At 73.7% G+C, this 56,571-nt stretch carries 49 protein-coding genes, 1 tRNA gene and 1 pseudogene (2 of these 51 cut by a window edge); 25 read left to right on the plus strand and 26 right to left on the minus strand.

Annotation, left to right across the window (positions count from 1 at the left end):
- From ACFYOS_RS19710 to ACFYOS_RS19725, 4 genes are all read right to left on the minus strand, one after another.
- Positions 1-63, minus strand: the 5' end (the start) of a protein-coding gene (locus ACFYOS_RS19710; protein WP_387143295.1) for an NADP-dependent oxidoreductase. 864 nt of this gene lie to the left of the window's left edge; only the first 63 of its 927 coding nucleotides appear in the window; it begins with the start codon at positions 61-63; its stop codon lies beyond the left edge, outside the window.
- Positions 64-184: 121 nt separating this feature from the next.
- The gene (locus ACFYOS_RS19715) at positions 185-1,381 is read right to left on the minus strand and encodes an epoxide hydrolase family protein (protein WP_387143298.1); all 1,197 of its coding nucleotides are present in this window, start codon (positions 1,379-1,381) and stop codon (positions 185-187) included.
- A 210-nt stretch (positions 1,382-1,591) separates the two neighbouring features.
- Positions 1,592-1,668 (minus strand) — tRNA-Pro (locus tag ACFYOS_RS19720).
- Positions 1,669-1,744: 76 nt separating this feature from the next.
- Positions 1,745-2,638: a metallophosphoesterase gene (locus ACFYOS_RS19725; protein ID WP_387143301.1), complete on the minus strand. Its 894-nt coding sequence runs from the start codon at positions 2,636-2,638 to the stop codon at positions 1,745-1,747.
- Positions 2,639-2,663: 25 nt separating this feature from the next.
- Here ACFYOS_RS19725 and ACFYOS_RS19730 point away from each other — a divergent pair, with 25 nt between their 5' ends.
- Complete coding sequence (locus ACFYOS_RS19730; protein WP_387143303.1) at positions 2,664-3,119, plus strand: GatB/YqeY domain-containing protein; 456 nt, start codon at positions 2,664-2,666, stop codon at positions 3,117-3,119.
- Between the two features lie 63 nt (positions 3,120-3,182).
- Here ACFYOS_RS19730 and ACFYOS_RS19735 read toward each other — a convergent pair whose 3' ends face one another.
- Positions 3,183-5,603 carry a penicillin-binding protein gene (locus tag ACFYOS_RS19735; RefSeq protein ID WP_387143306.1) on the minus strand — a complete coding sequence of 807 codons (2,421 nt, stop codon included), beginning with the start codon at positions 5,601-5,603 and terminating at the stop codon, positions 3,183-3,185.
- A gap of 402 nt (positions 5,604-6,005) precedes the next feature.
- Here ACFYOS_RS19735 and ACFYOS_RS19740 point away from each other — a divergent pair, with 402 nt between their 5' ends.
- Positions 6,006-6,326, plus strand: coding sequence for a WhiB family transcriptional regulator (locus ACFYOS_RS19740; RefSeq protein WP_387143309.1), 321 nt, complete (start codon positions 6,006-6,008; stop codon positions 6,324-6,326).
- Positions 6,327-6,361: 35 nt separating this feature from the next.
- Here ACFYOS_RS19740 and ACFYOS_RS19745 read toward each other — a convergent pair whose 3' ends face one another.
- Genes ACFYOS_RS19745 through ACFYOS_RS19755 form a run of 3 tightly spaced genes read right to left on the minus strand, consistent with a single transcriptional unit; the run spans position 6,362 to position 9,159 of the window.
- On the minus strand, positions 6,362-7,513 hold the full coding sequence (locus tag ACFYOS_RS19745; protein WP_387143312.1) for an ArsA family ATPase: 1,152 nt from the start codon (positions 7,511-7,513) through the stop codon (positions 6,362-6,364).
- 54 nt (positions 7,514-7,567) lie between these two features.
- A complete protein-coding gene (locus tag ACFYOS_RS19750) occupies positions 7,568-8,545 on the minus strand; it encodes an ArsA-related P-loop ATPase (RefSeq protein WP_387143315.1) in 978 nt (325 codons plus the stop codon).
- Between the two features lie 26 nt (positions 8,546-8,571).
- Positions 8,572-9,159, minus strand: coding sequence for a hypothetical protein (locus ACFYOS_RS19755; protein WP_387143318.1), 588 nt, complete (start codon positions 9,157-9,159; stop codon positions 8,572-8,574).
- Positions 9,160-9,385: 226 nt separating this feature from the next.
- On the opposite strand from ACFYOS_RS19755, the gene ACFYOS_RS19760 reads away from it, so the two are divergent.
- The 6 genes from ACFYOS_RS19760 (at position 9,386) to ACFYOS_RS19785 (ending at position 16,769) form a co-directional block, all read left to right on the plus strand.
- Positions 9,386-9,541: a DUF4177 domain-containing protein gene (locus ACFYOS_RS19760; protein ID WP_013736319.1), complete on the plus strand. Its 156-nt coding sequence runs from the start codon at positions 9,386-9,388 to the stop codon at positions 9,539-9,541.
- Positions 9,542-9,546: 5 nt separating this feature from the next.
- Positions 9,547-10,008, plus strand: a complete 462-nt coding sequence (locus ACFYOS_RS19765) for a RidA family protein (protein WP_387143321.1) — start codon at positions 9,547-9,549, stop codon at positions 10,006-10,008.
- Positions 10,009-10,127: 119 nt separating this feature from the next.
- Positions 10,128-10,928 carry an MBL fold metallo-hydrolase gene (locus ACFYOS_RS19770; RefSeq protein WP_387143324.1) on the plus strand — a complete coding sequence of 267 codons (801 nt, stop codon included), beginning with the start codon at positions 10,128-10,130 and terminating at the stop codon, positions 10,926-10,928.
- Positions 10,925-14,506: an adenylate/guanylate cyclase domain-containing protein gene (locus ACFYOS_RS19775; RefSeq protein WP_387143327.1), complete on the plus strand. Its 3,582-nt coding sequence runs from the start codon at positions 10,925-10,927 to the stop codon at positions 14,504-14,506. The genes ACFYOS_RS19770 and ACFYOS_RS19775 overlap by 4 nt, the downstream gene beginning before the upstream one ends.
- Positions 14,507-14,738: 232 nt before the next feature.
- The gene (locus tag ACFYOS_RS19780; protein WP_387143330.1) at positions 14,739-15,209 is read left to right on the plus strand and encodes a hypothetical protein; all 471 of its coding nucleotides are present in this window, start codon (positions 14,739-14,741) and stop codon (positions 15,207-15,209) included.
- A 30-nt stretch (positions 15,210-15,239) separates the two neighbouring features.
- Positions 15,240-16,769, plus strand: coding sequence for a serine/threonine-protein kinase (locus ACFYOS_RS19785; protein ID WP_387143333.1), 1,530 nt, complete (start codon positions 15,240-15,242; stop codon positions 16,767-16,769).
- Here the strand turns inward: ACFYOS_RS19785 and ACFYOS_RS19790 are convergent.
- The 9 genes from ACFYOS_RS19790 to ACFYOS_RS19830 form a co-directional block, all read right to left on the minus strand.
- Positions 16,756-17,070: a hypothetical protein gene (locus ACFYOS_RS19790; protein WP_387143336.1), complete on the minus strand. Its 315-nt coding sequence runs from the start codon at positions 17,068-17,070 to the stop codon at positions 16,756-16,758. The genes ACFYOS_RS19785 and ACFYOS_RS19790 overlap by 14 nt on opposite strands.
- A 123-nt stretch (positions 17,071-17,193) precedes the next feature.
- Complete coding sequence (locus tag ACFYOS_RS19795) at positions 17,194-18,183, minus strand: hypothetical protein (protein WP_387143339.1); 990 nt, start codon at positions 18,181-18,183, stop codon at positions 17,194-17,196.
- Positions 18,184-18,278: 95 nt separating this feature from the next.
- Positions 18,279-19,442 (minus strand): acyl-CoA dehydrogenase family protein, encoded by a 1,164-nt coding sequence (locus ACFYOS_RS19800; RefSeq protein ID WP_387143343.1) that lies wholly within the window; start codon positions 19,440-19,442, stop codon positions 18,279-18,281.
- Positions 19,439-21,415 carry an acetyl/propionyl/methylcrotonyl-CoA carboxylase subunit alpha gene (locus ACFYOS_RS19805; RefSeq protein WP_387143346.1) on the minus strand — a complete coding sequence of 659 codons (1,977 nt, stop codon included), beginning with the start codon at positions 21,413-21,415 and terminating at the stop codon, positions 19,439-19,441. Before ACFYOS_RS19805 ends, ACFYOS_RS19800 begins: the two co-directional genes overlap by 4 nt.
- 69 nt (positions 21,416-21,484) lie before the next feature.
- Positions 21,485-23,086: an acyl-CoA carboxylase subunit beta gene (locus ACFYOS_RS19810; protein WP_387143349.1), complete on the minus strand. Its 1,602-nt coding sequence runs from the start codon at positions 23,084-23,086 to the stop codon at positions 21,485-21,487.
- Positions 23,083-24,222 carry an acyl-CoA dehydrogenase family protein gene (locus ACFYOS_RS19815; RefSeq protein WP_387143352.1) on the minus strand — a complete coding sequence of 380 codons (1,140 nt, stop codon included), beginning with the start codon at positions 24,220-24,222 and terminating at the stop codon, positions 23,083-23,085. Before ACFYOS_RS19815 ends, ACFYOS_RS19810 begins: the two co-directional genes overlap by 4 nt.
- Positions 24,219-25,907: an acyclic terpene utilization AtuA family protein gene (locus ACFYOS_RS19820; RefSeq protein ID WP_387143355.1), complete on the minus strand. Its 1,689-nt coding sequence runs from the start codon at positions 25,905-25,907 to the stop codon at positions 24,219-24,221. Before ACFYOS_RS19820 ends, ACFYOS_RS19815 begins: the two co-directional genes overlap by 4 nt.
- Positions 25,904-26,707 carry a TIGR03084 family metal-binding protein gene (locus tag ACFYOS_RS19825; RefSeq protein ID WP_387143358.1) on the minus strand — a complete coding sequence of 268 codons (804 nt, stop codon included), beginning with the start codon at positions 26,705-26,707 and terminating at the stop codon, positions 25,904-25,906. Before ACFYOS_RS19825 ends, ACFYOS_RS19820 begins: the two co-directional genes overlap by 4 nt.
- A 19-nt stretch (positions 26,708-26,726) precedes the next feature.
- A complete protein-coding gene (locus tag ACFYOS_RS19830) occupies positions 26,727-27,368 on the minus strand; it encodes a TetR/AcrR family transcriptional regulator (protein ID WP_387143361.1) in 642 nt (213 codons plus the stop codon).
- Between the two features lie 169 nt (positions 27,369-27,537).
- On the opposite strand from ACFYOS_RS19830, the gene ACFYOS_RS19835 reads away from it, so the two are divergent.
- Together ACFYOS_RS19835 and ACFYOS_RS19840 are read left to right on the plus strand one after the other, a co-directional pair.
- Positions 27,538-28,971 carry an APC family permease gene (locus ACFYOS_RS19835; protein WP_387143364.1) on the plus strand — a complete coding sequence of 478 codons (1,434 nt, stop codon included), beginning with the start codon at positions 27,538-27,540 and terminating at the stop codon, positions 28,969-28,971.
- Positions 28,968-29,981: an acetamidase/formamidase family protein gene (locus ACFYOS_RS19840; RefSeq protein WP_387143367.1), complete on the plus strand. Its 1,014-nt coding sequence runs from the start codon at positions 28,968-28,970 to the stop codon at positions 29,979-29,981. Before ACFYOS_RS19835 ends, ACFYOS_RS19840 begins: the two co-directional genes overlap by 4 nt.
- A 58-nt stretch (positions 29,982-30,039) precedes the next feature.
- Here the strand turns inward: ACFYOS_RS19840 and ACFYOS_RS19845 are convergent, their stop codons facing one another.
- Entirely contained in the window at positions 30,040-30,783 is a 744-nt protein-coding gene (locus ACFYOS_RS19845; RefSeq protein WP_387143370.1) for a metallophosphoesterase family protein, read from the minus strand.
- Positions 30,784-30,967: 184 nt separating this feature from the next.
- Between ACFYOS_RS19845 and ACFYOS_RS19850 the strand changes: the two genes are divergently transcribed.
- Entirely contained in the window at positions 30,968-31,531 is a 564-nt protein-coding gene (locus tag ACFYOS_RS19850; protein WP_387143373.1) for a DUF3592 domain-containing protein, read from the plus strand.
- A 60-nt stretch (positions 31,532-31,591) separates the two neighbouring features.
- On the opposite strand, the gene ACFYOS_RS19855 is transcribed toward ACFYOS_RS19850, so the two are convergent.
- On the minus strand, positions 31,592-32,269 hold the full coding sequence (locus ACFYOS_RS19855; RefSeq protein ID WP_007073398.1) for a Crp/Fnr family transcriptional regulator: 678 nt from the start codon (positions 32,267-32,269) through the stop codon (positions 31,592-31,594).
- A gap of 129 nt (positions 32,270-32,398) precedes the next feature.
- Here ACFYOS_RS19855 and ACFYOS_RS19860 point away from each other — a divergent pair, with 129 nt between their 5' ends.
- From ACFYOS_RS19860 to ACFYOS_RS19885, 6 genes are all read left to right on the plus strand, one after another.
- Entirely contained in the window at positions 32,399-33,061 is a 663-nt protein-coding gene (locus ACFYOS_RS19860; protein ID WP_387143376.1) for an adenosylcobinamide amidohydrolase, read from the plus strand.
- A gap of 83 nt (positions 33,062-33,144) precedes the next feature.
- On the plus strand, positions 33,145-34,311 hold the full coding sequence (locus tag ACFYOS_RS19865; RefSeq protein ID WP_387143379.1) for a CapA family protein: 1,167 nt from the start codon (positions 33,145-33,147) through the stop codon (positions 34,309-34,311).
- Positions 34,312-34,372: 61 nt separating this feature from the next.
- Positions 34,373-35,152: an endonuclease III gene (gene nth, locus ACFYOS_RS19870; RefSeq protein ID WP_387143382.1), complete on the plus strand. Its 780-nt coding sequence runs from the start codon at positions 34,373-34,375 to the stop codon at positions 35,150-35,152.
- Positions 35,149-35,760, plus strand: a complete 612-nt coding sequence (locus tag ACFYOS_RS19875) for a TlpA family protein disulfide reductase (RefSeq protein WP_387143385.1) — start codon at positions 35,149-35,151, stop codon at positions 35,758-35,760. Before nth ends, ACFYOS_RS19875 begins: the two co-directional genes overlap by 4 nt.
- Positions 35,757-36,449: an NUDIX hydrolase gene (locus ACFYOS_RS19880; protein WP_387143388.1), complete on the plus strand. Its 693-nt coding sequence runs from the start codon at positions 35,757-35,759 to the stop codon at positions 36,447-36,449. Before ACFYOS_RS19875 ends, ACFYOS_RS19880 begins: the two co-directional genes overlap by 4 nt.
- 87 nt (positions 36,450-36,536) lie before the next feature.
- Complete coding sequence (locus ACFYOS_RS19885; protein ID WP_387143392.1) at positions 36,537-37,715, plus strand: MarP family serine protease; 1,179 nt, start codon at positions 36,537-36,539, stop codon at positions 37,713-37,715.
- A 44-nt stretch (positions 37,716-37,759) separates the two neighbouring features.
- Here the strand turns inward: ACFYOS_RS19885 and ACFYOS_RS19890 are convergent.
- The 4 genes and pseudogenes from ACFYOS_RS19890 to eccCa form a co-directional block, all read right to left on the minus strand.
- A pseudogene (locus ACFYOS_RS19890) lies at positions 37,760-38,389 on the minus strand (phosphatase PAP2 family protein); the annotation flags it as partial.
- A 30-nt stretch (positions 38,390-38,419) separates the two neighbouring features.
- Complete coding sequence (locus tag ACFYOS_RS19895) at positions 38,420-39,217, minus strand: phosphatase PAP2 family protein (protein WP_387143395.1); 798 nt, start codon at positions 39,215-39,217, stop codon at positions 38,420-38,422.
- A gap of 44 nt (positions 39,218-39,261) precedes the next feature.
- A complete protein-coding gene (gene mycP / locus ACFYOS_RS19900) occupies positions 39,262-40,593 on the minus strand; it encodes a type VII secretion-associated serine protease mycosin (protein ID WP_387143398.1) in 1,332 nt (443 codons plus the stop codon).
- An 87-nt stretch (positions 40,594-40,680) separates the two neighbouring features.
- Entirely contained in the window at positions 40,681-44,616 is a 3,936-nt protein-coding gene (gene eccCa, locus ACFYOS_RS19905; protein WP_387143401.1) for a type VII secretion protein EccCa, read from the minus strand.
- A gap of 103 nt (positions 44,617-44,719) precedes the next feature.
- Here eccCa and eccD point away from each other — a divergent pair, with 103 nt between their 5' ends.
- Positions 44,720-46,123, plus strand: coding sequence for a type VII secretion integral membrane protein EccD (gene eccD / locus ACFYOS_RS19910; protein ID WP_387143404.1), 1,404 nt, complete (start codon positions 44,720-44,722; stop codon positions 46,121-46,123).
- Between the two features lie 55 nt (positions 46,124-46,178).
- On the opposite strand, the gene ACFYOS_RS19915 is transcribed toward eccD, so the two are convergent.
- On the minus strand, positions 46,179-46,685 hold the full coding sequence (locus ACFYOS_RS19915; protein WP_387143407.1) for an inorganic diphosphatase: 507 nt from the start codon (positions 46,683-46,685) through the stop codon (positions 46,179-46,181).
- Positions 46,686-47,151: 466 nt separating this feature from the next.
- Here ACFYOS_RS19915 and dacB point away from each other — a divergent pair, with 466 nt between their 5' ends.
- The 3 genes from dacB to tilS are packed head-to-tail and all read left to right on the plus strand — an operon-like array spanning position 47,152 to position 50,785.
- Positions 47,152-48,669 (plus strand): D-alanyl-D-alanine carboxypeptidase/D-alanyl-D-alanine-endopeptidase, encoded by a 1,518-nt coding sequence (dacB, locus tag ACFYOS_RS19920; RefSeq protein WP_387143486.1) that lies wholly within the window; start codon positions 47,152-47,154, stop codon positions 48,667-48,669.
- Between the two features lie 59 nt (positions 48,670-48,728).
- A complete protein-coding gene (locus tag ACFYOS_RS19925) occupies positions 48,729-49,799 on the plus strand; it encodes a zinc-dependent metalloprotease (RefSeq protein ID WP_387143410.1) in 1,071 nt (356 codons plus the stop codon).
- 5 nt (positions 49,800-49,804) lie between these two features.
- Complete coding sequence (gene tilS / locus ACFYOS_RS19930) at positions 49,805-50,785, plus strand: tRNA lysidine(34) synthetase TilS (RefSeq protein ID WP_387143413.1); 981 nt, start codon at positions 49,805-49,807, stop codon at positions 50,783-50,785.
- A gap of 22 nt (positions 50,786-50,807) precedes the next feature.
- Here the strand turns inward: tilS and ACFYOS_RS19935 are convergent, their stop codons facing one another.
- On the minus strand, positions 50,808-51,767 hold the full coding sequence (locus ACFYOS_RS19935; RefSeq protein ID WP_387143416.1) for a GlxA family transcriptional regulator: 960 nt from the start codon (positions 51,765-51,767) through the stop codon (positions 50,808-50,810).
- 99 nt (positions 51,768-51,866) lie between these two features.
- On the opposite strand from ACFYOS_RS19935, the gene ACFYOS_RS19940 reads away from it, so the two are divergent.
- From ACFYOS_RS19940 to folE, 4 genes are all read left to right on the plus strand, one after another.
- A complete protein-coding gene (locus tag ACFYOS_RS19940; protein WP_387143497.1) occupies positions 51,867-52,055 on the plus strand; it encodes a hypothetical protein in 189 nt (62 codons plus the stop codon).
- Between the two features lie 99 nt (positions 52,056-52,154).
- Positions 52,155-52,730 carry a hypoxanthine phosphoribosyltransferase gene (hpt, locus tag ACFYOS_RS19945; RefSeq protein ID WP_387143419.1) on the plus strand — a complete coding sequence of 192 codons (576 nt, stop codon included), beginning with the start codon at positions 52,155-52,157 and terminating at the stop codon, positions 52,728-52,730.
- 377 nt (positions 52,731-53,107) lie between these two features.
- Complete coding sequence (gene ftsH, locus ACFYOS_RS19950; protein WP_387143489.1) at positions 53,108-55,117, plus strand: ATP-dependent zinc metalloprotease FtsH; 2,010 nt, start codon at positions 53,108-53,110, stop codon at positions 55,115-55,117.
- A 35-nt stretch (positions 55,118-55,152) separates the two neighbouring features.
- Positions 55,153-55,818: a GTP cyclohydrolase I FolE gene (gene folE / locus ACFYOS_RS19955; RefSeq protein WP_387143492.1), complete on the plus strand. Its 666-nt coding sequence runs from the start codon at positions 55,153-55,155 to the stop codon at positions 55,816-55,818.
- Between the two features lie 75 nt (positions 55,819-55,893).
- Here folE and ACFYOS_RS19960 read toward each other — a convergent pair whose 3' ends face one another.
- Positions 55,894-56,571, minus strand: the 3' portion of a protein-coding gene (locus ACFYOS_RS19960; protein WP_387143422.1) for a hypothetical protein. 24 nt of this gene lie beyond the right edge of the window; only the last 678 of its 702 coding nucleotides appear in the window; its start codon lies beyond the right edge, outside the window; its stop codon occupies positions 55,894-55,896.

Raw genomic sequence — 56,571 nt, forward strand, 5'->3', positions numbered from 1 at the left:
CACCTCGGTCAGGGTCAGCCCGGCCAATCCCGCCTCTTGGTCCCGCGCGGTGATCGCCTGCACAACAAATCCTCTCTGCAGCCGGCATGAGTCGGTGGGGAGCCGGATGCAGCGAGAACTGCACGCCCGGTTCGGAGGGCGGGCCGAAGAGACGGACCGGACGACAGCCCGGCTCCGAGCGGGCTCAGGATTTCCGCAGCGGCCGGAACGCGGCCCGCATCTCGGTCGCGAACAGGTCGGGCTCCTCCCAGGCGGCGAAGTGGCCGCCCTTGTCGACCTCGTTGAAGTACGCGAGGCCGGGGTAGACCATCTCGACCCAGCTGCGCGGGGCAGCCCAGAGCTCGCCGGGGAACGTGGTGAAGCCGACCGGAACCGTGACCGGCGGAGGGGCCTGGCCGGCCGCAGCGGCTGCGGCCAGGAACCGTCCAAATTCCCAGTACCACCGGGCGGCCGAGGCGCCGGTGCCGGTCAGCCAGTACAGCGTGATGTTGTCGACGATGGTATCCCGGGTGAGGCCGCCCACGGGCTTGCCGTCGACGAACGCGCGGGAGATCTTGTAGTAGCTGTCCGTGTCGTGGTCGAGCATCCAGGCCGCCAGCCCGACCGGCGAATCCAGCAGGGAGTAGCCGATCGTCTGCGGCCGGGTGGTCTGCTCCAGGAAGTAGCCGTAGCCGTCCGTCGTGAACGTGTTGAGCGCGTCCTTCGCCGCGCGTTCCTGCTCGGACTTCGCCGGCAGTTGGTCCTTGAGACCGAGCGCCCCGGGGAGCAGGTTGATGTGGATGCCGAGCAACCCCTCGGGTCCCTGGCGGCCCATCGCGTCCGTGACGGCGGCGCCCACGTCGCCTCCCTGGGCGACGTAGCGCGTGTAGCCGAGGCGGCCCATCAGCTCCGCCCACGCGCGTGCGATGCGGCCGTTCTCCCAGCCGAACTCGGCCGGCTCGCCAGAGAAGCCGTAGCCGGGCAGCGACGGCAGCACCAGGTGGAAGGCGTCCTCGGCCCGACCGCCGTGCGCGGTCGGGTCGGTGAGCGGGCCGATGACTCCGAGCAGCTCGACGACCGAGCCCGGCCAGCCGTGCGTCATGATCAGCGGCAGGGCGTTCTCGTGCTGCGACCGCACGTGGATGAAGTGGATCTCGACGCCGTCGATGTAGGTCGTGTACTGCGGCAGGGCGTTCAGCTTCGCCTCGAAGGCGCGCCAGTCGTGCTCGGTCGTCCAGTAGCGGACCAGCTCCTGGACCATCGCCAGCTGCACGCCCTGGGCGCGATCGGTGACCAGCTCTCGCGTGGGCCAGCGCGTGGCCGCGATCCGGCGACGCAGGTCGGCAATCGCTTCCTCCGGCGCATCGAGCCGGAAGGGACGGATCTCATTGTCGTTGGACATGTCCTCCACCTGCCGCTTCGGGTCGACCGGCGCCGGGACACCGGCGGGGCTGGCACCCGCCAAGTCTCGCACCGGCCCGCCGACCAGCGGACCGAAACGCGATTTCGCGCTCGGCTCCGGCCCGGACCGGCTTACTGACTTCGGCGAGTGATGATCCGCAGAAATGAATCAAGGCCCCTCCGTGGAGGGGCCTTGACCTGCTGTTACCTCTGGTCGGGGTGGCCGGATTCGAACCGACGACCTCTTCGTCCCGAACGAAGCGCGCTACCAAGCTGCGCCACACCCCGAGGCGTGCCGACAAATAGTAGCCCACCCGCTCCGATGGTCAAACTCGGTACCCCCACCCCTCCGGGCGGGGGTCGGTCAGCGGGGGATCAGGGTCAGCACGCTGGCCTCCGGGGGGCAGGCGAAGCGCACCGGCGCGGTGGGGTGCGTACCGAGGCCGGCGGAGACGTGCAGCCAGGAGTCGGAGCCGGGCCAGCGGTGCAGCCCGCGGGCCATCGAGCGGGGCAGCCCGCAGTTGGTGACCAGGGCGCCGTAGCCGGGCACGCAGACCTGCCCGCCGTGGGTGTGGCCGGCGAGCAGCAGCCCGAAGCCGTCCGCGGCCATCCGGTCCAGCACGGCGGGTTCCGGCGAGTGGGCCAGCGCGATGGAGAGGGCGGCCCCGGTGCTGACCGGTCCCGCCACCGCCTCGTAGTCGTCCCGCTCGATGTGCGGGTCGTCCACGCCGACCAGCTCGATCTCCCGGCCGCCCGCCTTCACGGCGGTCCGCGCGTTGTTGAGGTCCGCCCAGCCCGCGCCGGTGAAGACGTCGCGCAGCTCCTCGTACGGCAGCGGGACGCCCTCGGTGTACTCCCGGTCGGGCAGGAAGTAGGTGAACGGGTTCTTCCAGACCGGGCCGGTGTAGTCGTTGGAGCCGAAGACGAAGGCACCGGGCAGGTCGAGCAGCGGTTGCAGGGCCCGCAGCACGCCCGGGACGGCCTCCGGATGGGCCATGTTGTCCCCGGTGACCACCACCAGGTCCGGGTCGAGCGCGGCCAGCGAGGCCACCCAGTCCTGCTTGCGCCGCTGGTTCGGCGTCATGTGCAGGTCTGACAGGTGCAGCACGCGCAGCGGCTCGGCGTCCGTGGGGAGCACCGGTACGTCGTACCGGCGCAGGGTGAACATGTTGCGCTCGACGAGCGACGCGTACGCCAGGGTGGCCGCGCCGGCGGCGACGGTCCCGGCGGCGAGCCGGAATAGTGTGCGCTTTCGCATGGCGTTCAGGGTAGTTTGACCGTCCATGAGCACGCTGAAGGACCGTCTCACCGCCGACATGCGCGCCGCCCTGAAGGCGCGCGACGAGCTGACCACCTCCACACTGCGGATGGCCCTCGCGGCCGTCGGCAACGCCGAGGTCGCCGGCAAGGAAAAGCGCGAGCTCAGCGACGACGAGGTGCTCGCGGTGCTGACCAAGGAGGCGAAGAAGCGGCGCGAGGCCGCGGTCGCCTTCGCCGACGCGGGTCGCGCCGAGCAGGCGGGCAAGGAGACCGCCGAGGGCGAGGTGCTGGAGCGCTACCTACCCAGGCAGCTCTCCGACGCCGAGCTGACCGAGCTGGTCGCGGGGGCGCTCGCCGCCGGGGGCTTCACCGGCAAGGCGCAGATGGGCCCGGCCATGAAGGCGGCCCAGGCCGCGGTGGCCGGCCGGGCCGAGGGTGGCCGGGTCGCCGCCGAGGTACGCCGGCAGCTCGGCCTCTGACCGGGCCGGACGACGAAGCGGGCGGGCACCCACCTGGGGTGCCCGCCCGCCGTCGTTCCTCGGTCAGCGGCGCGGTGGCCGGCCGGGGCCGTTGCCGTTCGGTGGAGGTGGGGTGCCGGGGTCCGGCTTGCCGCCGCCGGCGCTGACCTCGATGGTCACCACGCCGCCCTTGATGGTGCGTCCGTCCGGGCTGGTACCGGCGGCGGTGCCCGCCGGACACTCGGACGGGACCTTGCTGCTGGAGACCACCGGCTCGAAGCCGGCGCCGCTCAGCCGCGACTTGGCGGTCTCGACCGACTCGCACTTCACCCCGGGGATGGAGCGCTGGTCACCCATGAGGATCTTGCCGCTCGGCGGGGTGAAGTCGATCCGCTCCTTGCCCTTCATGGCGTCCCGGAGCGTCTCGTACACCGCCGGGTTGATGCCGGTGGGGACGTCGTGGCCCATCTTCTGGTTGGTCTGCGCCCAGTCCGGGTCGGCCTCGATGCCGGCGACCGCGTACTGCTTGGTCATCGCGACGAGGGCGGAGGTCTTGTCGGAGTCGGTGGTGCCGGACTTGCCGGCGACCGGGGCGTTGACGATCCGGCGCACGTTGCCCGCGGTGGCGGTCTTGCACTTGGAGGTCGACGAGTGGTCACCGACCGGGCAGCGGGCGGCATCCACGGCGGCTCGGGCCACCTGGGTGCTGATCCGCTGCTCGCAGTGCGGGTTGGCGATGTCCAGCTTGTCGCCGTCCGGGCCGCGGATCTCCTGGACCGGGATCGGCTCGCAGTACTTGCCGTCGGCGGCCAGGGTCGCGTAGGCGTTGGCCAGTTCCAGCGGGGTGGTCTGCGAGACGCCCAGGGTGAAGGCGCCCCACTGGTGCGCGGCGTCCTTGTTCGCGGCGAAGCTGGCGTCGTTGGGCGCCCGGAAGGTGATGCCCAGCTTCTCGGCGGCCTTCACCACGTTCTCGGCGCCGACCCGCTGCTGCAGCGCAACCCAGTAGGTGTTGACCGAGAAGCCGAACGCGCTCCACATGTTGTGCACGCCGGCCATCGACTTGTTGGCGTTCTGCGGGCAGTAGAAGTGCGTGCCCGGGCAGGCGGCCGGGTTGCCCGAGTCGATGATGTACTCGGACTTGAACTGCTGCTGCGCGTTGATGGTGTAGCTGAGTGGGTAGCCCTTCTCCAGGGCCGCCACCATGGTGAACATCTTGAACGTCGAGCCGGCCTGGTAGCCGGTGATGCCACCACCGCCGGAGATCAGCGGGTTGACCGTGTTCGGGCGGTTGCCCCGGATGTTCCGCTTGGCCTTCCTCGGGTCGCTGGAGATCTTGTTCTGCGGGTGGGCCGGATCGTCGAGCTTGAAGTTCCGGTTGACCGCGATGGCCCGGACCCGACCGGTGCCCGGCTCGATCACCGCGACCATCCGGGCGGCCTTGTTGTCCTCGCTCAGGTGGTTGCGGACCGCCTTGTCGGCGGCCTTCTGCGCCTGGATGTCGAGGCTGGTGGTGATGGTGTAGCCGCCGCTCTTCAGCCGGCGCTCGCGGTCGTAGGAGGTCGAGCCGAACGTCTCCTGCTGCATCCACCAGCGGTAGAAGTAGTCGCAGAAGAAGCCCCAGGAGCGGGTGTTGGTGGCGACGCAGCCGTTCGGGGTGCGCTTGTTCTTGACCACCAGCTTGATCTTCTTGGCCTGGTCGGCCTGCGCCTGGGTGATGGCGCCGATCTGCACCATGTTCTGGATGACGTAGTCGCGCCGGCCGACCGCCTCCGGGTAGCCCGTCTTGGTGGTGGGGTCGAACGCGGTCGGTGCCTTCACCATGCCGGCCAGCATGGCCGACTCCTGGATGTCGAGCTTGCTCGGCGCCTTGCCGAAGTAGACCTGGCTGGCGGCGTAGATGCCGTACGCGCCGTTGCCGAAGGCGGCGATGTTCAGGTAGCGCTCCAGGATCTCGTCCTTGGAGAGTTCCTTGTCGATCTGGAGCGCGTAGCGCATCTCGCGCAGCTTGCGGGCGCTGGTGTCCTCGGTCGCGGCGACCACGTCGGCCGGGTGGGTGGCCGAGTACGAGATGGCCAGCCGGACGTACTGCATGGTGAGCGTCGACGCGCCCTGCCGGGAGGCCCCGGCCTGGTTGTTGACGAACGCCCGGGCGACGCCGTTGAGGTCCACGCCGTTGTGCTTGTAGAAGTCGTGGTCCTCGGCCGCGATGATGGCCTTCTGCATCACCGGCGCGATGTCCTTGAGCTTGACGTCGCGCCGGTTCTCGTCGTACATCGTGGCGAGCGGTGTCTTGCCGTCCGCGGCGACCAGGTAGCTGATCTGCGGCGCGCGGGCCACTGTCAGCTCCTTGGGGAGCGCGCCGAAGGTCTCGGCGCCCGCCTTGGCGGCAAGTCCGGACATCGCCACCGCGGGGAAGGCCGCCGCCGCGACCACCACGCCGGCCAACAGGCCACAGATGAGTAGCGATGCGGCGTTGGTCAGCACATTGTGGTCACGTTTCCGCATCCAGGTCACCTCGACAGGGTACGCGAGTAGGGAACGAGGGGCGCGCGGGGAAGTTTCCCCATTTCCTGCGCGCGCCGGTCTCGTTGTGCTAAACGCACGAACCCTGGTGCGAGGTTGCGTGAACCCGGGAGAAGTCTCCCCCGAATGGGGGAGCCGTGCAGCGTTTTCCCGAACCCCGTCCGGGTAGACGGCGGGCCAGAGCCCGGGAAGCCGGGAGTGTCCGTAATGATGGATTTCGCCGACAACGTTGCGTAATCGGGCGACTACACAGCATGATGGTGGCGGCGACAGAGCCGCATGTCGTCCGTGCCGCCCTGGGGAGGCCGGCCGGACGACCAGGGGGTTGATTCGACGGCTGGTCGCGGCGAAGTCGGTAGGTACTGCAAGGGGGGACGTGTACAGATGGGCATGATCACTGACTGGCCGTCACTGGCGGCATGTCAGAACGGGGACCCGGACGCGTTGTTCGTACAGGGCGCCGAACAGAACGTGGCGAAGCGGATCTGCCGGAGCTGCCCAGTGCGGTACGAGTGCCTGGCCGACGCGCTAGACAACCGGATCGAGTTCGGTGTGTGGGGTGGCATGACCGAACGCGAGCGTCGGGCGTTGCTGCGCCGTCATCCGCAGGTGACCAGCTGGCGGAAGATGTTCGAGGCCGCCATGAAGAAGAACGCCAGGGAGAAGGCCGGCAAGGACAAGGTCCTGGTGACCACCGCCAACTGACCGACCACGTCAGCCGGCCGGCCGGTCGCCGCGCCTCACCGCCGGCTGATCGCCTCGCCGATCGTCCGCAGCCCGTCGACGTCGTGCACGTCGGCGGGCTGTGCCGTCACCGACACCGCCGGCACCGTCGGGAACGCCTCGGTGAACCGGGCCGCCACCCGCCGCTCGCGTACCGCCTGCTGGGCCAGGGCGGCGTGGGCCCGCAGCACCTCGACGGTGCCCGCGTGCGCGCCGCCGGCGGCCAGCCGCTCGGCGGCGGCCAGGCTGTCGGCGGCGCTCAGGTCCGACACCGCCGGCCGGTGCACCCGGTTGAGCACCAGGCCGGCCAGCGGCATCCGCTCCTCGCGCAGCCGGCCGGCGAAGTAGGCGGCCTCCCGGACCGCGTCCGACTCCGGCGCCGCGACCAGCAGGAACGCCGTCTCCCGGGCCTGCAGGATCCGGTAGGTCTGCTCGGCCCGCTGCCGGAAGCCGCCGAACATCGAGTCCAGCGCGGCGACGAAACCGGAGAGGTCGGTGAGCAGCTGCGCACCGAGCACCTTCTGCACGATCTTCGAGAACATGCCGAAGCTGGCCGTCACGAAGCTGAACATGCTCCGCCCGCCGCTGCGGGCCGGCGCGAGCAGCAGCCGCAGCATCCGGCCGTCGAGGAAGCGGGAGAGCCGGGCCGGGGCGTCGAGGAAGTCCAGCGCCGAGCGGGACGGTGGGGTGTCCACCACGATCAGGTCCCACTCGCCCCGGGCGTGCAACTGGCCCAGCTTCTCCATCGCCATGTATTCCTGGGTGCCGGCGAACGTGGAGCTCATGGCCTGGTAGAAGGGGTTGGCGAAGATCTCCGCCGCCTTCGCCGGATCGGTGTGCTGGAGCACCACGTCGTCGAAGGTGCGCTTCATGTCGAGCATCATGGCGTGCAGCTCACCGCCGCTGGCCTCGACATCGATCCCCTTGACCTGGCGCGGGGTGTTGTCCAGCTCGGTCAGGCCGAGGGACTGGGCCAGCCGGCGGGCCGGGTCGATGGTGAGCACCACCGTGCGCCGACCGTGCCGCTCGGCCGCCCGCAGCGCCAAGGCGGCCGCGGTGGTCGTCTTGCCCACTCCGCCGGCCCCGCAGCAGACCACGATCCGGACGCCCGGATCGGCGAGGATCTGGTCGACGTCCAGCGGTGGCGCCGCGTCTTCGGAAGGCACCAATCGAGCGTATCGGTCGAGAGGGTGTCTCTGCTCCGTGCCGGCCGCAGGTGTGAGTCAGTCGGCCCGGACGAGCGCCGCCGCCAGCGTCTCCAGCCCGGCCCGGTCCATCCCGTCCGGGAGCAGCGGCAGCTCGGTGAGGGGCAGCCCCAGCTCCACCAGCTCGGCCCGGAGCGAGTCCTCCAACTCCCGGCGTATCTGCTGGTCCCGGGCCTCCTGGACGAGCCCGGCGACGGTCCGGCCGTCGGTCGGCAGGCCGGCGGCGGCCAGCCCCCGCTTCACCTCGGCCGCGGTCACCCCGCGACCCGCCGGCACCGGCGGCCGGGTCCCGTTGACGATCACCCGACCGATCGGGAACCCCAGCTGGGTCAGCTCGTCGATCGCGTCGACCGTCTCCTGGACCGGCATCTCCTCCAGCAGCGTCACCACGTGCACGGCCGTGATCGGCGAGCGGAGCAGCACCGAGACCCCTTCGCTCTGGGTCTTGATCGGGCCGACCTTGGCCAGCCGGGCGGTCTCCGCGGTCACGTTGAGGAAACGGCCGATCCGGCCGGTCGGCGGGGCGTCCAGCACCACCGCGTCATACGTCCGGCGTTGGCCGCTGGTGCGGGTGGTGGCCTCCTTGACCTTGCCGGTGAGCAGCACGTCCCGCAGGCCCGGCGCGATGGTGGTGGCGAAGTCGATCGCGCCGAACTTGCGCAGTGCCCGACCGGCCGCGCCGAGCTTGTAGAACATGTCGAGGTATTCCAGGAGCGCCTCCTCGGCGTCCACCGCCAGCGCCCGCACCTCGCCGCCGCCCGGCGCGTCGGTCAGGTGCCGCTCCTCGTAGGGCAGCGGGTCGGTGCCGAAGAGCTGGGCGATGCCCTGCCGTCCCTCCACCTCGACCAGCAGGGTGCGCCGGCCGCCGGCGGCCAGCCCGAGGGCCAGCGCCGCGGCCACGCTGGTCTTGCCCGTGCCGCCCTTGCCGGTCACCACGTGGAGGCGGGCCGGCCACCCGGTGCCGGCCGATTCCGCCGGATGCTCAGCTGCTGCCACCCGTCGAGCCTATCCAGCCGCCCGGCTCAGGCGACCTCGCAGACCCACCAACCTGTCTTCCGCACCACGGTGAAGCGCAGGTCCTGGTCGGCCACCTTCTCGTCGGAGGTGGTCATGGTGACCTTGGTGGTGACGGTTGCCCGGTCGCCGGTCTGGTTGTCCACCTTCGGGGTGGTCCACCGGAACCGTGGGCTCTGGTACTTCGTGGCGTACTTCCGCACCTCGTCGACCTTGGCGGCGATCTTCTTGTCGTCCCGCGAGGCGGAGCAGACGAAGGTGGCCGCCTTCCGGGCGTCCCGGTCCTTGTAGACCGCGGTGAGGAAGTTGTCCACCGCGACCGCCGGCTCCTTGGCGCCCTGGCCCTCCTCCGCGTTGCGCAGGGTGAGGAACGCGGCCGTGGCGCCACCGCCGCAGAGCAGGACCGCCGCGGCCAGCACGATCGAGGCGATCAGCAGCCCGCGCCGCTTCTTCGGGGCCGCCGGATCCGGGTACGGCAGGTAGCCAGGGGCCGGTGGCGGGTAGGCCCCGGGGGTCGGCATGGCGCCGACGGGCGGCTGCTCAGGCGACGGGCCACCGGGCGAACCGGTGGCGCCGCCGATGGGCGGTTGGGTCATGTCTTCCCCCGAGGGTGCGGCGCCGTCGCCGCCGCAGGCGACGAACGCGTGATCGAGCGTGGCGCACGGGCGTGGGTCGCCCGTCCAGACCGGAAGGGTAGCGGTCGATGGGCGACTTGCCAGCCCCGCGTGTCCCGCCCGAGCAGCGTCCCGCGTCCCGGTAGGTTCGCCGGACCGTAGGCTGAGCCTGACCGAAGTCCATGCCAGGCAAGGGAGCCTTTAGCTGATGCAGAAGTGGGAATACGCCACGGTCCCGCTGCTGGTCCACGCGACCAAGCAGATCCTCGACAACTGGGGCGAGGACGGCTGGGAGTTGGTCTCCGTGGTTCCCGGCCCGAACCCGGAGCAGCTCGTCGCCTACCTCAAGCGTCCGAAGGCGTGACGGCCATGGCGAACGGACCGCACGCGAAGCTCGCCGAGCTGGGCCTGACCCTGCCCGAGGTGGTGCCGCCGGTGGCCAGCTACGTGCCGGCCGTGCAGTCGGGGCAGCACGTCTACGTCTCCGGTCAGCTGCCGATGGCCGAGGGCAAGCTGCTCGCCACCGGCAAGGTGGGCGCCGGCGTCTCGGTCGAGCAGGCGAAGGACCTGGCCCAGCGGTGCGCCCTGAACGCGCTCGCCGCCATCGACTCGCTGGTCGGCCTGGAGAATGTCGTCAAGATCGTGAAGCTGAGCGGCTTCGTGGCCAGCGCGCCGGGCTTCACCGGCCAGCCGGGTGTGATCAACGGTGCCTCCGACCTCTTCGGCGCCGTCTTCGGCGAGGCCGGCCGGCACGCCCGCAGCGCGGTCGGCGTCGCCGAGCTTCCGCTCGACTCCCCGGTCGAGGTCGAGGTAATCGTCGAGGTCGCCTGACGCTCCGTACCCGCGATCTTGCGGTTGTGGCGCCGGCAGATGGCCCCGCAAGGGGACATAACACCAGCCGAGACTGCAAGATCGCGGGTACTGGCGAGCGGGGTCGTACGATCGCTGCCATGGGCGGGCATGTGACCGGGGCGGCAGGTGCGCTCGCGGACGAGCTGCCGGGTTGGGTGACGCTGCTGCGCGCGCCGAACCCGGGGCCGATGACGCTCGACGGCACCAACACCTGGGTGCTGCGCGCCCCCGGCGCGGAGTACGCGGTCGTCGTCGACCCGGGCCCGGCCGACGAGGCGCACCTGGCCGCGATCGCGGCGCACGGGCCGGTCGGGTTCGTGCTGATCACCCACGGGCACCCGGACCACACCGAGGGCGCGCCGCGGCTGAGTGAGCTGCTCGGCGGCGCGCACGTCCTCGCCGTCGACCCGGCGCACACCATCGGCGGCGAGCCGCTGACCGAGCCGGGCGAATCGTTCGGCGGCTTCGGCCTGGAGATCGACCTGCTGAACACTCCCGGGCACACCGCCGATTCGGTCTGCTTCCTGGTCGAGCACGGCGACGAGCGGGTGGTCCTCACCGGCGACACCATCCTGGGCCGGGGCACCACCGTGGTCGCCCACCCGGACGGGCACCTCGGGGACTACCTGTCGAGCCTGGAGCTGCTCTCCACGTACCGCGGGGTCCCGGCGCTGCCCGGGCACGGCCCGGCGCTGGCCGACTGCGCCGCGGCGGCCGAGTTCTACCTGGCCCACCGGCGGGCCCGGCTCGACCAGGTCCGCGCCGCGGTCGCCGAGGGCGCGACCACCGCGCCCGAGGTGGTCGCCAAGGTCTACGCCGACGTCGACCGGTCGCTCTGGTGGGCCGCCGAGTGGTCGGTCCGCGCCCAGCTCGAATACCTCGGGGTGGAGCAGCCGTGACCTGCCCGGTGTGCGGAACCGTCGCGGTACCCGGCGCGCGGTTCTGCCACAACTGCGGGGCGGCGCTGCCGGCCGCCGCGACGCTGCCCGCCGCCGAACGGCGGGTGGTCACCGTGCTCTTCGGCGACTTGTCCGACTTCACCTCCTGGTCCGAGGACCTCGACCCGGAACGGGTCGGCGCGGTCACCGACCGGGTGCTCGCCGCCCTCGCCGGCGCGGTCAAGACCTTCGGCGGGCACGTCGACAAGCTCACCGGCGACGGCATCATGGCCGTCTTCGGCGCACCCGTCGCGCACGAGGACGACGCCGAGCGGGCCGTCCGGGCCGCGCTCTCCATGCAGCGGGCGGTCCGCCGGGTGCTCGACGACGAGCGGGGCGGCGGCGCGCCGCTCGGCCTGCGGGTCGGCCTGAACACCGGTGACGTCATCGCCGGCATCCAGGCCGCCATCGAGTACACGGTCATCGGCGACACGGTGAACACTGCTGCCCGGCTCGCCGACGCCGCCGCCGTGGGCGCGGTCTACGCCGGGGCGCGGACCGCCGCCGCCACTCGGCACGTCGCCTCCTGGCGGGCGCTGCGCCCGCTGCGGCTCAAGGGCAAGCGGGAGCCGGTCGAGGCGTATGAGCTGCTGGGCCTCCTGGACGCGCCGGGCACCCGGTCCGGCCTCGGCGACGAGGCGCCCTTCGTGGGCCGGGAGACCGAGGTCGGCCGGGTCGCCGGGCGGCTCGCCGAGGTGATCGACCGGGGCGAGCCCCGGGTGCTGCTGATGACCGCCGAGGCGGGGATCGGCAAGTCCCGGTTCGCCGCCGAGGTGGAACGCCTCGCCGCCGGCTACGACGTCGGCGCCGGCCGCTACGCCGCGCACACCGGCGCCCGGGTGCTCTCCGTCCGCTGCGCCGCGTTCGGCGAGCGGCGCCGGCTCGCGCCCCTCGCCGACCTGGTCCGGGCCGCCGTCGGTCTGCCCAACGACGCGGCCACCGCGCTCACCCGGCCGGCGGTCGAGGAGCGGCTGCGCCGGCTCGGCCAGCGGCTCGGCCGGCTCCCCGGTGACCTGCCCCCACTCGCCGTCGACCAGCTCCTGGCCCTGCTCGGGTACGCCGAGCTCCCCGCCGCCAGCGAGAACGGCGAGTGGAATGTCGCCTCCCCGCCGCCGGACGCCGAGGCGGTGCCGAACGCGGTCGCCGGGCTGCTCAGCGCGCTCGCCGTCGAGGCGCCGCTGATGATCGTCGTGGACGACCTGCACGACGCCACCGCCGAGACCATCAAGGCGCTCGCGCTGACCCTCAACCGGCTCAGCGGCCCGGTGCTGGTGCTGCTGCTCGGCCGGCCCGAGCTGGTGCGTACCGCCGGGGCGCTGACCCGGCTCGCGGACGCCGAGGTGCACGCGCTGCCCCCGCTGCGCGGTGCCGACGCGGCCCGGCTGCTCACCAGCTATCTGAGCGGCGGCAAGCTGCCGCCGGCCGACGCGGACCGGCTGCTCGCCACCGCGCAGGGCAACCCGTTCTACCTGGCCGAGCTGGTGACCCTGCTGATGGAGCGGGGTGCGCTCACCGCGGGCGCGGACCGGGACATGCCCGGTGGCTGGCGGCTGGCGCCCGGCTCGATGGGCAGCCGGCTGCTCTCCCGGGACCTGGCAGCCGTACTCGCGGCGCGTATCGACGCGCTGCCGGTGGACGCCCGCTCGGTGCTGCGGGACGCCGCCGTGGTCGGCGACACCGTGCCCTCGGGCACCCTGGAGGCACTCCGCGAGCAGCGCGCCGGGCGGGACGGCCGGCCGGCGGCGGTGGTCGCGGTCGAGCTGGACCGGGCCGTGGAGGAGCTCCTGCAACGCCGGATGCTGCACCGGACCCGCGCCGGGTACGCGTTCGCCACCCCGCTGATGCGCGAGGCCGCGTATTCCGGGGTGAGCAAGGCCGAGCTGGCCGAGCGGCACGCCGCGCTGGCCCGTTGGGCCGCCCCGGAGAGCGCCGACGCCCCCGCCGCCCCGCCCGGCGGGTTCACCGGGACCGCCCGGGACGACTTCGTCGCCCAGCACGTCGAGCGGGCCGCGGCGCTCGCGGACGCGGTCAAGCTGCGCCCCGACGCGCCGGCTCGCGCGGTCGCCCCGCTGGGCGTGGCCGCGCTCGGCCGGGCCGCTCGCCGCGCACTACGCTCGGGGGAGCCGGCCCTGGCCGTCGAGTACGCCGAACGCGCCGCCGAGCTGGCCCGCGACGGCGTGCCGCTGGCCGACCGGGTGGTGCACGCTCGGGCGCTGCTCCAGGTCGGCCGCCCCCACGACGCGCTCGCCTTCGCCGAGAAGATCGCCGCCAACGCCGGGGACGCGGCGGCCATCCGGGCCAGCGCCCTGCTGCTCGCCGGGCAGGCCCACCAGACCCTCGGCGACGCCGCCAGGGCGGAGCGCTGCTGGCAGGAGGCGTTGCAGGTGGCCACCGCGGCCGAGCTGCCGACCGTGCGCGCCTCGGCCATGCGCCGGCTCGGCATGGCAGACTTCATCGCCGGCCGGCTGGGCCAGGCGAGCAGCCGCCTCGCCGCCTCCTATCAGGTCAGCCTCGCCGCGAAGGACCCGCGCGGGCAGGCCTGGTCGTTGCAGAACCTGGCCTGGGTGACCACCACCCGGGGCGACTTCGCCGGCACCAACGCGGTGCTCGGTCGGGCCGCCCGGCTCTTCGCCGAGCTGAAGGACCCGTACGGGCGGGCCTGGCTGCGCGGCACCACCGCCTTCGCCCGGCTGCTCGCCGGCCGGCTCCGGGAGGCCTGTCGGATGGCGCAGGTGTTCCTGCCGTTCGGCGAGCGGGTCGGCGAGGCGTGGGCGGTCGGCACGCTCCGTGCGGTCGAGGCGTACGCCACCGCCGAGCTGGGCGAGCTGGCCGAGGCGGACCGTGGGGCACGTCGGGCGTACCGGGAGTTCGCCGAGGTCGGCGACGACTGGGGGCAGGGCTTCGCGCTGGTCGTCCGCGGGGTGGTGGCGCGCGGGTTGGGCGAGCCCGAGCACGCCGCCGACCTGCTCACCGACGCCCTCGCGTACGCCGGGCGGACGTCGCACCCGCTGCTCACCGGGATGGCTGGCACGATGCACGGGTTCGTGGCGCTGGACATGGGTGACTGGGAGACCGCCGAGCGGGACGCCCGGTCGGTGCTGACCACGGTGGAGCCGCACAACCCGCAGGCGCCCGCCCAGGTGGCGCCCCGGGTGCTGCTCGCGATGGCCCGGCTCGCCGCCGGCGACCCGCCGACCGCGGTGGGGCTGCTCGCCCCGGTCGCCACCGCCGCCGCCAGCAGCCCGTCCCTGCTCTTCTCCCGTCGCCAGACCATGGCCCGGTACGCTTCCGCGCTGCTCGCCCACGGCCAGCGCGAACAGGCGCTGGACTGGGCGCAGCGGGCGGTGGCGGCGCCGGCCGAGGATGTCCGCAGCCAGGTCATCGCGGCCTGCGTACTGGCCGAGACGCTGGACGCCTGCGGCCGCCGGGCCGAGGCGCTGGCCAGCGCCGAGGAGGCGGTCCGCCTGGCGTACGCCACCGAGCAGCGCAGCGAGCGGGCTGTCGCCGACGCCCTCCGCGCCCGCCTCGCCGCGAGCTGACTCGCGTGCGCGCCGCGCCGCGCGCCCCCAGGGACCCGCGCTGATTCAGGGAAAGCGTGGCCTCCGCGCGCCGGACAACCAGGCTTTCGGTGAATCTGCGCCCACCGGGTGTCGCGGGGCGCGGGCGGGGGGCGATAGGTATGGCGGTTCCGGGGATGTGCGTGTCGGGCCCGCCGGTTAGCGTGTGGGGTCGATTGGGACCGGTCACGTCGGCGGGTTTGGGGGAGGACGGATGAGGCTGCCGCGCTCGGGCGCCGGCTGGACGATCGCGGTCTTCGGGGCCCTGGCGGTGCTGTTGGGTGCGCTCGGGCTGGTCTGGCCGGAGGCTCAGCTTCGCATGCTCGGCTTCGAGGTGCCGGCCGAGCGGGCCGCCGGTGACTACACCGGCACGTTCCTCACCGCGTCCTCCATGGCGTCCTTCAACATGGGGGTCTACTACCTGCTCGCCGCCGCCACCGAGTGGCGACCGTTCTACCGGTTCACCGTCTGGTTCCGGCTGGTCACGTTCACCGTTTTCAGCATCACGGTGCTGACCCACGTCGCCCCCGGTCGGTTCTTCGGCGTGGCTGCCTGGGAGGGGCTCGGTGCGGTCGCCACGGCCGTCGGCCTGTGGTGGGACGCCCGCCGGGCCGTCGCCCCGGGGGCGGCCGCGGACGACGCCGCCGGCTCCGGGCCGGTGCCGGCGACCGATGCGGCGCGCTGAGCGACGCGGATCGTTGGGTATTTTCGAGTCGTGACCGAGACCCCGCCTGGCGCCCTCCGGCGGCCCATTGTGCCCGGTCTGACCGATCTGGAGGTCTTCGCCCGGGGTGGCTACGCCACCGTCTACCGGGCCACCCAGATCTCGGTGGGGCGCGAGGTCGCGGTCAAGGTGGAGAACCGCACCCTGGACAGCGAGCGCGACCAGGCCCGGTTCCTGCGCGAGGCGCGGGCCGCCGGGAGGATGTCCTCCCACCCGCACGTGGTCGACCTCTTCGACGTCGGGGTCACCATCGACCAGCACCCGTACCTGATCATGGAACTCTGCGACGGGTCGTACGCGGAGCGGATGCGCACCTCGCCGCTGGGTCCGGTGGAGGCCCGGGATCTGGGCGTCAAGATCGCCGACGCGCTCGCCCACTCGCACGCGGCCGGGGTGCTGCACCGGGACGTCAAACCGGCCAACATCCTCTACTCGCACTTCAACCCGGCGGTGCTGGCCGACTTCGGGCTGGCGGTGCTGGCCGAGGTGCGCGACGCCTCGGTCACCCTGGAGGTGCTCACCCCGGCGTACGCGCCGCCGGAGATGTTCAGCCACAGCCCGCCCTCGCCGGCCGTCGACGTGTACGCGCTCTGCGCCACCCTCTACGCGGTGATGCACGGCCGGCCGCCGCGCTGGCAGTCCGAGCGCAACCCGAGCCTGGTCACCGTGCTGGAGATGTTCAACCAGCCGATCCCCGGCCTGCCCGACGTGCCCGACCAGTTGGTCGACGTGCTGCGGCTCGGCATGTCCAACGACCCGGGGGAGCGACCGTCCGCCGTGGAGTTGGGCGCCATGCTCGCCGCGCTCCCGCTGGACCCGAACGCCCCGGTCAGCGGCGCGCCGATCTCCGGCGCCCCGGTCAGCGGCGGAGCCACCGGCGGCACCACCACCGGCGGGCCGTACCGCCTGGGCCGGACGGGGCAGCCGACCCCGCGGCCGCCCGCCGAGGACGACCACCCGACCGTGCCGGCAGCCGGCCGGCGCCGGCGTCGCTGGTTCCTCGGCGGCGCGGGAGTGCTCGCGCTGGCCGCCTCGGCCAGCGCGGGGGCGTGGCTGGCCGGCGGTACGCCGCCCGTGGGGTCGCCGACGCCGGTGGCCAGCGGGGTGGTCGATCCGACCGGGGCGAGGGTGCTGCCGGGCTGCGCGATCGGCGACGTACGCCTGCCGACCGGTGCCCGCTGCGCGCCGGAACTGGAGTGCTACGGGCCGGTGCGGCTGCGGCGGGACCGGGCGGAGGCGGCCCGGGTGCCGTGCGACGGCCGGCACACCTGGGAGACCTACGCCGAGGGCGACCTGCCCGCGGTGCTGGTCGGGGCGGGGCACGGGGCGGTCGTCGCGGACGCGGCTGTCCAGCAGGTCTGCAACCTCAGCACGTTCCGGCTCGTCAGCGGCATCCCGCAGGCGGCCGGCTGGAACCTGGAGGTGCTGCCGCCCTCCGGCACGGATGCGGATCGCACCTACCGCTGTCTGGCCGGGCGGGGTGTCGACGCCCTCGCCGTGCCGACCCTCACCGGTCGCTGAGGCCGTTCGGCGTCCGCTGCTCCCGGATCTGCCGGGGATCGAGCGCCTCCAGGGTGTCGGCGTCCACGCCGCCCGCGCCAGGCGTCGGCAGCTCCTCCGCCGGGGCGGCGTCGGCACCGCTCTGCCGGAGGGCGCTCACCGTCACCCCGGCGATCACCCCGAGCAGGACGCAGAGCAGCGCGAGGGCCACCGACAGGATGCCCGCGGGACGCCACACCAGCAGCGTCACCAGCGCCGCCACCGCCGCCAGCGACGCGACGGCGGCCGTCACCCGCGCATCGGGCTTCGGGAATGAGCTCACCCGACAAGCATCGCCCAGGCCGTCCACCTGTCAACCGCCGATCCGGGCGGCGGCCATGAAGAGTGGTCTGAGGGACTCCCGGGATACGGCGGGTGATCGGACACCCGCCGTATCCCAGGCCGGTCAGCCGAACGCGGTGGTGTAGTACCGCACCCGGTAGAAGCGGGCGCCGCTCTTGCGGTGGTTGCCGGAGCTGAAGTGGATGGTGCTGCTCCACTCGCCCTCGCCGGCACCCGGGACCACCCAGGTCCGCACCCCGTTGGGCAGCCGGGTGTACGCCTTCACGTGGTCGGCCGTGCTCACCACGCTCGAGGTGAACTGCCAGCTGTTGCCGGCGTACACCAGGCTGAGCGAGCGCACGTTGTAGGACGAGGTGAAGAAGTATCCGCTGCCCCGGTGGTCGGGGAGGATGTCGTGCCCGGTCTTCGCCCGACCCGCGCCGTCGCTGAAGGTGAGCTTCGTCCGGTACTTCAGCCGGGTGGCCGAGCCGTCGCCGGTGATCCCGTACAGCCGGACCTCGCCGCTGCCCACCGCGATGATGAAGCCGTTCTGGTTGTAGATCACCCCGTGGGCGCCGGGGAAGTTGATGAACTGCACCGCCCGGGTGCCCGGCTTGCCCCCGTTGCTGCTGGGAACGAAGAGGTGCAGCCCGCCGCCGGTGGACGAGCCGGTGGGTCCCTTCGAGGTGGCCACCACGATCGCCCCCTTGCCCTCGATCCGCTCGATCGAGTGCGGGTTGCCGTCGACGGTGGTCTGCCAGACGATCCCACCGGTCCGCGACGAGCTGATCGCGCTCTCGTCGATCATCGCCGCCCGGCCCAGGAAGTCTCCGGCCCCCGAGGAGGTGACCAGCATGACGGTGCCCCACTTGGCGGTGCCCCGGCGCTTGACGTCGGACAGGTTCGTCCAGGTGCCGGTGCGGCCGGGGGCCTGCCACAGGGTCGTCCCGCCGGTCCAAGCGGCGGGGTTGAAGCGGAGGATCCGCCCGCTGGCCTGCTCCGTCGCCATCACGTAGTACGTCGCCGCCTCGGCCGGGCCGGCACCGAGCAGCCCGGCGGCCGGGGCGGCCACCGCCGCGCCGGCGATGCCCCTGAGAATGGCTCTTCTATCCATCGCACCCTCCTATGTGGTCCGTCGCGCTCGATCCTGCCAGTGCGACGAGGGTGTCGATTCAGCCACCCCTTCCGGCCCACCGGGCCTCGACCGGATCAGTACGACTTGTCCTGGCCGAGCACGTGCTGGGCGACGAAGTTGAGGATCATCTCGCGGCTGACCGGGGCGATCCGGCCGGCCCGGACCGCGCCGAGCAGCGTGGCCACGCCGTACTCGGTGGTCATGCCGGCCCCGCCGAGCACCTGCACGGCGGTGTCCACGGCGAGCGCGGCGGCCTCGCCGGCCGCGTACTTGGCCATGTTGCCGGAGACGCCGGCCTCCAGGTCGCGGCCCGCGTCATAGAGGCTGGCCGCCCTGTAGATCATCAACCGGGCCAACTCCACCTGCACGGCGGCGTGCGCGAGCGGGTGGGCGACGCCCTGGTGGGAGCCGATGCTCCGGCCGCCCCACACCTTGCGGGTGGCGGTGTACCCGCTCGCCCGCTCGATCGCGTACCGACCGGTGCCCGCACCCATCGCGGCGACCGTGATCCGCTCCGGGTTCAGTCCGGAGAAGAGCGCCGGCAGCCCGGCGTCCAGGGACTCGCCGACCAGCGCGTCGGCGGGGAGCCGGACGTCGTCCAGGTAGAGCAGGAACTGGTTCTCCGGGGAGAGGATCTCCATGTCCAGTTTGGAGCATTCCAGCCCGGGCGCGTCGGTGGGCACGATGAACAGGGCCGGCCTGAGCTTGCCGGTCGCGGAGTCCTCGGTCCTGGCCACCACCAGCACGTGCTGCGCCTCGTCGACCCCCGAGATGTAGCACTTGCGGCCGGAGAGCAGCCAGTCGTCGTCGTCCCGGCGAGCCACGGTGCCGAGCCGGTGGAAGTTCGAGCCGGCCTCCGGCTCGGTGATCGCGAAGACGATCTTCCGGGAGCCGTCGGCGAGCCCGGGCAGGTGGCGCTTGCGCTGCTCGTCCGTGCCGTGCTTGTTGATCACGGTGGCGGCGATGGCGGGGGAGACCACCAGCAGCAGCAGCGGGCAGCCGGCCGCCGCCAGCTCCTCGCAGACGATGGCCAGCTCGGTGATGCCACCGCCCCCGCCGCCGTACTCGGTGGGGATGTTGACGCCGAGGTAGCCGAGCCGGCCGGCCTCGTGCCACAGCTCGGTGGTGTGCTCGCCGGCCTTGGCCTTCTCCACGAAGTAGGAATGGCCGTACTTCCGGCCCAGCGTCCGGACGGCGTCGCGGAGCTGGTCCTGCTCGGGGGTGAGGTCGAAGTTCATCGCGGGTCCTCCTCGGGATCGACCACGGCCAGCACGGCTCCGGTCTCGACCTGGCCGCCGGCCGGCACCGGCAGCTCGGCCACCACGCCGTCGGCCGGGGCGAGCACCGGGTGTTCGAGCTTCATCGCTTCCAGGGTCAGCAGCAGGTCACCGGCGGCGACCCGCTGGCCGACCTCGACGTGCACCCGGGTCACCGCGCCGGGCAGCGGTGCGAGCAGCGACCCGGCGGCCAGCTCCGCCTCCGGGAGCGGGAACCGGGGCAGCTCGGTGAGGCTCGCCGCCCCGTCCGGGCCGTCCACGAAGACCGCGGGCCCCACCCGGTGTACGCGGAACACCCGCCGCACCCCGGCCACCTCGAGCACCACCCGGTCCGGGCCGGCCTCGACCAGGCCCACCGTCGACGCGTCACCGGCGGCCGGCGTCGTCGACCACGAGGCGAGCGCCCCGGTCCGGTCCAGCCGGTAGCGGACCTCGATCTCGCCGTCCGGCCCGGCGTAGCGGACGGCCTGCGGGAAGGCGGGCACGTTCCGCCAGCCCGACGGCAGCCCGGCCAGCACCCGCGCCTCGGCGCGACGGGCGGCGGCGGAGGCCAGCGCGGCGGCGAGGGCGGCCAGCGGCATCCCGCCCGGCGGCAGCAGCGGGGCGAAGAACTCCTGGTGCCGCTCCAGGAAGCCGGTGTCGATCTCCACGGCGCCGAACTCCCGGCTGCGCAGCACCCGGACCAGCAGGTCGCGGTTGGTGGACACGCCGTGCAGTTCGGCCCGAGCCAGCGCGCCGGCCAGGGCCCGGGCCGCCTCGGCGCGGGTGGGCGCCCAGGCGACCACCTTGGCGAGCATCGAGTCGTAGTGGACGCTGACCGTCGAACCGTCGGCCACGCCGGAGTCCAGGCGTAGGCCCCTCGTCGGGGCGAACGTGCCCACCACCCCCGGGACCGTGAACCGGTGCAGGGTGCCGGTTGCCGGGCGGAAGCCCTGGGCCGAATCCTCGGCACAGAGGCGTACCTCGATCGCGTGGCCCTCGGCCGGCGGCGTCGCCGCCAGCGGCAGCGGCTCGCCCTCGGCGACCAGCAACTGCAGCCGGACCAGGTCGAGCCCGGTGACCGCCTCGGTGACCGGGTGCTCCACCTGGAGGCGGGTGTTCATCTCCAGGAAGTGGACCTCGCCGTCCGGTGCGAGCAGGAACTCCACCGTGCCGGCGCCGACGTAGTCGACCGCCCGGCCGGCGGCCACCGCCGCCGCGTGCAGCCGCTGCCGCACCTCCGGCGGGAGGACCCCCGGCGCCTCCTCGACGATCTTCTGGTGCCGGCGCTGGATCGAGCAGTCGCGTACCCCGAGCGCCACCACCGTGCTGTGGGTGTCGCCGAAGATCTGCACCTCGACGTGCCGGCCCCGCTCGACGTACCGCTCGATGAAGACCGTGCCGTCGCCGAACGCCGCGGCCGCCTCGCGGCGCGCGGACGCGACGGCCTCGGCCAGCCCGGCGGCGTCGTGGACGATCCGCATGCCGCGCCCGCCGCCACCCGCGGCCGCCTTGACCAGCACCGGGAAGCCGGTGACCTGGTCCTCCTCGATCCAGGTGGGCAGCATCGGCACGCCCGCGTCGGCGAGCAGCGCCTTCGCCGCCATCTTGTCGCCCATCGCGGCGATCGCCTTGGCCGGCGGCCCGACCCAGGTCAGCCCGGCGTCGGTCACCGCCGCCGCGAACTCGGCGTTCTCGGCGAGGAACCCGTAGCCGGGGTGGACGGCGTCCGCGCCGGACCGGCGGGCCGCCGCCAGGATCAGGTCGATCCGCAGGTACGTCTCGGCGGGCGTGCTGCCGGCCAGGCGTATGGCCTGGTCGGCCTCGGCGACGAACTGCGCCTCGGCGTCCGCGTCGGAGTGCACGGCGACCGTCTCCACGCCGAGCGCCCGGCAGGTGGCGAAGACCCGGCGGGCGATCTCGCCCCGGTTGGCCGCGAGGAGCTTTCGAATCATGACCGAGCCTGCCTTTCGTTCGCGACTGCGGGACTCCGCTTCGCTGCGTTCCTCGCGCTCACCGGGCCCTCACATCCGGAAGACGCCGAAGCCGTCGGCGCCCTTGACCGGTCCGTTGTGGATCGCCGACAGGCAGAGCCCGAGGACGGTACGGGTGTCCCGGGGGTCGATCACCCCGTCGTCGTATAGCCGGCCGGAGAGGAACAGCGCCCCGGACTGGGACTCGATCTGCTGCTCGACCATCGTCCGCATGGCGGCATCGGAGTCCTCGTCGTACTCGCGTCCCCGGGCGGCGGCGGCCTGCCGGGCCACGATCGACAGCACCCCGGCGAGCTGCGCCGGCCCCATCACCGCTGACTTGGCGTTCGGCCAGGTGAACAGGAACCTCGGCTCGTACGCCCGGCCGCACATGCCGTAGTTGCCGGCCCCGTACGAGGCGCCCAGGTTGACCGTCAGGTGCGGCACGGTCGAGTTCGACACCGCGTTGATCATCAGGGCGCCGTGCTTGATGATGCCGCGCTGCTCGTACTCGGTGCCGACCATGTAGCCGGTGGTGTTCTGCAGGAAGACCAGCGGGGTGTCGGCGGCGTTGGCGAGCTGGATGAACTGGGCCGCCTTCTGCGCCTCCTCGCTGAACAGCACGCCGCGGGCGTTGGCCAGCACGCCGACCGGCCAGCCGTGCAGCTCGCCCCAGCCGGTGACCAGCGCGGTGCCGTAGTTCGGCTTGAACTCGTCGAACTCGCTGCCGTCCAGCACCCGGGCCAGCACCTCGCGCGGGTCGAACGGCACCTTGAGGTCGGCGCTGGCGATGCCGAGCAGCTCCTCCGGGTCGTACCTGGGTGGCTGCGGGAACGGGTTGCGCGGCGGCGGGCCTTGCTTGCGCCAGTTGAGCCGGCGTACGCACTGCCGGGCCAACCGGATCCCGTCCCGCTCGTCCTCGGCGAGGAAGTCGGCCAGGCCGGACCTCGTGGCGTGCATGGCCGCGCCGCCCAGCGACTCGTCGTCGGTGACCTCGCCGGTGGCCATCTTCACCAGCGGCGGCCCGGCCAGGTACACCTGCGACCGATCGCGGATCATGATGGTGAAGTCCGACATCCCGGGTACGTACGCGCCCCCGGCCGTGGCGTTGCCGAAGACCACGCTGACGGTGGGGATCCTCGCCGCGGAGAGCCGGGTCAGGTCGCGGAACACCCGGCCGCCCGGGACGAAGATCTCCGCCTGGGTGGGCAGGTCCGCCCCGGCCGACTCCACCAGGTTCACCATCGGCAGCCGGTTGGCCAGGGCGATCTCCCCGGCCCGCCGGGTCTTGGCCAGCGACCAGGGGTTCACCGCGCCGCCGCGTACCGTCGGATCGTTGGCGACGATCAGGCACTCCACGCCCTCGACCACGCCGATGCCGGTGACCGTGCTGGCCCCGACCGGGAAGTCGGTCCCGTACGCGGCCACCGGCGACAGCTCCAGGAACGCGCTGTCCGGGTCCAGCAGCAACTCGATCCGCTCGCGGGGCAGCAGCTTGCCGCGCTGGTGGTGCCGGGTCACGTACTTGTTGCCGCCGCCGGCCCGGGCCTGGTCGAGCGCGGCGTCCAGCTCGGCCAGGCGGGCCAGCAGGGCCTCGCGGTTGGCGCGGTGGGCCGGCGAGGTCGGGTCGACGGCGCTGTCCAGCGTGGTCACAGGCCCATACCCTTCGCGATGATCTCGTTCATGATCTCGGTGGTGCCGCCGCCGATGCCGAGGATCCGGGCGTCCCGGTAGTGCCGCTCCACCTCGGCGTCGCGCAGGTAGCCGAAGCCGCCGTGCAGCTGCAGCGCCGCGTCGACGACGTGGTCGCAGGCGGCCACCGCCACGTTCTTCGCCATCGCCACCTCGGTGACCACCGGCTCGCCGGCGCCGACCCGGGCCGCCACCTCGTGCACGTACGCCCGGGCGGCCTCGGCGCGGGTGTGCATCTCGGCCAGCCGGTGCCGGACGAGCTGCCGGCTGGCCAGCGGCCGGCCGAAGGTGGACCGGTCCCGGCACCAGCGGGTGGCCAACTCCACGCAGCGCTGCGCGGTCGCGTACGCCTGGGTGGCCAGGGAGAGCCGCTCGGTCGCGAACTGCTGCATGATCGCCAGGAAGCCGGTGTCCTCCGGGCCGATCCGGTTCGCCACCGGCACCCGCACGTCGACGAAGGACAGTTCGGCGGTGTCCGAGCAGTGCCAGCCCAGCTTCTGCAGCCGCCGGCCCACGGTGAAGCCGGGCGTGCCCTTCTCGATCACCAGCAGGCTGAGTGCGCCGGAGCCCGGCAGGGCGGTGCAGACGGCGGTGGTCACGAAGTCCGCCCGGACCCCACTGGTGATGTAGGTCTTCGACCCGTTCACCACGTAGTGGTCGCCGTCGAGCCGGGCGAAGGTGCGGATGCCCGCCACGTCGGAGCCGCCGTCCGGCTCGGTGATCGCCAGCGCGCCGATCATCGTCCCGGCCAGGGTCGGCCGGACGTACCGGTCGATCAGGTCGTCGTTCCCCGACGCCACCATGTGCGGGAGCGCGATGCCGTGCGTGAAGAGGGCGGCGACCAGGCCGGACGAGCCGCCCGAGCGGATGATCTCCTCGGTGACGATGATCGAGTCGAGCAGGTCGCCGCCGCTGCCGCCGACCGACTCGGGAAAGCCGATGCCGAGCAACCCGATCTTCGCGGCGGTCTCGTGCAGCGACCGGGGCACCTCGCCGGCCCGCTCCCAGTCGTCCAGGTACGGCAGCACCTCCCGGGTGACGAAGGCGCGGGTCAGCTCGCGGAGCTGCCGCCGTTCCGGGGTGTCCACGATGGTCACGACGGCACCCCCGGGGTGAGGTCGGCGGGCAGGTCCACCACCCGGGAGCGGAGCAGCTCGCCGAGCGCCTTGGCCTGCGGGTCGAACCGGGTGGAGGCGGCCACGCCCGGTCCGAGCAGCCCCCGGATGACGAAGTTGACCGCGCGCAGGTTCGGCAGCTCGTACCGCTCGACGGTCAGCGGGGCGGTCTCCGGCAGCAGCTCGGCCAGCCGTTCCGCGGTCAGCCAGTCGCGCAGCCAGGCCCAGGTCCCGTCGGTCCGGGCCCAGACGCCGAGGTTGGCATCTCCGCCCTTGTCGCCCGACCGGGCCCCGACCAGCTCACCCAGCGGCCCCCGCCAGGTCGGCGGCAAGGAAGGGGCCCCGCTTGACGCCTCGCGTTGTACCGGGGGCCCCGGCAGACACGTCACCGGCGGTGGCGCGATCGGCTTCCGGGTGCCGTCGGGCAGCACGGCGACGTGCGCGACCGCGTCCTGGGGGATCGTGTCGGCGGTGAAGGCCCCGTACGGGGTGGCGTCGCCGGGCAGGGTGGTCAGCGTGCAGCCCGGGTAGGAGGCGAGCGCCAGCTCCACCGCGGCCGCCGAGAAGGACCGCCCGGCCCGCGCCTTGTCACCGTCCCGCAGGTGTACGTGCAGCAGCGCGCTCGCCGCCTCGGTGTCGGCGGCGTCCGGGTGGTCCGTCCGGGCCAGGGCGAACTCCAGCCCCTCCTTGCCGACCGCGTCCTCCAGCTGGGCCTGGACCAGGGCCGCCTTGGCCGGGATGTCCAGCCCGCAGAGCACGAACGTCATGGAGTTGCGGAAGCCGCCCAGGTTGTTGACGCCCACCTTGAGCGTGCCGGGTGGCGGGGTGCCCCGGACGCCGGAGACGCCGACCCGGTCCGGGCCGTCCTGAGCCAGCTCCACCGTGTCCAGCCGGGTCACCACGTCCGGCCCCAGGTACGCCGGCCCGCCCACCTCGTACAGCAGCTGCGCGGTGACCGTCTCGACGGTGACCGCGCCCCCGGTGCCGGGGTGTTTGGTGAGCACCGACGAGCCGTCGGGGTGGATCTCGGCGATCGGGAAGCCGGGGCGGTGACCGCCGTCCGGCAGTTCGGTGAAGAAGCTGAAATTGCCGCCGGTGACCTGCGCCCCGCACTCGATCAGGTGCCCGGCGACGGTGGCCCCGGCCAGCGCGTCGAGGGCGTCGCGGCCCCAGCCGAAGCGGGCGATGGCCGGGCCGACCGCCAGTGACGCGTCGGTGACCCGGCCGGTGACTACGACGTCCGCCCCGGCGTCGAGGCAGGCCGCGATCCCGAACGCCCCCAGGTACGCGTTCGCGGTGAGCGCGTCCGGCCGGGTCAGTGCGTCGCCCTCGACGTACCCGATCCGGGTGGGGAGGCCGAGCCGGTCGGCGAGCGCGCCGATCGCGGCGGCCAGGCCGGCCGGGTTGAGCCCGCCGGCGTTGGTGACCAGCTTGACCCCGCGGTCAAGGGCGGCGCCGAGGCAGCCCTCCAGTTGCCGGAGGAAGGTCCTCGCGTAGCCGAGGGAGGGGTCGCGCATCCGGTCCCGGCCGAGGATGAGCATGGTCAGCTCGGCCAGGTAGTCGCCGGTCAGCACGTCCAGCTCGCCGCCGTCGAGCATCTCCCGCCAGGCGGAGAGGCGGTCGCCGTAGAAGCCGGAGGCGTTGCCCACCCGCAGCACCGGGGTCACGTCGTCACCCCGACGTGCCCGCTGCCGGCCGCCTCCCGCTTGACGCCGGGTGGGCCGGCGAACGCCTGCGCCACGTCCAGCCACTCGTCGGCCACCGGCCCGCTGGCGACCAGGGCCAGGTCGGCGCGGTGCCGACGCTGGTTCACCAGCAGGCAGAAGTCGAGCGCCGGCCCGGTGACCCGGTCCGCCGCCTCCGCCGGCCCGAAGGCCCAGGTGTCCCCGTCCGGTGCCGCCAGCTCCACCCGAACCGGCGCCGTCGGCACCGCACGGCCGTGGGCGGCGAAGCTGTGCCCGAGGGTACGGAAGCCGAGGTGCGCGATGTGCCGCAGCCGGGCGGTCGGGGGGCGGCGGACGCCCAGCGCGTCGGCCACGTCCTCGCCGTGCGCCCAGGTCTCCATGATCCGCGCGGTCACCATGGAGGTCGGTGACATTCCGGTGCCGTACCAGGGCAGCTTCTCCCCGGCCGGGGCGGCGGCGAGGGCCGCCGCGAGCGCGGCCCGGCCGGCCCGCCAGCGGTCCAGCAGCTCGGCCGGCGGGGCGAGGAACGACTCCGCGCCGTCGTCGACCAGGCGGGACGGGTCCGGCGCCGAGACGACCGAGGCGTAGAACGCCTCGGCGTCGGTCGCGGCGAGGTGCGCCACGTGGTCGGTCCAGGCCAGGTGGGCGATCTGGTGGGCGACCGTCCAGCCCGGAGCCGGTGTCGGCCGGTCCCACGCTTCCGGCGGCAGCGGCGCGACGAGGGCGTCGAGCTGCTCGGACTCGGCGGCCAGATCCGTGAGCAGTGCTGTCAGGTCGACCATGGTGCCTCCGGTCAGGGGGTCAGTGCCGCTCACGCCCGGGCGCCGGTGCGCCGTCGTCGGGGGCGAGCAGGGTGGCGAGCTGGCGCTTCCAGGCGTGCAGCAGGGCGGTGCGGCGGGCCGAGTCGTCGCTGAGCAGGTTGGCCACGCCGAGGCCGCGGAGCAGGTCGAGGGTGGCCTGCACGGCCTCCCGTACGCCGGGCCGGCGCTCGTCCACGTCGAGCAGCGCGACGGTCAGCCGGTGCATCTCGCGGCCGACCCGGGCCTCCAGCGGCACCAGGGCGTCGCGTAGCTCGGGGTCGGTGCGGGCGGCCACCCACAGCTCCAGCGCGGCTACGAAGAGCGGTCCGGTGAAGGCGGCGGCGAGCAGGTCGACCACCCGGTCGAGCCGCTGCGGGCCGGCCGGCAGCGCCTCGGCCTCGGTGCGCAGCTCCACCGCCCGGAGCTCGGTGAGGTGGGTGACCGCGGCGGTGACCAGGGCCGCCTTGGTCGGGTAGTGGTGCAGCTGGGCGCCCCGGGAGACCCCGGCCCGGGCCGCCACCACCGTGGTGGTGGTGCCGGACCAGCCGTGCTCCACCAGGCACTCGACGGTCGCCTCCAGCAGCCGGGCCTGGGTGGCGCGGCTGCGTTCCTGTTGCGGGACGCGGGTCGATGCGACGGGCACGGGGACAGCGTGCCGCCCGCGAAACAAACAGTCAAGACTGACTTTTTCGTCGACAGGTCAAAGTGGCCGATGGTCGCTTTGTCGATGTTTTCAATCCAGGTACGTGGATCTTCCTGTCCGTGGGGCGGTGGGCTAACGTGCGGCCTCACCAACATCAAGGAGGTGTGCCATGACCCGACCTCCCTCCGAGACAGCCACTCAGGTGGAACGTTTCGGCTACCGCCAGGAACTCAGCCGCTCGCTCAGCTTCACGGATCTGCTCATCTACGGATTGATCTTCATGGTGCCGATCGCCCCCTTCGGCATCTTCGGCAGCGTCTACGCCGGCTCCGGCGGCATGGTGGCGCTGGCCTACATCATCGGCATGGTCGCGATGATGTTCACCGCTCTGTCGTACGCGCAGATGGTCCGGGCGTTCCCGATGGCCGGATCGGTGTACAGCTACACGGGACGTGGCATCGCGCCGCCCGTCGGCTTCCTCGCCGGCTGGGTGATCCTGCTCGACTACGTCCTCGTGCCCGGCCTGCTCTACCTCGTGGCCAGCGTGGCCATGCACGACCTCGTGCGCGACGTGCCGGTGTGGGGCTGGCTGGTGGCATTCGTCGTGCTCAACACGATCGTCAACTATCTCGGCATCCGGATGACCGCCAGGGTGAACCGGGTGATGCTCGCCGCCGAGCTCGTCATCCTGGCGATATTCCTGGTCGTCGGCGTGGTCGCACTGGCGCAGGGCAAGGGCGACGGCTTCTCGCTGCGGCCGTTGTTCGACGCACACACCTTCTCCTGGCCGCTGGTGTTCGGCGCGGTGTCGATCGCCGTCCTGTCCTTCCTCGGCTTCGACGGGATCTCCATGCTGGCCGAGGAGAGCCGCGAGGAGGCCCGCCAGATCGGCCGGGCGATGGTCGGTGCACTGCTGCTGGCCGGCGCCCTGTTCATCGTGCAGACGTGGGTCGCGGCCCTGCTGGTGCCGAACGCGGCCGACCTGCTCGACAAGGGCGACCCGGACGGAACGGCCTTCTACGACGCCGCCCGGGTGGCCGGTGGCGGCTGGCTGGCCGGGCTCACCGCTCTGGCCACCGCGATCGCGTGGGGCTTCGCCAACTCCCTGGTGGCCCAGGCCGCCACCTCCCGCCTGCTCTACGCGATGGCCCGCGACCGGCAGATGCCGCGTTTCCTCGCCCGGATCAACCCGAGACACCAGGTGCCGGCCAACGCCACCCTGCTGGTGGCCGGGATCTCCCTCGCGCTCGGCCTCTACATGGCCAGCCGGGACGACGGAATCTCACTCCTGACCACGCTGGTCAACTTCGGGGCGATGACGGCATTCCTGGCGCTGCACGTCTCCGTCGTGACGCACTACGTCGTCCGCAACGGCAGCCGGGACTGGCTGCGGCACCTCGTCGTACCGGTGATCGGGTTCCTGATCCTGCTCTACGTGGTGATCAACGCGAAGGTCGCCGCCCAGGTGCTCGGCTTCATCTGGTTGGGCATCGGCGTGGTCGTCCTGCTGACCTTCTACGCGACCGGCCGGCGCCCCGAGCTCGCCGCTCTCGCCGAGGCCGCACCCGAACCGACCGACGAGCCCGTCAAGGAGCCGCAGTGACCGAGGTGGTGAAGTACCGGCCGGAGCCGGACGAACTCTCCTACACCTTCGGCGGGCGCGAGGCGGTGCTCCGGGTACGCGCGGGCACGATCCTCGAGCTGTACACCGAGGACTGTTTCGGCGGGCGGGTCCGCGGCGTCGACGACCTGCCCTCGCAGGTGTGCGAGTTCCCCTACCTCAATCCGGTGACCGGGCCGATCCACGTCGAGGGCGCCGAGCCGGGCGACACCCTCGCCGTCCACTTCGTCGCCATCGAACCGGCCCGGGACTGGGCCGTGTCCAGCACCTTCCCGCACTTCGGCGCGCTCACCAGCACGCACACGACGGCGACCCTGCAACCGCCGCTCGACGAGGTGGTCTGGCGGTACGACGTCGACGTCGCCGCCGGCACGGCGACCTACCGGGCGCGGCGCGGCGACTACACCGTGGAGCTACCGCTGGACCCGATGCACGGCACGGCGGGGGTGGCGCCGGGCGCCTTCGAGGCGCGGATGACGATCACCCCGGACGCGCACGGCGGCAACATGGACAGCCCGGAGCTGCGCGCGGGGGTCACCGCCTACTTCGGCGTGAACGTGTCGGGAGCGCTGTTCGCCCTGGGCGACGGGCACTGCCGGCAGGGTCACGGCGAGGTCTGCGGCACCGGCCTTGAGGCGGCCATGAACACCACGGTCGTGGTGGACGTCATCAAAGGCGTGGGTACCCCTTGGCCACGCCTCGAGTCCGACGACGCCCTGATGTCCACCGGCTCGGCCCGCCCGCTCGAGGACGCGTACCGGATCAGCCAGCACGACCTCGTCACCTGGACCGCGGAGCTGCTCGGTCTGGACCAGCTCGACGCGTACCAGCTGATCAGCCAGGCCGGTGAGGCACCGGTCGGCAACGTGTGCGATCCGAACTACACGATGGTGGCGAAGGTGGCCAAGCGCTACCTGAGTGGCATGAGCGGGTACGACGGAGTGCATGCCCGGCTGCGCGAAACGGCCCGCGACTACCTGACCCACCGCTGACCGGGAGCAGGGACCGGCCTGGTCGCCAGCCCGGCCGGTCCCGTGCCGAGCCGCCCGGTCAGCGGCCGTCGCGCGGGCCGAAGACGGTGAGCGCGTCGACGTCGCTGTGCACGGAGCGCAGGTATTCGTCCGCCCAGGCGGCGGCGTCCGGGAAACCCGACTCGGCGGCCACCCGCGCGCAGGCGGCGTCCACGTCGTACCAGGTCCGGCGGAGCTGCACGCCGGGACCGAGCAGGGCCCACCAGGCGCCCGCGCCGCCGTACGGCATGCCGACGCTGCCCGGGTTGACCACCAGGCGGCGGTCGACCAGCCGGGTGAACGGCATGTGGGTGTGCCCGCAGACCACGGTGCCCACCTCGGCCGGCAGGCCGGCGAAGACCTCGGCCCAGCGGTCGAGCCGCGAGTCGACCAGCACGACCTCCTCGTCGTCGCGGGGCGTCGCGTGGCAGAAGAGCACCTGACCGAGGCCGGCCACGGGCAGGGTGACGGTCGGTGGCAGCCCGGCCAGCCGGGCGAGCTGGTCGTCGCGGAGCTGCGCGGCGGCCCAGTTCGACACCTCGATCGGGGACGGCTTTCCGGCGCGCGCCTCGACCAGCTCCCGGTCGGCGTTGCCGCCGACCCAGCAGGCCCGGTCGCCGAGGGCGGCGAGCCGGTCCAGCACCTCGACCGGCTGCGGGCCGGCCGCGAGGTCACCGGTGAGCACGATCAGGTCGGCGGCGGCGACGTCCGGCTCGGCCAGCACGGCCTCCAGCGCCGGCAGCACGCCGTGGATGTCGGAGAGGACGGCGACCCGTTCGAACATCGCTCCACCGTGGCCCCGGCCCGCCGCGATGTCCAGGGATTCTGCGCCGGGCAGAGGGCGCGCGGGATTGTCGCCGCCGCCTACCGTGGGCGCCGGCGCCCGGGACGGCGCGCCGGCCTGGGTGTGGGAGGCGGCGGTGGCGAGGCGGAAGGCACGACGCTGGCGAACGGCGCGAGCGGGGGCGGTGCCCGGGACGCCCCCGCCCGCTTCGGTCCAGCGCGAACCGCGGAGCCGCTGGCGGCCCGGCTACTGGCTGCGGCTCCCGGCCTTGTCCGCGTTCCTCTTCGCCTGCGGGGTGCTCATCGTCGTCAACTGCGGGATCGGCGGACTGGTCGACGGGCAGCACCTGCGGGAGCGGGGCGAGACGACCAGCGCCGTCGTCGAGAAGGCGCGCAAGCAGCGGCGAGGGGTATCGATCACGGTGCGGATCACCACGCCCCGCGGTGAGGTGGTGCGCGCCCGGTTGATCGAAACGCCGGACGACCTGCCGACCCCCGGCGACCGGCTCACCGTCGTCTACGACCCCGAGGAGCCCGGGTACGCGTACCTGTCCGGCCACGAACCCTCGGTGTTCGGTCCCGTCCTGTTCATCGTCCTCGGGGTGGTGCCCGGCGCGCTGTACGGCTGGTACCTGCGGCGGACCTGGTCGCACTGGCGCGACCAGGCCGATGACTGGCGGCACCGCCGGCCGGTGCCCCGCCTGGGCGAACGGCAGAATCCGTGGCCGCGCCGCCGATCGCGGGCCTGACCGCGGACGGAACCGGCCCGGGCCGCGCGAGGGCGGGCCGGGCCGGGCGTACGGGAGGTGTCAGACCCGCGCGCGGCGGGCCAGGCGTTCGGGGTCGAGGATGATGATGCTCTTGCCGTCCAGCCGCAGCCAGCCGCGCGAGGCGAAGTCGGCGAGCGCCTTGTTGACGGTCTCCCGGGAGGCGCCGACGAGCTGGGCGATCTCCTCCTGGGTCAGGTCGTGGGTCACCCGCAGCACGCCGCCGTCGCGGGTGCCGAACCGGCCGGCCATCTGGAGCAGGTTCTTGGCGACCCGCCCCGGCACGTCGGTGAAGATCAGGTCGGCCAACGAGTCGTTCGTCCGGCGCAGCCGGCGGGCGAGCACCCGCAGCAGCTGCTCGGCGATCTCGGGCCGGTTGTTCAGCCAGGGCCGCAGCGCCTGCTTGCGCAGGCGGACCAGCCGGGTGTCGGTCACCGCGGTGGCCGTCGCCGTACGCGGGCCGGGGTCGAAGAGCGACAGCTCGCCGACCATGTCCGACGGGCCCATCACGGCGATCAGGTTCTGCCGGCCGTCCGCCGCGCGGCGACCCACCTTGATCTTGCCGGACAGGAGGATGTAGAGACTGTCGCCGGGCTCGCCCTCGTTGAACACGACCTCGCCCTTACGGACTTCGATCGTCTCCATCTCCTTGGCGAGCGCCTCGGCAGCCTCCGGGTCGACACCCTGGAAGATCCCGCTGCGGGCCAGTACCTCGTCCATCGCGCACCTCCGCCTGCGCGTGCCGTCCGTCGGCCGGGTCCGCCGTCCGCTGATCCCTCGCGCGCCGCCAGTCTAGGCGCACATGAGCAGGAATCAGAGGTGCACCCCTCGGATCGTAGGCTCTGGGGCGTGCTGAGCGAGCCGTTCCTTACCACCCGTCCCGAGGACGGGTGGGACGTCCCATTGCTGGTCTGGCGTGCCGAGGAGCCGCTGCTGGCGGTCGGCACCGCCCCGCTCGGCGGTGGCATGGGCGTCCGTCGATGGGTGGTCAACGCGACCGTGCCGATGTCGTACGACCGGGACGACCCGGCCGACCACCTGGCCGAGCTGGCCGCCGGGCTGAGTCTGGCCGGACCCGGGGTCGGGTTGCTGACCGGGGTGGACGTGGCCGAGGTGGTGACCCGCGCCGACACCGGCGTCCGAGTCTGGGCGACCGTCGGGCTCGGCACCCCGGTCTGGGCCGCCGCGCCCGCGCCGGCGACCCCCGCCCAGCGCGTCGGCACGGTCAACGTCGTCGCGTACGTCCCGGCCCGGCTCGGCGACGCGGCCCTGGTCAACGCGGTGGCCACGGCCACCGAGGCGAAGGCGCAGGCGATCTGGGAGCTGGGGCTGCCGGCCACCGGCACGCCCACGGACGCGATCACCGTGCTCTGCCCGGCCGACGGCACGCCGGCCGCGTACGGCGGTCCCCGCTCGACCTGGGGCGCCCCGCTGGCCCGAGCCGTGCACGCCGCCGTCCTGGCCGGTGGCGTGGGCACCGTCGTGCCCTGGTCGGACCGGCGGGCGGGCTGAGGCGGCGCCGCCTGCTCGGCTGGTCGGGTTTCCGACCGATCGGCCATCGTCGGAGCGTTCTCCGCGCGGTAACGTCGCCCACGATGTATTCTCCGGCCCTTTCCGCGTCCCGTCCGCGACGTCGCGCGGCCGCCGTCCTCGGCGCGCTGCTCGCCGCCCTGCTGGCGGGCGGCTGCGCCGGATCGACCGGTGCCGACCCGGTGTGGCAGCCCGGCGCGGGCGCCGGCTCCCCGGTCCCGGCCGAGGCCGACCAGCCGGTCCAGCCGGTGGGCGAGTCCGACAAGGCGGTCTCCCTCGCCGCGACCGGCGATGTGATCATGGGCAACGCCCCGAACCGGCTGCCGGCCGACGACGGGGCGGGCTTCTTCGACGACGTCAAGGCCGCGCTCAAGGGCGACCTGGTGATGGGCAACCTGGAGGAGCCGCTCACCGAGGACACGGGCGCCGGCAAATGCGGGCCGAACCCGCAGAACTGCTACCAGTTCCGGGCGCCCCCGGAGTACGCGGCGCATCTGAAGGACGCCGGGTTCCAGCTGCTCAACCAGGCCAACAACCACGGCTACGACTACGGCCCGAAGGGCTACGAGAACACCCAGCACGCGCTGGAGGAGCACGGCCTGGAGCACACCGGCGCCCCGGACCAGATCACCGTGGTCGAGGTCGAGGGCGTCACGGTGGCGGTGGCCGGCTTCTCCTCGTACGTCTGGTCCAACAGCCTGGTCGACATCGAGGCGGCGAAGCGGGTGGTGGCGAAGGCGGCCACCATGGCCGACCTGGTCGTGGTGCAGGTGCACATGGGTGCCGAGGGCGCGGACAGGAGCCGGGTCAGGCCGGGCACCGAGCTGTTCTTCGGGGAGAACCGGGGCGACCCGATCAAGTTCTCCCACGCGGTGATCGACGCCGGCGCCGACCTGGTCGTCGGCCACGGTCCGCACGTGCTGCGCGGCATGGAGTTCTACAAGGGGCGACTGATCGCGTACAGCCTGGGCAACTTCGCCGGCGGCGGGAAGTCGCTGAACAGCTCCGGCCGACTCGGCTGGGGCGGGGTGCTCAAGGTCACGCTCAAGCCGGACGGCGGCTTCGTCGCCGGCACCTTCACCTCCACGGTGATGAACGGCGTCGGCCGGCCGTCGATCGACCGGCAGCATCGCGGCCTCGGGCTGGTCCGCGACATGAGCCGGGCGGACTTCCCGCGGACCGGGGCCAGGCTGGACGGAGCCGGCCGGATCAGCGCGCCGACGGGCGCGTAACGCGGGTGGCCCGGCGCGTGGGCCCGTCGGGACGTCGGCCCCGCGACGTAGGCTGGCCGGCGTGACCACGCGTTCCCCCGAGACCGACCTCGGTCGCACCCGCCGCGCCCGGCGGATCGGCCGGGTGCTGACCGAGACGCACCCCGACGCGCACTGTGAACTCGACCACTCCAACGCGCTGGAGCTGGCCGTCGCCACCATCCTGTCCGCGCAGTGCACCGACAAGAAGGTCAACGAGGTCACCCCGAAGCTCTTCGCCCGCTACCGCGCCGCCGCCGACTACGCGGCGGCGGACCGCGCCGAGCTGGAGGAGCAGATCCGGCCCACCGGGTTCTACCGCAACAAGACCACCTCGTTGATCAACCTCGGCCGCGCCCTCTGCGAGCGGTACGACGGGGAGGTCCCCGGGAAGCTGGCCGACCTGGTCACCCTCCCCGGCATCGGCCGCAAGACCGCCAACGTGATCCTCGGCAACGCCTTCGGCGTCCCCGGGATCACGGTCGACACCCACTTCCAACGGCTGGTGCAGCGGTGGCGGCTGACCACCGAGACCGACCCGGTGAAGATCGAGCACGCCATCGGCGCGCTGTATCCGAAGCGCGACTGGACGATGCTGTCGCACCGGATCATCTTCCACGGCCGCCGGGTCTGCCACGCCCGCAAGCCGGCCTGCGGCGCCTGCACGCTGGCGAAGCTCTGCCCGTCCTACGGCACCGGGCCGACCGACCCGGTGGCGGCGGCCAAGCTGCTCAAGGGTCCCCGCGCCCGGGACCTCGCGGCGGCCGTCGGGATCGACCCGGACCTGGTGCCGCAGCAGGCGATCGCGGCGGACGTGCCGTGAACCGTCGACTCGCGTGCCTGGTCGTCCCGGTGCTGCTGGCGCTCGCCGGCTGCACCGCCACGGCCCAGCCGCAGGAGGGGGGAGCGCCGCCGACCCGGCCCGAGCGTCCCTCGCCGTTCGCCGACTGCGCCACGCTGACCACGGCGCCGTCCCCGCCCGCCGCGGCGCCGGGCGGCAACCCCGGCGACCCGCTGCCCGAACTGACCCTCGCCTGCTTCACCGGGGGCACCCCGGTCGCGCTGCGGGACGTGCCGGGCCCGGCGGTGATCAACGTCTGGGCGTCCTGGTGCCCGCCCTGCCGCAAGGAGCTGCCCGCGTTCCAGCGGCTGCACGAGCGGGCCGCCGGGCGGTTCCAGGTGATCGGGGTGAACAGCCGGGACAGCCGCGGCGGCGCGCAGTCCATCGGCGAGGACTTCGGCGTCCGCTTCCCGATGCTGGTCGACCAGGGCGACGCCTTCGAGCACGCGCTGGGCCGCAACGCCTTCCCGCTGACCGTCTTCGTCGACGCGGACGGCCGGATCCGGCACACCGACTCGACCGGCGCGCTGGACGACGCCCGCCTGGCCGAGCTGGTCCGTACGCACCTCGGCGTGGACGTGACGGCATGAACCGCCAGCCGCCCGGGTGGCTGGACCCGTTGCTCGGCCGCCTCGGCACCGCCCGGGCCGAGGACTTCACCCGGCTCACCACCCCGGAGAGCGGCGGCCGGGAGAGCGCCGTGCTGGTGCTGCTCGGCGAGGAGTCGAGGGTCGGCCCGGACGTGCTGGTCCTCCAGCGTGCCGCCACCCTGCGCAACCACGCCGGGCAGCCGGCCTTCCCCGGCGGCGCGGCCGACCCGGAGGACGCCGACGCCAGCGCCACCGCGCTGCGCGAGGCGAACGAGGAGGTCGGGCTCGATCCGGGCAGCGTCACCGTGCTGGCCGAGCTGCCGAAGCTGTGGATCCCGGTCAGCGACTTCGTGGTCACCCCGGTGCTCGCCTGGTGGCACGCGCCGCACCAGGTGCACCCCCGCGAGCCGGCCGAGGTGGCGCACGTCGCCCGGCTGCCCGTCGCCGAGCTGGTCGACCCGGACAACCGGGTGCGGGTACGCCACCCGAGCGGCTGGATCGGCCCGGCCTTTTCGGTGCGCGGAATGCTGGTCTGGGGCTTCACCGCCGGAGTCCTGAACACGCTGCTGGAGATGGGCGGCTGGGCCCGCCCCTGGCCGCGCGCCCGGGTGATCGAGCTGCCGCCGACCGGCGCCACCCCGGCCCCCTCCGCCGGCACCGACGAGGTCGAAGAGACCCCGGTGCGGTGAGCCGGAGCGGGCTACCGGCGCGCACCTGAAGCTCACGTTCAGCGAGCGGCCAGCCTCTTCCGGGCCCGGTGCCCGTACCCTGGGGGCGTGTCCGCCGTGGATCTCGTACTGCTCCTGCTCATGCTCGTGTTCGCGATCAGCGGATATCGTCAGGGCTTCGTCATCGGGGCGCTGTCGTTCTCCGGGTTCTTCCTGGGCGCGCTCGTCGGCCTCCAGGTCGGCCCGCTGATCGCCCGGCAGTTCGCCGACAGCGGCACCCGGGTGCTGATCTCCCTCGTCGCGGTCTTCGGGCTCGCCGTGCTCGGCCAGGCGCTGGCCGGCTGGATCGGCTCGCACCTGCGCCAGACGATCACGAACGAGGTGGCCAAGCGGCTCGACGACATCGGCGGTGCGCTGGTCTCGGTCTTCGCGGTGATGTTGGTGGCCTGGCTGGTCGCGGTGCCGCTGGGCTCGTCGTCGCTGCCCTGGCTGGCCTCCTCGGTGCGTAACAGCGCCCTGCTCACGGTGGTCGACCGGGTGCTGCCGGACAAGGCGCAGGAGCTGTCCACGGCGCTGCGGGACACCGTCGACACCAACGGCTTCCCGGACGTCTTCGGCGACCTGGCCCCGACCCGTGCCCGCCAGGTCTCCCCACCCGACCCGGCGCTGGCCGGCTCCCAGGTGGTGCAGACCAGCCAGCGGGCGGTGGTCAAGGTACTCGGCTCCGCGCCGAGCTGCGCCCGCCGCATCGAGGGGTCCGGCTTCGTGTACGCGGACGACCGGGTGATGACCAACGCGCACGTGGTGGCCGGCACCCGCTCGGTGGCGGTGGAACTGCGCGGCGAGCGGTACGACGGCGAGGTGGTCGTCTACGACCCGGAGCGGGATCTGGCCGTGCTGCACGTGCCCGGGCTGCCCGGCCCGTCCCTGCGCTTCGCCGCCGGGCAGGCCGGCAGCGGGGCGGACGCCATCGTGCTGGGTTTCCCCCTCGACGGCCCGTACGACGCCCGGCCCGCCCGGATCCGGGACGTCGATCGGATCACCGGACCGGACATCTACTCCTCCGGTGACGTGACCCGGGAGATCTACACGATCCGGGCGCTGGTGCGCAGCGGCAACTCGGGCGGCCCGCTGGTCTCCTCGAACGGGCTGGTGCTCGGGGTGATCTTCGCGGCGGCGGCGGACGACCCGAACACCGGCTTCGCGGTGACCGCCGCCGAGGCCCGGCCGGTGGCCCTCGCGGGCGCGGAGCGTACCCGGGCGGTCGGCACCGGCGACTGCACCTGAGCGGACGGACGGGCCCGACCCCAGGTCAGCGTGCGGTCGAGCATCGCCCGGGCCATGATCGCCACGCAGGTGCCGCCGTTGAGGAAGGACGCCAGCACGTCGCTGGGGTGGTGCATGCCCCGGTACATCCGGGTGACCGCCACCCCGACCGGCACCAGGACCAGCAGCGTCCACCAGCTGACCTTGGCGGCGGTGCTCCTCGCCCGGAGCGCCAGCAGCACCGCGATGCCGACGTAGAGCGCCATCGCGGCGGACGTGTGCCCGGACGGGAAGCTGGACGTCGGCGGGGAGACGTCCATGTGCTCGACGGCCGGGCGGTGGCGGTCGATGACCATCGTGGTGAAGAGGAAGACCAACGCCTGCGCGCTCACCGCCGCGCAGAGGAAGAGCGGCTCCCGCCAGCGGTGCAGCACCAGCCGCAGCACCAGCGCCGCCAGCACGGTCACCACGACGATCAGTTGGGTGCTGGCCAGCGTGCTGAACACCAGCGACACGTCGTTCCACCCCGGCGTCCGGCCGGCCGCCAACTCACGGTTGACCGTGTCCTCGACGGTGAACGGCCAGGTCTTCGCGAGCACCCGGGTGACCAGGAGGCCCAGCGCCACCATGACGGAGAAGAGCAGGGCCACCGGCAGCAGGATCCGCCGGGCGACCTGGACCACGAGATCGGACATGCGGCGCCCTTTACCCCGCCCGGCGTCGAACTACGCCCCGTCCGGATCTGACTCGGCCAGCTCCGGCTCGACACCCTCTTGGACGGTACGCACCGGCCGGCGACCGGTCCGGGTCCGCCAGGTGGTGAAGGCGGCGGTCGTCGCGGCGACCATCGCGACGCCGAGCAGCCAGCCGCCGACCACGTCGCTGGCCCAGTGCACGCCCAGCGCGATCCGGCTCAGCCCGGTCACCACCGCGAGCAGCACCGCCACGGTCCAGAGCGCGCAGCGCAGCGGCCGCCGGTCCCGGGCGAACGGCAGGAAGACCAGCAGCAGCACCCCGGCGGCCAGGGTGGCGTTCAGTGCGTGACCGGACGGGAACGAGAACCCGGCCGCCCGGGCCACCGGGTCGAGCAGGTCCGGGCGGTGCCGCCCGACCAGCAGCTTGAGCAGCGCGCCGAGCAGACCGCCGACGGTCATCGTGGTGACCGCCCAGAGGGCCAGCCGCGGGGCCCGGCGCAGCAGCAGCCAGACCACCAGCACCGCGACGGCCACGCGGAGGGGGCCGGGGGCGAAGACGTCGGTCCAGACGCTCATCACCCGCACCCAGCCCGGGTGGTCGAGCGCGTACCCGTGCAGCGCGTCGGTGATCGACGCGTCCAGCCGGAACAGCGGCGGCCAGGCGCCGAGCACCAGCAGCGCCAGCAGGGCGAACGGCACCAGCACCAGGAACGCCGCGGTGGCCGCCAGGGTGAGGCGGAGGCCCAGCGAATGTTCCGGATCCAGGCGTCGGGTCCGCCAGGACCGCTCGACCTCCGACACCCGACCGTCCGCGTCCCGCCCGTTCATACGCTGACGACTACCCCGCGGAGGGCTCGGCCAGACCGCCCGGCTCAGCGGCCGGACTGGCGGAACCGGCGGACCACCAGCGCCGCGCCGGTGACCAGGGCGGCGAAGAGGGCCAGGCCGGTCCAGAGCCGCTCCGGCCCCGAGTCGTCCGCCTGGCCGGCCGGGCGAGCCGACCACTTGGACTGCTGCTTCGGCGAGACGCCGAACGGGTCGCCGCCCTGCCCGGCCGCGGCGGCCCGGGTGTCCCGGCCGGTGCCGGGCGCCGGGCCGAAGCCCACCACGCCGGGGGAGTCGTTGTCGTCGAGCGGGTTGCTCCCGACCGACGGCACGTCGGCGGTCAGCGCGGCCACCGGATCCACCATCCCGAAGCCGAACCGGTCGTCCCGGCCGGTCGGGCCGAGGTCCTTCGCGGTGCTGATCAGCCGGTTGACCACGTCGCCGGCGGACATCTGCGGGTACCGGGACCGGATCAGCGCGGCCGTCGCGGCGACCAGCGGGGACGCGAAGCTGGTCCCCTGCACCCGCCAGTACGCGTTGGGGCCGCGGGCCCCGACGAGCGCGGTCGCCGGGGCGGTGAGCACCGTCTCGTGGCCGGTGATCGAGCCGGACCAGAGGTTCTCACCGTTGCGGTCCAGGCCGGCGACGGCGATCACCCCCGGCTCGCGGGCCGGGTACCAGACCTTGCGGCTGTTCGAGGTGGCCAGGTTGCCGGTGCAGGCGACCACCACCACGTCCCGGGCGAAGGCGTAGTCGAGGGCCGCGGCCAGGGCCGGGCTGTTCCCGCTGCCGCCGAGGGACAGGTTGATCACCCGGGCGCCGTTGTCGACCGCCCAGCGCACCCCCTTGGCGACGATCATCGCGTCGTCGTAGCGGTTCTCGTCGTCGAGCACCCGGACCGGCAGGATCCTGGCGTCCGGCGCGAGGCCGACCACGCCGCGGTCGTCGTCGTTCCGCCCGGCGATCAGGCCGGCGACCGTGGTGCCGTGCCCGACCGGGTCCGGGCCGTCGGCGCCGTCGGGGGAGACCAGGTCGAGGCCGGGGAGCACCTGGCCGGCCAGGTCCGGGTGGGAACCGTCCACTCCGGAGTCTACGACCGCCACCACCACCCCGCGCCCGGTCGACGTCCGCCAGGCGGTCTTCGCGTTCAGCTCGTCGAGCTGCCACTGCTCCTCGCGGACCGGGTCCGCCCGGGCCGGGGCGTCCACCGGAGCGATCCAGGCCGGCTCCCGTGCCACGGTGGCCGGGTGGGCCGGGGCGGCGTACACGGGTGCCGCCGGCGGACCGGCCACGGTGGCCACGGCAGCCGCCGCACCGAGCAGCGCGCGTCCGAAGAGACGCCGGGCCACGGTCGGGGCTCCCTGCCGATCCCTGGTCACATTCCCCAGCCATTCATCGTGACAGAAACATGCTGCTCGGAGATTACCGGGTTTCCCGCACCCCACGGTGCAAGTCGGTGACACCGCTCACCCCGGCGGCAGGTGGGCCAGCTGCACCAGCCGGACACCTTCCCGCCGGGTCACCAGCCGACCTCGCCCCGGGGGCAGCGGGCCCGCCTTCACCTGACCGACGAGCGTCCCCTCCTCCGGGCCGCCGGACATCACCAGGCCGGGCGTGGAGAGCTCCCGCAGCCGCTGGATGATCGGCTCGTACGAGGTCCGGCCGGAGCCGGCCGCCCGGCGGGCCACCACCAGGTGCAGGCCGACGTCCCGGGCGTGCGGCAGGTGCTCCTCCAACGCGCGCAGCGGGTTCGCCGGCCCGCCGGCCACCAGGTCGTAGTCGTCCACCAGCACGAACAGTTCCGGCCCGGTCCACCAGGACCGGCTGCGCAGCTCGGTCGGGGTGACCTCCGGCCCGGGCAGCCGCCCCTGGAGGTAGCCGGCCGCCGACTCGATCAGCTCGGCGGTGTGCGGCGCGGCCGTGCCGTACCCGATCAGGTGTGGCGTCTCGATCGTGCCCATCAGGCTGCGCCGATAGTCCACCAGGATCACCCGGGCCTCGTCTGGAGTGAACCGGTTGACGATCGAGGTGGCCAGCGCCCGCAGGAACGACGACTTGCCGCACTCGGCGTCGCCGAAGACCACGAAGTTGGGCTCGACGGCGAAGTCCAGCACCACCGGGCGCAGGTCGGCCTCGGCCACCCCGATCGGGACGGCCAGCCCGCTGGTCGCGCCCTGGTCCAGCTCGGCGTACGGCAGCACGGGCGGGAGCAGCCGTACCCGGGGCGCGTCCGGCCCGGCCCAGGCCCCGGCGACCGCCTCGACCAGGTCGGTGGTCCCGGTGCCCAGGGCGGCGACGGTCGGCTGGGCGGTGCGGAAGTGCAGCCCGCCGGCGGTGATCCCGCGGCCCGGCTGCTCCTCCGGCACGGTGGCCGCGACGGGGCGCTTGACCAGCACCGAGTCGGCCGGGTCGCCGAGGCGCAGTTCGAGGCGGGAGCCGAAGAGGTCCCGGATCGCCGGACGGAAATCCGACCAGCGCAGCGCGCTCGCCACGACGTGCACCCCGTACGCGAGCCCCCGGGTGGCCAGCTCGGTGACCAGCGGCTCCAGGTCCTCGTAGTCGCTGCGCAGGGTGTTCCAGCCGTCGATCACCAGGAACACGTCGCCGAACGGGTCGGTGCCCGGCTGCCCGCCGGCCAGCGCGGCGACCCGCCGACGTCGCCACGCCGCCACCGACTCCACCCCCGCCTCGGCGAAGCGCCGCTCCCGCTCGACCAGCAGGGTGACCAACTCCCCGACGGTCCGGCGCACGGCGGTGTTGTCGGCGCGCCCGGCCACCCCGCCGACGTGTGGCAGGTCGCGCAGCGCGCCGAGCGTCCCGCCGCCCAGGTCGAGGCAGTAGACCTGCGCCTCGGCCGGGGTGTGGGTGAGCGCCAGCGCACAGATCAGCGTGCGCAGCAGGGTGGACCGGCCGCTGCGGGTGGTGCCCACCACGGCCACGTGCCCGGCCGCCCCGTCCAGGGCCAGCCAGAACAGGTCCCGGCGCTGCTCGAACGGCTTGTCCACCACGGCCACCGGCACCTGGAGCGCGCCGTGCAGCTCCGGGTTCGCCACGGTGAGCCCGCGTCCCGGGTCGGTGCCGACCGGACCGAGCAGCTCGTCGAGGGAGGGCGACTCGTCCAGCGGCGGCAGCCACACCTGGTGCGCCGGTGGGCCCTGCCCGGCCAGCCGCCCGACGAGCAGGTCGAGCAGGCTCTCAGCGGGGTCCTCCGCGGCGGGGAGCGCGGCCGGGGCGGTCGGCTCGGGGACCGGCACCAGGTGGGTGGAGAAGGTCAGCAGCCGGGTGCCGCCGCCGGCCGTTCCCACCGGGCCCCGGCGGCGCGCCGGGCCGGAGACGTACGCGGTCTTGAACCGCACCAGCGGGTCGGTGCCCGCGCGCAGGTAGCCGTGCCCCGGGCTGCGGGGCAGCTCGTGCGCGTCCGGCACGCCGAGCACCGTGCGGGACTCCAGCGCCGAGAAGGTCCGCAACCCGATCCGGTACGACAGGTGGGTGTCGAGCCCGCGCAGCCGCCCCTCCTCCAGTCGCTGGCTGGCCAGCAGCAGGTGGACGCCGAGCGACCGGCCCAACCGACCGATCTGGACGAAGAGGTCGATGAAGTCCGGCTTGGCCGAGAGCAGCTCGGAGAACTCGTCGCAGATCAGCAGCAGCGACGGCAGCGGGGCGAGCGGGGTGCCGGCGGCCCTGGCCCGCTCGTAGTCCCGCAGGCTGGCGAAGTTGCCGGCCCGGCGGAGCAGCTCCTGCCGGCGCATCAGCTCACCGTTGATCGCGGCGACCATCCGGTCGACCAGCGGCAGCGCGTCGGCCAGGTTGGTGATCACCGCGGCGGTGTGCGGCAGTCGCTCGAACGACGCGAAGGTGGCGCCGCCCTTGAAGTCGACCAGGACGAAGTTGAGCTGTTCCGAGCTGTGGGTGGCGGCCAGCCCCAGCACCAGCGTGCGGAGCAGCTCCGACTTGCCGGAGCCGGTGGCGCCGATGAGTAGGCCGTGCGGGCCCATCCCGTCCTGCGCGGACTCCTTGAGGTCCAGCTCGATCGCGCCGCCGTCCGCGCCCACCCCGATCGGCACCCGGAGCCGGTCCCGGGCGGCCCGGGGCACCCAGCCCTGCTCGGCGGTGAAGTTCGCCGGGTCGCCGATGCCGAGCAGCTCGGGCAGGCCCGGCTCGGCGCCGGGCGGGGCGTCCGGTCCGCGCACCGGGCCGGCGAGCCGCAGCGGCGCGAGCCGGCGGGCGACCGCCTCGGCGTCGGCGAGCGCCAGCGCGTCGGCGGTGCCGACCTCCGCGTGCCCCTCCGCGGAGTGCGAGTGCAGGCGGCCGTCGACCAGGTCGAGCAGGAGGGCGTACCGGTCGAGCAGCCGGGGCGGCGGGGTGTCCAGGTCGATCACGGTGACCGCGTCGATGCCGCCGTCGCCGGCCAGGTCGGTGGCCCCGGTCAGGTCGCCGCCGTCGAGCAGCACCACCACGTGCGGGCCGTCGGTGGCCGGCCCGGCCGGGCTGAACCGGGACCGGCTGGCCAGCACGTCGTCGAGGAGCCGTTCCAGCTCGGCGGCGGAGCTGGTGACCAGCCGGACCGCGCCGAGCGCGTCGGTGCGGCTCGGGTGGTGGACGTGCGGCAGCCACTTCACCCACTCCCAGTGGGCCCGCCGCTCCGGGCCGGCGCAGACCGCGACCAGCAGCTCGTCGGGGGCGTGGAAGACGGCGAGCTGGGTGAGCACCGCCCGGGCCAGGGCCTGCGCGGCCGGGGAGCCGGTGCCGCGCACGAAGACCCGGGCGAAGCTGCGTAGGGAGAGCGCCACCGGCAGGTCCGGCACCACCGAGTATGCGTCGAGGAAGCGTCGCAGCGCTCCCGCGGTCATTGGCTCCAGCTCCTCCAGCGGCCGGGTGACCGGCGGGACCAGCGGGGTGGCCAGCGTCTGCGGGCCGACCCCGACCCGGACCACGGCGAAGTCCGGGTCGCCCGGCCGGCGCTCCCAGACCCGGTGGCTGTCGACGGTCGACCAGAGCCGGCCCGGGTCGGGGTGCCGGTAGTGGAGCCCGGCCCGCTGCGCCGCGGCCGTGGTCCGGACCCGGCGCCGGAGCGCGGCCAGGTGGCGCAGGTACTCCCGGCGTGCGGCCATCATCTCCGATTTGCGCGGCGTGCCGGAGGCGCTGCCCCAGGAGGTCACCAGCATCGCCACCGAGGAGAGCCCGAACATGCCGCCCACCACGTACGAGTAGGCCCCGCCGCCCCGGCCGAACATCATCGCCATCGCCACGGTGCCGCCGAGCATGGGCAGCACCATCAGCGCCTGCTGCCAGCGCCCTCCGGCGAGCACGGGGATCTCCGGCGGCGCCTCCACCGGCAGCTCGCCGGCCGGGATCTCCGGCGCGGGGCGGCGTGGCGGCCGTTTGATGACGACAGTGGACACAGAGCCCTCCCCAGGTGGCTCTCGGTAACCCGAGCCTGGCTCATCGTAGGTAAAGTCCTGTCGTCCGTCAGTCACCCACCCCGCTCGATATGGAGATACCTCGATGACAATCGGGCTGGCCCGGGTCACGATCAGCGCCCCGCAGCGGCGGGTGGACGTGGCCCTGCCCGAGCAGGTTCCGCTCGCCGAGTTGCTGCCGGAGGTGCTCCGGCACGCCGGGGAGGGGCTGGCCGACGACGGGGAACGGCACGGCGGCTGGGTGCTGCGCCGCACCGACGGCGCGGTGCTGGCCACCGCACAGGCGCTGCTGCCCCAGGGCGTACGCGACGGCGAGGTGCTGCACCTCGTCCCGGCCCGCGCCGAGTGGCCCGAGCTGGAGTACGACGACGTGGTCGAGGCCATCGCCGACGGGGCGCGCCGGCGGGGCGCGGCCTGGTCGCCCGCGGCCACCCGGGCGGCCACCCTGGCCGGGGCGGGCGTGCCGCTGGCCGTCGGGCTGCTCGCCGTGCTGGCCGCCGGGCCCGGGCAGCGCACCGGCTGGCCCGTCGCGGCCGCGGTCGCGCTGCTGCTGGTGCTCGCCGGCACCGCCGCCTCGCGGGCGTACGGGGACGGCCCAGTCGGCACCACCCTCGCCGGGTACGCCCTGCCGTATGCCGCCGCGGCCGGCGCCCTGGCGGTGAGCAGCGGGGATCCGGTCGGCCCGGTCGGGCCGCTGCGCTGGGTCGGCACGCCCGAGCTGCTGGCCGGCTCGGTGGCCCTGCTGCTGTTATCGGTGCTCGGCCTGCTCGGCGTGGCCAGCCGGGCCCGGGTCTTCGTGGCCGGCGCGACCATCGGTGTGGCCGGTGCGTCGGCCGCCCTCGGCGGGCTGCTCCTCGACCCGGCGGGCGCCGCCGCGGTGCTGCTCTGCGGGCTGGTCTTCGCGCTCGGCGGGCTGCCGCTGCTGGCCATCCGGCTCGGCAAGGTGCCGCTGCCGCCGATCACCCTGCCGACCGCCACCCCCGCCGACGGTCCGGACGGCGTCCGGGACCTGCCCGACAAGGGTCGGGTGCACGCGGCGGTGGCCCGGACCGAGGAGATGCTGACCGGGCTGCTGCTCGGGCACGCCGCGCTGGCGGTCGCCGCCACGGCGGTGCTGGCCACGGCGAGCGGGCTGGCCGGCCGGCTGCTGGCGGGGGTCGGCTGTGCCGTGCTGCTGCTGCGGTCGCGACTCTTCGTGGCAGTCCGCCACCGGGTTCCCGCCGTGGCCGCCGGCCTGACCGGGTGTGCCCTGCTCGGCGCGGTCCTCGCCGGGCGCGCCGACCCGACCGGCCGGCTCGCGCTGGCGGTCGGCGGGCTCCTGCTGGCGCTGGCCGCCGTCGCGGCCGGTGCCACGTACGCCCGGCGGCCGGTCTCCCCGTACCTCGGGCGGTTGGCCGACCTGACGGACACCGCGCTGGTGGTCTCCGTGGTCCCGGTGGCCTGCGCGGTGCTGGACCTCTACGACCGGGCCCGCGGCCTGCTCGGCTGAGGCGAACGGACGGGCCCGGGTCGCGGTGCGACCCGGGCCCGGAGAAGTCCGCTTGTCAGTGCAGGGTCTCGCCGCGCTCCTCGGCATCCTTGGCGCGCTGGAACGAGGCCCGGATCTCGGCCTCGGCCTCGGTACGACCCACCCAGGTCGCGCCCTCGACCGATTTGCCCGGCTCCAGGTCCTTGTACACCTCGAAGAAGTGCTGGATCTCCAGCCGGTCGAACTCGCCCAGGTGGTGGATGTCCCGCAGGTGCTCCTGGCGCGGGTCCTCGTAGGGGACGCAGAGGACCTTGTCGTCGCCGCCCTTCTCGTCCGTCATCCGGAACATGCCGATCGTCCGGCAGCGGATCAGGCAGCCCGGGAAGGTGGGCTCGGGAACCAGCACCAGCGCGTCCAGCGGGTCGCCGTCCTCGCCCAGGGTGCCCTCGATGAAGCCGTAGTCGGCCGGGTACTGCGTGGAGGTGAAGAGGGTGCGGTCCAGCCGGATCCGGCCGGTCGCGTGGTCCACCTCGTACTTGTTGCGGTGACCCTTCGGGATCTCAACCGTGACGTCGAAATCCATCTTCCACGCTCCCTCGTTTGCCCACGCTGGCTAACGGAAACCAGTGGCGCCGCTCCCGCACGGGTGAATGGCCCCCGCCGGCTCCGGCCGCCGCATAGTGTTCGGACCGAAGTAGTGTCACCCAGGGTGCTTCTGAGCGGGGGAGGAGGGGGTCGTGGGGAGGGAAGATTCACACTACCGCCCCGAAGGGGTTGACGGGCGGAAGTCCGACGGTTCCGGTTCCGGCGGTGCCACCGGCCGGGTACGGATTCCCGGGGCGAACCCCGCGGGCCGTCCCGGCCCGGCTGCCGGGTCCGCCCCGGTCGGCCGTGCCGACCCCCGGACGTACGGCGGTGAGCCGCTCGGGCGCCCGGACCCGCGCTCCTACGGTACGGCCCCGGTGGGTCGGGCCGACCCGCGACAGTACGGTCCGGGTCCGGCCGCCCCGGTGAGCTGGCCCGGGCAGGATGCCTCCGGCGGCGCGCCGGTGAGCCCGCCCGTCCCGCCGTACGCTGCCACCCCGGCCCCACCCCCGCCCCCGGCCCGCCCCCGTCGCCTCCGGCTGGTGGCGGTGCTGGCCACGGTGCTGGTGATCGCCCTGGCCGCCGTCGGGCTCGCCGTGGTCCGCCCCGGCCCGGTGGCCGGCTGGCTGGGCGGTGCGGCCAGCTCGCCGAAGGCCAGTGCCCGGCCGCCCGAGCCCGACCCGCCGGCCGTGCTCGCCGGGCCGGACGCCAACGCGCCGGAGCCGACCCCCGAGGGGGTACGCGCCGCGCTCGAGCCGCTGGTCCGCGCCGCCGCGCTCGGCGAGCGGGTGCACGTGTCCGTGGCCGACGTGGCCACCGGTCAGGCGCTCTACGGCAACGGCCAGGACACCCCGACCGTCCCCGCCTCGGTGACCAAGCTGGCGACCGGGGTGGCGGTGCTGGCCGCCCGGGGCCCGGCGTACCGGATCCCCACCCGGGCGGTGGCCGGCGCGAGCCCGGGCGAGGTGGTCCTCGTCGGCGGCGGCGACCCGACCCTCGCGGTCGACAAGAACGGCTTCTACCCGGGCGCGGCCCGGCTGGACAACCTCGCCGCCCAGGTGCGCAAGGCGCTCGGCGGCACCGCCCCGACCAAGGTCACGGTCGACTCGTCCCTGTTCAGCGGACCGGTGTACGGACCCGGCTGGGACGACGACATCCCGACCGGCGGCTTCGGGGCGGCGATCACCGCGCTGATGACCGACGGGGCCCGGCGGGACCCGGCGGAGGCGCGCAGGACCGCCGAGGCCACCAACCACGCCGCCGAGCGGGTGCCCCAGCCGGACCTGACCGCCGGCCGGGCGTTCGCCAAGCTGCTCGGGCTCTCCGGGGACGCCGCCGAGGTGAAGCAGGGCAAGGCGCCCGCCGCATCCGGCGGCGCCAGGTCCGCCGGGGCGACGCCCGCGCCCGGCACCGAGTTGGGCAAGGTCGAGTCGCTGCCGGTGGTCCGCCTGGTCGACATCATGATCAGCGACAGTGACAACGTGATCGCCGAGGCCATGGCCCGGCAGGTGGCGCTCGCCAAGGGCAAGCCGGGCTCGTTCGTCGGCGGGGCGGCCGCCACCGACCAGGTGCTCGGCGAGCTGGGCCTGCCGGCCGACGAGATCAGCCTGGCCGACGGCAGTGGGCTGTCCCGCACCGACCGGATCAGCCCGTCCCTGCTCACCGACCTGATCACCCTGGCCGGCAACGGCAGCCACCCCGAGTTGGCGGCGATCTTCGGCGGCCTGCCGGTCGGCGGCTGGTCCGGCACCCTGGACGACCGCTACCAGGCGTCGGTAACGAAGGCCGGGGCGGGCGTGGTCCGCGCCAAGACCGGCACCCTGAGCCGGGTCAACGCCATCGCCGGGCTGGTCACCACCGCGGACGGGCGGCTGCTCACCTTCGCGGTGCTCACCGACCAGACGCCGGAGGGCACCCTCGACGCGACCCGGGAGGCGCTCGACCGGATCAGCTCCGCGCTGGCCCGCTGCGGCTGCCGCTGAGACGCTGCGACCACCGTCGATAGGCGGTTGGGGTGTCGCGGCCCGGGTACGGTGGGTTCATGGCGCAGTTCGTCGACTGGGATCTGGCCGCCGCCACCGCGGGGGCACTGGGCAAGTCGGGACCCCGGGTGTCGTACGCCGAGGCCACCGACGTGGTCAGCGAGCTGCGACGGTTGACCGAGGAGGCGGCCGGGCACGTGGCCGACTACACCGGACTGCGCTCCCAGGTCACCCACCCGCCGGTCCGGGTGGTGGACCGCCGGGACTGGGCGGCGGCGAACATCGCCGGGCTGCGCGAGGTGATCGGCCCGCTGGTGAGCCGCATCTCCGGCGACAAGCGCCCCGGGCCGCTGACCGAGGCGATCGGGTCCCGGCTGACCGGCGTCCAGGCCGGCACCGTGCTGGCGTACCTCTCCGGCCGGGTGCTCGGCCAGTACGAGGTCTTCGCCGGCGACCCCGGCCAGCTGCTGCTGGTCGCGCCGAACATCGTCGAGGTGGAACGGAAGCTGGGGGCCGACACCCGGGACTTCCGGCTCTGGGTCTGCCTGCACGAGGTGACCCACCGGACGCAGTTCACCGCCGTGCCGTGGATGCGCGCGTACTTCCTCAGCGAGGTGCAGGCGTTCGTGGATGCCGCGCAGGGCGGTGAGCACCTGCTGGAGCGGCTGCGGCGGGGCGTGGCCACCCTCTCCGACGCGGTGAAGGACCCGGAGAGCCGGGCCAGCGTGCTGGACATCGTGCAGACCCCGGCACAGCGGGCCGTGCTCGACCGGCTCACCGCCCTGATGACGCTGCTGGAGGGGCACGCCGAGTTCGTCATGGACGGGGTCGGCCCGCAGGTGATCCCGAGTGTCGAGTCGATCCGGGCGGCGTTCAACCGCCGCCGGGAGTCCGGCAACCCGCTGGAGAAGGCGATCCGCCGGCTGCTCGGCATCGAGGTCAAGATGCGCCAGTACGCCGAGGGCCGGAAGTTCGTGCACGGGGTCGTCGACCGGGTCGGCATGGCCGGCTTCAACAAGATCTTCGCATCGCCGCTGACCCTGCCCCGGCTGGACGAGCTGGGCGACCCGGACGCCTGGGTGGCCCGGGTGCACGGGGGACCGGCCGGCGCACCCCCGGCCGCCGGCTGACGGCCGTGGCCGCGCTCGCCCCGCCGGTCGCCGCCGTCCGGCTCGCCGTACGCCGGGCGCTGACCGGGCTGCCCGGGGACGGGCCGGTGCTGGTGGCCTGCTCCGGCGGCGCGGACTCGCTCGCCCTGGCCGCCGCCACCGCCTTCGTGGCGCCGCGGCTCGGCCGGCGCGCCGGCCTGGTGACGGTCGACCACGGCCTGCAACCCGGATCCGCCGAGCGGGCCGAGGCGGTCGCCGGCTGGGCTCGCGAACAGGGGCTCGACCCGGTCGAGGCGGTGCCGGTGCGGGTCGCCGGGCGGCCGGGCGGCCCGGAGGCGGCGGCCCGGGAGGCCCGTTACGAGGCGCTGGTCGGGGTCGCCCGCCGGCACGACGCCGCCGGACTGCTGCTCGGCCACACCCGCGACGATCAGGCCGAGACGGTGCTGCTCGCGCTGGCCCGGGGCGCCGGCCCGCGTGGCCTGGCCGGCATGCCGGAGCGCCGGGAGCTGGCCGGCGTGCCGCTGCTGCGCCCGCTGCTCGACGTCGCCCGGGCGGACGCCCGCAAGGCGTGCGCCGCGCTCGGGCTCACCCCCTGGGACGACCCGCACAACGCGGACCCGGCGTTCGCCCGGTCCCGGGTCCGCACCGACCTGCTGCCGGCGCTGGTCGACGCGCTCGGTGCCGGGGTGGTGGACAACCTGGCCCGGACCGCCCGGCTGCTCGCGGCCGACGCCACCGCCCTCGACGACCTGGCCGCCGCCGCGCTCGCCGACGCCCGGTCCGCCGAGGGCGGGTTGTCGGTCGACTCGCTGGCCGCGCTGCCGGCGGCGGTACGCACCCGGGTGCTGCACGCCTGGGCCCGGGAGTTGGGCGCCGCGCCGGCCGCCCTGTCACACCGGCACGTCGCCGCGCTGGACGCCCTGGTCACCGACTGGCACGGGCAGGGCGCCGTCCACCTGCCCGGCGGCCGGCCGGTACGCCGCCGCGCCGGCCGCCTGATCTCCTGATCAACCGGTGCTGGGCTGGTGATCAGGCCTCGACGCGTTCCCGGAACGTGGTCCGGTAGGCGTGCGGGGTGGTGCCCACCCGGCGGGTGAAGTGGTGCCGCAGCGCGGCCGAGTCGCCGAAGCCGGCCTGGTCGGCGACGGTCTCCACGCTCAGCCGGGTCTCCTCCAGCAGCCGGCGGGCCAGCAGCACCCGCTGGTTGGTGAGCCAGTCGTGCGGGGTGGTGCCGGTCTCGGCGCGGAACCGGCGGGCGAAGGTGCGCGGGGCCATGCCGGCCCGGGCGGCCAGCTCGTCCACGGTCACCGTCCGGTCCAGGTGGCCCATCAGCCACTCCAGCACCGGCTCCAGGGTGGGCGCCTCCGGCGCCTTCGGGATCGGCGCCTCGACGTACTGGGACTGCCCGCCGTCGCGGTGCGGGGGGACGACCATCCGCCGGGCCAGCCGGGTGGCCGTCGCCGAGCCGTGCTCCTGGCGCACCAGGTGCAGGCAGGCGTCGATCCCGGCGGCGGTGCCGGCGCTGGTCAGCAGCCGCCCGTCCTGCACGTACAGCGAGTTGCACCGCACCTTCGCCGCCGGGAACCGCCGTTGCAGGTCGTCCACGTGCCGCCAGTGGGTGGTGCAGTCCCGCCCGTCGAGCAGGCCCGCCTCACCCAGCACGAACGCGCCGGAGCAGACGCTGAGCAGCCAGGCGCCCCGGTCGGCGGCCCGACGCAGCGCGTCGAGGACCGGCTCCGGTACGGCGGCGCCGTCGGCGTGCGCCGGCACGGCCACCAGGTCGGCTTCCTCGACCGGGGCCAGGTCGGCGTGCGGGGTGAGCAGGAAGCCCGAGCGGCTGCGCACCGGCCGACCGTCCACCGTGCAGACGTCGAAGCGGTAGCCGGGAAAGCCGTCGGCGGTGCGGTCGGTGCCGAAGACCTCGGCGAGCACGCCGAGCTCGAATGCGGCGACTTCGTCGAGGGCGACCACGGCCACGGATCGGAGCATGTGACGAGGGTAACCCGTGGGGTGGCAGAAAATCGATGCCCACTGGCATTCCTGCCACTGTGCGGGCGGCGCGACGCGCCGCAGACTGGTTCCAGTCCGGTGCGCACCGGCGGCGAAACCGACATCAACCATGCGAAAGCGAGCGCCGCCATGACCGTCCTGCTGCTTCTGCTGTTCCTTCTCCTCCTCGTCGTCGCCAGCGCCGCTGGGCTGACCACCGACACCCGGGACTCGGCCGACTGGAAGCCGACCGACGACGGGCGCCGCTGGCGCTCCCGTACCTGCTGAGGTGATTTGCCCGTTCCGAGGCGAAAATCCCCGGCGGGACCGCGTCAAAAGGGGCGGCCCCGCCGCCGGAGGCCATCGGGCGTACGGCAGGCTAGGAGCATGGCTGACGGCTCCTGGTACGACGCCGACATCGACCACGTGATCATTTCCGAGGCGCAGATCCGCGAGAAGACCGCGGAACTGGCCAAGCAGGTCTCCGCGGACTACGCGCACGTCGACGACGGTCTCCTGCTCGTCTGCGTGCTCAAGGGCGCGGTCATGTTCATGGCCGACTTCGCTCGGGCGCTGGGCCGCCAGGGCCCGCCCGCCGAGCTGGAGTTCATGGCCGTCTCCTCCTACGGCCAGGGCACCACCTCCTCCGGCGTGGTGCGGATCCTCAAGGACCTGGACCGGGACATCGCCGGCCGGCACGTGGTGGTCGTCGAGGACATCGTCGACTCCGGCCTGACCCTCTCCTGGCTGCTGCGCTACCTGGAGTCGCGCTCCGCGGCCAGCGTCGAGGTGGTCGCCCTGTTCCGCAAGCCGGACGCGGTCAAGGTGCAGATCCCGGTGAAGTACGTCGGCTTCGACATCCCGACCGAGTTCGTCGTCGGCTACGGCCTGGACTTCGGCGAGCGCTACCGCGAGCTGCCCTACGTCGGCGTGCTCAAGCCCGAGGTGTACGCCCGGGCCTGATCGGGCGGCCAGGGTTCCGTCAAGCTGACGTTCAGCGGGCTCTCAGCCTTCCGGACTACGGTAGAGGCCGGTGGCGTGGAGGCACCCTCCACGCCCGACCCCTCGCACCGCGTGACCGGGCGGTCGGGTGGTCGGGTGGGGAGTCCCCGCCACGCCGGCTCAAACCTGGGTTCGCCGTACGCGTAAGTGCCGGGCTCGCAAGCTCACATCTGGCACGAACGGTGTACCGTCGAATGACCGCGGCGCGGCAGTTGGCGCGCCCCGGGGTCGGGGCCGGCCCGCACGGCGGCTGCGGCCGCCGCCCGAGGCGGCGACACCATTCAGACGGTCAGGACGTCGATCAGGAGGATGCGGGCGTCTCGATGCCCGACTACAGCATGGAACGTACGCGTTTCTTCCGCCGACCGGTGGTCTGGATCATCCTGGTCATCCTCGGCGCCGTTTTGCTCAGTCAAGTTTTCACGGCTGGCCCCAGCTACCACCGCGTGGACACGTCGGTGGCGCTCGACCAGCTCCATACCGCGAAGATCAACAAGGCGGTCTTCCAGGACAAGGAGCAGACGCTCCAACTCGACCTGGCGCAGAAGACCAAGTTCGGCGACACCACGACCGACCGGATCGAGGCCCAGTTCCCGTACGAGGTGGGCAACCAGGTCTGGAACGAGGTGCTGGCGGCCAAGTCGGCCAACCGGATCACCGGCCCGGCTGACACCAAGGTGTCGTCGGACAGCATCTGGGTCAGCCTGCTGGTCAACCTCCTCCCCATCGCGCTGCTCGTGCTCCTGCTGCTGTTCTTCATGTCGCAGATGCAGGGCGGCGGCTCGCGGGTGCTCAACTTCGGCAAGTCCAAGGCGAAGATGATCACCAAGGACACGCCGAAGACCACCTTCGCCGACGTGGCTGGGGCGGACGAGGCCGTCGAGGAGCTGCACGAGATCAAGGACTTCCTGCAGAACCCGGCGAAGTACCAGGCCCTGGGCGCCAAGATCCCGAAGGGCGTGCTGCTCTTCGGTCCGCCCGGTACCGGTAAGACCCTGCTCGCCCGAGCGGTCGCCGGTGAGGCGGGGGTGCCGTTCTACTCCATCTCCGGCTCCGACTTCGTGGAGATGTTCGTCGGTGTCGGCGCCAGCCGGGTCCGCGACCTCTTCGAGCAGGCCAAGTCGAACGCGCCGGCGATCGTCTTCGTCGACGAGATCGACGCCGTCGGCCGGCACCGTGGCGCCGGCATGGGCGGCGGCCACGACGAGCGGGAGCAGACCCTCAACCAGCTCCTCGTCGAGATGGACGGCTTCGACACCAAGGGCGGCGTCATCCTGATCGCCGCCACCAACCGGCCGGACATCCTCGACCCGGCGCTGCTGCGCCCGGGCCGCTTCGACCGGCAGATCCCGGTCGACGCCCCCGACATGGAGGGCCGCAAGGCCATCCTCCGGGTGCACGCCAAGGGCAAGCCGTTCACGCCCGACGTCGACCTCGACTCGGTGGCCCGGCGTACTCCCGGCTTCAGCGGTGCCGACCTGGCCAACGTGATCAACGAGTCCGCGCTGCTCACCGCCCGCAAGGACCAGCGGGCGATCACCAACGACTCCCTGGAGGAGTCGATCGACCGGGTGATCGCCGGTCCGCAGCGCCGGACCCGGGTGATGAGCGACCAGGAGAAGAAGATCACCGCGTACCACGAGGGTGGGCACGCGCTGGTCGCCTGGGCGCTGCCGCACGCCGCGCCGGTGCACAAGGTGACCATCCTGTCCCGGGGCCGGTCGCTGGGCCACACCCTGGTCCTGCCGACCGAGGACAAGTACACCCAGACCCGGGCCGAGATGGTCGACACCCTGGCGTACGCGCTGGGCGGCCGGGCCGCCGAGGAGCTCGTCTTCCACGAGCCCACCACCGGCGCCGGCAACGACATCGAGAAGGCCACCCAGCTGGCCCGCGCGATGATCACCCAGTACGGCATGAGCTCCAAGCTCGGTGCGATCAAGTACGGCACCAGCGGCGACGAGCCGTTCCTCGGCCGCAGCATGGGCCACGAGCGGGACTACTCCGACGCGGTGGCGGCCGAGATCGACGGCGAGATGCGGGCGCTGATCGAGCTGGCCCACGACGAGGCCTGGGAGATCCTGGTGGAATACCGGGACGTCCTGGACAACATCGTGCTCGAGCTGATGGAGAAGGAGACGCTCTCCACCGCCGACATGGCCCGGATCTGCGCCCGGGTGGCGAAGCGCCCGCCGATGGCCCCGTACCACGGCTTCGGCAAGCGCCAGCCCTCCACCGAGCCGCCCGTGCTCACGCCCGCCGAGAAGGAGGCCCTGAAGGCGCAGGCGCAGGCCGACGGCGCCTCGGTCAGCGGGTCCCCCTCGAGCAACTCGGACGGTAACCACTGAGCACCGACCGGACGGCCAGCTCCCATGACCGGGAGCTGGCCGTCTCCGCGACCGAGCCCGACACCGACGACGGGCTCGACTTCGTCGCCGCGCGCCTGATCAGCGGCAAGCTGACCGGGCGCCCGGTGGAGGAGGCGGTCGACCTCGCCCGGATCGAGAAGGCGGTCCGGGAGATCCTCATCGCCGTCGGCGAGGACCCGGACCGGGACGGTCTCCAGCAGACGCCGGCCCGGGTCGCCCGCGCGTACGCCGAACTCTTCGCCGGCCTGCGGGTCGACCCGGCGCAGGTGCTCAGCACCACCTTCGAGGCCAACCACGAGGAGTTGGTGCTCGTCCGGGACATCGACGTGATGAGCCTCTGTGAGCACCACCTGCTGCCGTTCCGGGGCAGCGCGCACATCGGCTACATCCCCGGGCCGGACGGCCGGATCACCGGCCTGTCCAAGCTGGCCCGGCTGGTCGAGGTCTTTGCCCGCCGGCCCCAGGTGCAGGAGCGGCTCACCTCGCAGATCGCCGACCTGCTGATGAGCAAGCTCGCCGCGCGCGGCGTCGTCGTGGTGCTCGAGTGTGAGCACATGTGCATGGCGATGCGCGGCATCCAGAAGTCCGGCGCCAAGACGATCACCTCGGCGGTGCGCGGCACCCTCCAGCGGGACGCCAAGTCGCGGGCCGAGGCGATGTCACTGATCATCCCCCGCTGACCGGACGACGTCCGACGGCCGCGCCGCTCCCACCCGGGAGCCGCGCGGCCGTCGGCGTTCCGGTACCGGGGGCGCTCAACCGGAGAGCATGGCCAGGACCAGCCCGGCGGTGGTCAGCACCGCCGGGACCAGACAGACCAGCGCGCCGAACCGGGGCGTGCGGTCCACCCGGTCCTCCGGCCGGGGCCGGAACAGTCGCCCGACCGCCAGCCAACCCGCCATGAACGCGACCGCCGGCATCGGCAGCCCGACCACCAGCGCCATGATGCTCGCGGGGCCGGTGCCGGTGGCGACGAAGAGCACCAGCTGGACCAGCGGGACCACCAGCGCCAGCGGCCCGTACATCAGCAGGTTGCGCGGGCGGGCCGGCCAGCGGGCCAGCCGGGGCAGGCCCCGGGCGGCGAGGATGTTGTCCGCCGCCTCCGCCCACCCGTGCGCGGCCCGCAGGGCGGCCAGCACCGCCGCCGGCCCACCGGCCATCGACCGCGCCGACTCGCTCACCTCCGGCGGCGTCGGGACCAGCGAGATCGCCGGGACGCCCAGCTCCCGCAGCCGTGACTGCTGCGGCGCCAGCCGCTCCCGGACGGCGGTCAGTTCCTCGCGGGCGGCCGCCACCGACCGGGCCTGTTCACTGGCGGCCGTCGCGGCGGCCCGGCGTACCGCGTCGAGCTGTCGCGCAGCGGCCACGTAGTCGGCCCAGGCCGCCTCGGCCGGATCGACCTCGGTCCTCGGGCCGCCGGACCGGGGCGCGGG

Origin of the sequence: Micromonospora sp. NPDC005806, assembly GCF_042871425.1 — a bacterium.
In the GTDB taxonomy this organism is placed as follows: domain Bacteria; phylum Actinomycetota; class Actinomycetes; order Mycobacteriales; family Micromonosporaceae; genus Micromonospora.

Bases quoted from the DNA above. Each gene is read 5' to 3' on its own strand.
- ACFYOS_RS19725 (WP_387143301.1), bottom strand. From the start codon at position 2,638: ATGCGAAAGCGCACACTATTCCGGCTCGCCGCCGGGACCGTCGCCGCC.
- eccD (WP_387143404.1), top strand. From the start codon at position 44,720: ATGACAATCGGGCTGGCCCGGGTCACGATCAGCGCCCCGCAGCGGCGG.
- ACFYOS_RS19915 (WP_387143407.1), bottom strand. From the start codon at position 46,685: ATGGATTTCGACGTCACGGTTGAGATCCCGAAGGGTCACCGCAACAAG.
- ACFYOS_RS19845 (WP_387143370.1), bottom strand. From the start codon at position 30,783: ATGTTCGAACGGGTCGCCGTCCTCTCCGACATCCACGGCGTGCTGCCG.
- ACFYOS_RS19795 (WP_387143339.1), bottom strand. From the start codon at position 18,183: ATGGATAGAAGAGCCATTCTCAGGGGCATCGCCGGCGCGGCGGTGGCC.
- ACFYOS_RS19755 (WP_387143318.1), bottom strand. From the start codon at position 9,159: ATGACCCAACCGCCCATCGGCGGCGCCACCGGTTCGCCCGGTGGCCCG.
- ACFYOS_RS19825 (WP_387143358.1), bottom strand. From the start codon at position 26,707: ATGGTCGACCTGACAGCACTGCTCACGGATCTGGCCGCCGAGTCCGAG.
- ACFYOS_RS19895 (WP_387143395.1), bottom strand. From the start codon at position 39,217: ATGAACGGGCGGGACGCGGACGGTCGGGTGTCGGAGGTCGAGCGGTCC.
- ACFYOS_RS19740 (WP_387143309.1), top strand. From the start codon at position 6,006: ATGGGCATGATCACTGACTGGCCGTCACTGGCGGCATGTCAGAACGGG.
- ACFYOS_RS19715 (WP_387143298.1), bottom strand. From the start codon at position 1,381: ATGTCCAACGACAATGAGATCCGTCCCTTCCGGCTCGATGCGCCGGAG.
- ACFYOS_RS19805 (WP_387143346.1), bottom strand. From the start codon at position 21,415: ATGATTCGAAAGCTCCTCGCGGCCAACCGGGGCGAGATCGCCCGCCGG.
- ACFYOS_RS19935 (WP_387143416.1), bottom strand. From the start codon at position 51,767: ATGCTCCGATCCGTGGCCGTGGTCGCCCTCGACGAAGTCGCCGCATTC.
- ACFYOS_RS19730 (WP_387143303.1), top strand. From the start codon at position 2,664: ATGAGCACGCTGAAGGACCGTCTCACCGCCGACATGCGCGCCGCCCTG.
- ACFYOS_RS19865 (WP_387143379.1), top strand. From the start codon at position 33,145: ATGTATTCTCCGGCCCTTTCCGCGTCCCGTCCGCGACGTCGCGCGGCC.
- ACFYOS_RS19835 (WP_387143364.1), top strand. From the start codon at position 27,538: ATGACCCGACCTCCCTCCGAGACAGCCACTCAGGTGGAACGTTTCGGC.
- ACFYOS_RS19770 (WP_387143324.1), top strand. From the start codon at position 10,128: ATGGGCGGGCATGTGACCGGGGCGGCAGGTGCGCTCGCGGACGAGCTG.
- ACFYOS_RS19765 (WP_387143321.1), top strand. From the start codon at position 9,547: ATGGCGAACGGACCGCACGCGAAGCTCGCCGAGCTGGGCCTGACCCTG.
- ftsH (WP_387143489.1), top strand. From the start codon at position 53,108: ATGGAACGTACGCGTTTCTTCCGCCGACCGGTGGTCTGGATCATCCTG.
- ACFYOS_RS19760 (WP_013736319.1), top strand. From the start codon at position 9,386: ATGCAGAAGTGGGAATACGCCACGGTCCCGCTGCTGGTCCACGCGACC.
- ACFYOS_RS19855 (WP_007073398.1), bottom strand. From the start codon at position 32,269: ATGGACGAGGTACTGGCCCGCAGCGGGATCTTCCAGGGTGTCGACCCG.
- hpt (WP_387143419.1), top strand. From the start codon at position 52,155: ATGGCTGACGGCTCCTGGTACGACGCCGACATCGACCACGTGATCATT.
- ACFYOS_RS19735 (WP_387143306.1), bottom strand. From the start codon at position 5,603: ATGCGGAAACGTGACCACAATGTGCTGACCAACGCCGCATCGCTACTC.
- ACFYOS_RS19800 (WP_387143343.1), bottom strand. From the start codon at position 19,442: ATGAACTTCGACCTCACCCCCGAGCAGGACCAGCTCCGCGACGCCGTC.
- ACFYOS_RS19780 (WP_387143330.1), top strand. From the start codon at position 14,739: ATGAGGCTGCCGCGCTCGGGCGCCGGCTGGACGATCGCGGTCTTCGGG.
- ACFYOS_RS19880 (WP_387143388.1), top strand. From the start codon at position 35,757: ATGAACCGCCAGCCGCCCGGGTGGCTGGACCCGTTGCTCGGCCGCCTC.
- ACFYOS_RS19925 (WP_387143410.1), top strand. From the start codon at position 48,729: ATGGCGCAGTTCGTCGACTGGGATCTGGCCGCCGCCACCGCGGGGGCA.